Raw genomic sequence first — 57,671 nt, forward strand, 5'->3', positions numbered from 1 at the left:
TGCGGTATTAGCAGGCCTTTCGACCTGTTATCCCCCTCCTTGGGGTAGGTTACCCACGTGTTACTCACCCGTCCGCCGCTAAGAGGCTCGGAGTAAACCCCCTCGCCTCTCCGCTCGACTTGCATGTGTTAGGCACGCCGCCAGCGTTCGTCCTGAGCCAGGATCAAACTCTTATGTTTAAATCCTAACTCCTATTTATATGCTGGTCGCTTCGCCACTGTTCAGTTTTCAAAGGTCAAACAGCATTACTTATATTATCATGCTACTCTTACTTTGTCAATACCTTTTTTTCGTCGCCTCGCAACGACAGTGTATATATTAGCATGGATAATACATTCTAATTTAATAATTAAATCTTATTTTTCATGTTTATATTTATTTTTCTTATTATATCTTTTTATTTCTCTTTATTTCTTATACTGACACGCTGGGTTGTGTGGACTTATATACCTTGTTTTAAACCACCTTTTGCTTAATAAGTTTTAAATCTAAACTTTAAAGGACTATCCTTTTAGGATAGTCCTTTAAAGTCCTGCAGCTTGAACTGTAAAACCATTTCCATTTTAATAACTTTAGTTAAAACATCTGATACGGATTGATTTATTTGTAACAAATCTTCGATTGTAACATTTTCTTTTTCTAATACCGCTTGTATTTTTTCAGCCTCTGCATTGATTACATGGGCTAAGCCGGCTTCTTGAAGTGCTATTGTTTCAAGCAAACTAAAAGAAGTTTTTACTTCTTTACAAGATGGGCCACATAAGGCATCTTTCTTTTTTTGTGCAGTAGTTGGTCCACCCTTTACTGCCACATCAACGGCAGTTGCTTCATAAATTCCTTTTAAAGTTATACAATAAGTTACAGGGCTTTCCTTATCCTCTACACCTATCTCAAACTTTATTCCATAAACTCCATCATATTCTCCAATCTCATAACCAATGTTCTTTACAAGTTCAACTCCATTTCTTTTAACAGAAATCAATTTTTCTTCAAGTAGCTCTTTACATTCCTTAAATACACCTAAATCCCAATGGCTTAATCCGGGATTACCTATAACTGTAACATCATAACACCAAGTAGAATTCCCATTTTCCACTGTAACTCCTTTAAACTCAATTATATAAGTTGCAGTTGGGTTGTTAAAAGGAACTGCAAAAGTAACCGTTTTAGGGCAAAATGCCATAAAAATCACCATCAAAATCTTAATACAACAAGGAAGTATCCTTGTTGTATTCAGCTAATTATTGAGCTTGCGGAGTTGTCGGAGTAATTTTACTAACTTCTTCTAACTTAAACTCTAGCATCATTTCCATTTTAATAACTTTAGTTAAAACATCAGACACAGATTGGTTAACTTTTAATAGTTCATCAATGGTTACACCTTCTTTTCTTACTGCAGCTTGTATTTTTTCACCTTCTGCATTAATTATATGAGCTAAACCTGCTTCTTGAAGTGCTATTGTTTCAAGTAGATCTGAAATAGCTTGCTCTTGTGAAACCGGAGTAATTGTTGGCATTGACATACCTAATCCCCCTTTTTAAAACTTTTCTAATATCATAGTATTATATTTGCATAAAAGTGTTCCTTATTATTGTAATTTAAAAAAAGGGTAAGCCTTTGCTTACCCTAAATGATTATAAGCCTCTATGAACCTTTGAATTGCTGTAAACAATATCATAATTGCAAAAATAAAGGATATTATATCAACATAATTTGATATCAAAATCATTATCGTAAACATAATAAACCCCTCTGTTCTTTCCATAAGCCCAGCTTGATAATAAAAAGTTTTTTCACTTTTTTTATTAGATACAGCACCAACTGTTAAAAATATAGTCATAGATAATATTATGCTACAGGATAAAACAATAAAAGATATAGGATACCTAGAATATTTTAATGCTAGTGCTACTATTAAAGAAATTTCAACCAAACGGTCAAAAGTAATATCCATTACTGTTCCAAAAGGAGAAGACAACTTTGTTTTTCTTGCCAAAGTTCCATCCACTGCATCCAAAAGACCAGATAACCAAAGAAACAAAACTACAATAAATTTAGATACATTTAACATTATAAGCAAAGATGGAACTAAACCAACAATTAGAGCTAGTATAGTAACATGATTTGGGGTTAAATTAAGTTTTATAAAAAGGTCAGCAACCTTTTCAAAAATAGGCTGTATAAACCTTCTAGCCCTTGTATCAAGCATAATATTCCTCCTAATAATAAAAATAAACTGCTTCATTAAAATTTAAATAAATGCTTACATTATTTCCTATATCCAAATTTTTTTGAAAAGTAGAACAAATTATTGTTTGTCCATTTACATCAATTAAATAATTTACTTTGTCTCCACAATATACTTTTTTTACAATAATCCCTTTTATATTTCCTTTTTCAGTCAATATTATCTGTTCTGGCCTAAACATAAATATTATATTTGAATCATTATAAATGTTTACTTTAAACTCCCCTATATTTGAAATAAAAATTCCATTTACTACTTTTCCTTTAAAATAATTTACCGGTCCAAAAAATTCAGCAACTTCCATTGATACTGGTTTTTCATATATATTCATTGGAGTATCAAATTGTTTTATTTCACCATCAATTAATAAAGCTATTTTATCAGCCATCAAAAGCGCTTCTTCTTTATCATGAGTAACCATTATTGTAGTAATATTTAACTTTTTTTGAAGTTTCTTAACAAATTCCTGAAGGTTTTTTCTTAAAACTATATCTAATTTTGAAAAAGGTTCATCTAATAACAAAACCTTTGGCTCTACAGCTAAAGCCCTTGCTATAGCAACTCTTTGCATTTGTCCTCCTGATAATTCATTAGGATATTTATTTTCATGTCCCTTTAAATCCATAAGATCAATAAGTTCCCTTACCTTTTTATCTATAATACGTTTATCAACCTTCCTCATTTTTAATCCAAAAGCAATATTAGAATAAACCGTCATATGTGGAAATAACAATAAATTTTGATCAACCAGCACAGCATTTCTTTTTTCTATTGGAATATCATTTATCAGATCTTCATCAAAGTAAACTTGTCCCTTATCAAAGGATATAATACCAGCTATACCATGAAGAAGCGTAGTTTTCCCTGAACCACTTGGCCCAAGCAATACAATTAATTCACCTTCATTAATTGTAAGATTTATATCTTTTAAAATCTTTTTGTTTCCATATGATTTACTTATATCAATTAACCTTATATTTGCCATAATTCACCACTCTACCTAGACAAAATATTTGCTGCTATTTTTATAAATGTTACCTACTAATTTTTCGGAAATATAAAGAACTATTCCAATATTTATAACAAAAATTACACTTAAAGCCGATGCCATTGTTCTATCTCCAGATTCTATAAATGGAAATAAAACCATTGAATATGTTACTATTTTACCTCCTCCAATTAAAAAAGTTATAAAATACTGAGTAAAAGATGAAATATATATTATACTACCAGCAACAATCAATCCAGGCATTATCATTGGTAACGTAATGTATCTTAAAACTTGAAGCTTAGATGCTCCTAAAGTTCTTGCTTGAAATTCCATTTTATTACCATTTAATTCAAATACATTTAGCAATATTTTAACTCCATATGGTATTCCTGGAATAACATGAATTAATATTACGCCCAAATAAGTATTTGCAATACCTAAACGTATAAAAGATAAGTGTATTCCCATAGCTACCGAAAGAATTGGAACAATTAAAGGAAGAAGTAATAAAACTTTTACCAAGGATTTACCTTTAAAATCATAAAAAGCTAATGCTTTTGCAGCTGGTAAGCTAATCAGCAATGTAAAAAATGTTACAATTGCAGAAAGCAAAATACTATTTATTAAAATTCTAAATATCTTTGTGGAAGGTTCAAAAATATACAAAAATGCCCTAAAACTTATATCTTGAGGCAATATATAAGGCCATGGCCAAGAATTTACTATACTCCATAAAAACATTATTAAAAGAGGTAAAATTAATACCAAAATAATAAAATTTTTTAAAAAACCCTTCATACTTTAACTCTTTCACCCACTATATTTTATATTTTTTAATAAGCTGAAAAACCAAAACATATAAAACTACCATAATTAAAGAATAAAAAGTAATGCACATATTGATTACCATACCGTATGGTCGTTCAAATAAATCAATACTTTTATAGTATATATATGCCAAAACTGGCAATGCCTTTGGATTAGACGGTCCTAAAAGATAAGGAATTTCAAATGCCCCAAAAGAAAAAGCAAAAATTATTATAAAACCTGAAAGTATTGTAGGCAGAGCCAATGGTAATAAAACATACCAAAATACCTGAAAAGAATTTGCCCCTAAATTTAAAGCTACCTTCGAATAGCTATCATTTATCTTTTTTAAAATATCATAAGTAATCAAAGTAATAAAAGGAGCCCCTTTCCATATATATGCTAATATAACTCCTATTCCCTTTGAATCAAATACTAAAGGATAAAACTCTGTCATATTATGAATAAATCCTAATCTATATAATATTCTTGCTATCCATCCACTTTGAGAAAATAATACAAAAACTAAAAGAGCCGCAACAGTATGCGGAACTATAATTGGAATTTTATAAACATTATAAAATCCCAGATCTTTTTTTGAATTAGCTAATAAAAAATATGCTAATAAAACTCCTACAACAACTGCTAAAAATGATGAAACAAAAGATGTATATAAACTAAACTTTAAAGATGAAAAAAAATTAGGATCCTTAAAAATATATTTATAATACTTTAATGTAAAAGTTTTAAGACCTATAGCAGGAAAATATCCAAGGCTTTGTAAAGCCCCGAATATTATTCCTGCTATGAATATAAAAACTATAAGCAATAAAACTGGAAGTAATAATATATAAGGCATAAAGTATTTAATTATTCTTCCCATTTCCTAATACAACTTCCCTCCATAGGGATTCTATAATAGGAATAAGGTCTGCTCTCATCTCAGGAACACGATGCTTTAATAACATATCCTGAGGTATAACCCCTTCCCCTAAATCCACATTTTTAAATAACTCTTTTTCCTTGTCATTTAATAAATCTGGTTCAATTACAGGCAAATCTCCCCAAACTTCTGGATTATACTTTGATGCTTGAATTTGAGGAGATAATATATGATTTATTACCACTAAAGCACCTGCTTTATTAGGTGCATTAAAAGGAATAGCTAAAAAATGAGTATTCCCTATCGTTCCCTTATCAAAAATAAAGGATTTAGCAGTTTTAGGGAAAGAACCTTCTTTAATTTTAGTTACAACATGAAAAGGAGTATAATTCATTGTAATATAAACTTCCCCATCTGCAAACATATTATCAAGTTGTGCCAAAGTAGAAGGATATGTTTTACCTTCACGCCATAAATAAGGCTTTAATTCTAATAAATAATCTAAAGCTGGTTGTATAGTTTTTCTTACTTTTTCTTTATCTGGTTCTAGATTAATAAATTTTTCATACCCAACTATGTCATATATAATATTTCTTACAAAAGCACTACCCGTAAAATCAGATACATCAGGATAAGTAATTTTTCCTTTATATTTTTTAGCAAGCTCTAAAAGTTCTAAATGATTCCTAGGTAGATAATCTAGCTTAGCTGTATCCCCTATGAAAACCATTTGAGCTTTTCCATATGGTGCTTCATAACCTTCAATAGGATATCCAAAATCATACTTTACATCAGGGGAATTTTTATTTATATACTTATTAAAATTTGGTAGCTTGTCTGTAAAAGGGCCATATAATAAACCTTGTTTTTTAGCATTATAAAAATTTTCTCCATTAATCCAAACTATATCAATAGTTCCTTTAGTACCTGCTTGCTTTTCATTAAGTAATTTAGGCAAATACTCATCTGGCAGCATAGGAACTCTTTCTAAAGTTATGTTATACTTTTCCTTAAGCTCTTTAGCAACTACATTATCAAGCCACCTATTTATATTTTCATCTCCACCCCAACCATAAAAGGTAACCTTTGTTCCATTAGCTAACTTTAAAATTTCATCCCAAGTTTTATTTGATATATCCTCTTCCACTTTTTTAGAACACCCAATATTAAAAACCATACTTAAAATTATTAAAAATCCTAATATCCTAAGTTTCATATTACCCTCCTTTAGTCCTTTAAAGATTCTAAATCTATTCCCTTCTTTTTTGCAAATATTTTAGGAATTTGTGATACACCAAACAATATTATACCAGCAACTAGCAATTTAATAAATAAGGATGTTGTTACTCCATTCTTTGCAATTTCACCTGCCATGTATGCATATACAAAAGCTCCTGGCGCCATAGTAATAAATGAAATAACTGTATAAGTAATAAGATTTATATTAGTAATACCATAGGCATAATTTTGGATATTATATGGGAAAATAGGAACCAAACGCGTAAGAATCAAGAAATCCCTTCCATTTTTCTCAACACCAGCTTCAATCTTTTTAAAAATTGGATTATCACCAAATTTTTCTACAATAAAATCTCTTGCCAAATATCTTGCAACTAAAAAAGCAGCCACAGCACCTATGGTTGAACCAATTAAAGCTAATATTGCACCTAAAATTGGACCAAATATTATACCTCCTCCAATAGTAACTACACTAGCTGGCAATGAAAAAACTGCTGTTATTATAAACACTAAAATATAAATTATATAACCCCATGCACCGGCACTTTCTATTAATTGCCTAAACTTATTAAGATCCTTAAGGGTATTAATTAAACCAGTAGAATATATTACATAAAATGTTACTGCTAATACAAAAACCAATATAAAAGTTTTTAACTTTTTATTCATAGTTTTCCCCCCATTATTTTAAAGCATTTTTTATACCCATCTTCGCTTTATAACGGTTAATCCAAGCCTTAATAGGCGATGCTAAAACATCGCTTGGAGGAAGGTTATTTGAATAAACAACAGGACCCCAGATCAAGTCTAATATATGCCAAGCCTTTGCTCCACCTTGAAGTATAGATGAACGACATGCTGCACAATAAGTTACAACATATTCACTGTCTAAAGTTTCAACTCTCCTTTTCATAACTTTTTTAGCAACTTCAGGGTTAGCAGGAACAACCATTCCTCCAAATCCACAACATCTAGTTTTTTCTCTAGAGTACTTTGATTCAATGTATTTATAACCCAACTCTTCCAAAATCCATCTTATTCCATCTTGAAGTTCCTTCATATATCTTGTAGAACACGAATCATGTATAGTAAATACCACATCACTATTCTTTGCTTTCCCTCTTACCTCTTGTGGAAGTCCAATTATAGGGAAAATTTCCCAGAGAGAATGAGTAGGAGTAGGGCTTGCTTCATCAAAAGTTACTTTACAGCTTTGACAAGCTACTATCATCTCATCTATTTTCAAATCATCTATATCCTTTTGAAGGCTTTGAAATCTTTCCTTAAAAAGCTCATACTGTCCTATAGCTTTTGTAGGTTTACCACAACACTTTTGGATAACTGCAAAGTTAGGAAATATAGAGTTTAAATATTCTATAGTTTTTATAACCCCATAGGGGCTATATGATGGTAAACTACATCCTGCCATAAATCCATAACATTTATTTTTATCTATCTTTATAGTCATTCTTTTTCCCTCCACGAACTTTTATAGTAAATAACTTACTAAATCCAAGTAATTGATGCATTTTTATTGCAGCATGTCCCTTAATTGGAGATTCTCCATTGTTGGCTTTTACAAAATCCTTTCTAGAAGATATAAATACATTTTTCATTGGTAGTTGCTTTGGGCAAACAATTGTACAATTATCACAACCGTTGCAAGAATATGCAATAATTGGTTCCATAGTTCCATGCTTAGCTAAAGGCTCTAATATCTCTTTAGGACAAGAACCAAATTCGTTCATCATTATACATTCTTTCATACATAACTTACATTCACACTTTAAACAACGAGAAGCTTCTTTAACCGCTTGTTCTTCTGTAAATCCAAGATCTACCTCATTAAAATCACGTTTTCTTTCTTCTGCAGGACGCATATTAGGACTAAGCCTTGGAATATCTTCAACATCTTCTGGCAATGGAATATCTAATTTTGTTTCATGAAACCATTCTTTTTCAAAATCCCTATCTTCAGTAAGACTTTTATTGTTCAAAAATCTATCTATGCTTATAGCTGCTTTACGTCCTAAAGCCATTGCCTCAACTACAATTCTGCTACCTGCCGCATCACCAGCTACAAAAACTTTATCTATATTTGTTGCTAAAGTATTTTTATCTACCACATACCTTCCCCCACTTGTTTGAGGGATTAAACCATCCGTTATATCTTCTACTAATTGTCCTGTAGCCATAACTATAGTATCTACTTGTATAACTTTTGTTTCCTCTTCATACTGAGGATTAAATTGTCCCTTTTCATCAAAAATTGACTTCACCTTTTTTATTTTTATACCAACTACCTTACCATTTTCTTCAAGGATCTCAACTGGACCCCACCCTGCATTAAAAATGACTCCTTCTTCTATGGCTTCCTTTACTTCTTCCTTTGAAGCTGGCAGACTATCAAAACCTTCTAAAGAACACTGATAAACTTCTTCTGCTCCTATTCTCCATGAGGAACGTGCACAATCCATTGCAACATCTCCGCCACCAATTACCATAACTTTTTTAACTGGCTTTGAAATTTTTCTTGTAAGGCTTATTTCTTTTAAATAATCTACAGCAGTATATACTCCTTCTGCTGTATTTCCTGGAATGGGTATTATATTTCCTTTATGGGCACCATGGGCAATCAAAACAGCATCATAATTTTCCAAAAGATCTTTAAATTTTATATCCTTTCCTATTTCTACGCCTAATTTAAATTCAATGCCAAGTTTATACAAATAGCTATATTCATAGTCTATAATATGCCTTGGAAGTCTATATTCAGGGATTCCTACCCTCATCATTCCACCTACAACATTTAATTTATCAAAAATAGTTACTGAATGTCCTCTTTTCCTAAGATCTATAGCAGCTTGAGCACCTGCTGGTCCTGCTCCTATTATAGCTACTTTTTTACCTGTATCAGAATCAACTTTTAAATCCCAAAATTCTTCTTTATCAGCCTTTTCAGCTACAAAACGTTTTAAAGCCGCAATAGCTAGAGGTTGATTAAACTCTTTTCCCCTTCTACATTCTTTTTCACAGGGATGAGCACATATCCTTCCAAGAGTTTGAGGTAAAAAAAGTTTCTCCCTTATAACCTTAATTGCCTCATCATATCTTTTTTGCGCTATCAAATTAATATATTTTTTTACATCTGTCCCCATAGGACATCTACTTTTACAATATGCATCTTCTAATCCCATACATTCGCTTACTATCTTTTTAGCATCATTTAAAACGCTATCGCTAAAAATTACTCTATTCAACCCCATCATCCTCTCCTTTTAATTTATAAAATTAAAGTTTAACCTAACCATTAATGGTTAGGTTAAACTAAACAAATTATTTGCCATTTTCTATTTTAGCTGAAGGATTATTCTTTTGATAATGTTCATAACTCCATTCAATCCAAGAACCATCATAATTCTTTACATTTTTATATCCTAATGCTTGAGTTAATACAAAAAATGTATGAGCACTGCGAACACCTGACTGACAATAAGTTATAATTTCTTTACCTTCTAAATGACCATATATCTTTTTAAGCTCATCTATTGACTTTAAGGTAGTATCTTCATTTAAAGCATTTTTCCATTCAATCCATTGAGCTCCAGCAATTTTTCCTGGACCAAAAGCTCCTTTCTCTGTTATCCTACCTTTTTCCTCATCTTCGCTGCGAACATCAAGAATTACTGCATCCTTTTTGTTCATAGCCGCTACTACATCATCAAACTTAGCTAATAATTCCTCTGATGGATTAGGTGCCTTATAATTAGTTGGAGTTACCTTAGGATTTGCATTGCCTGTTGGGTATCCTGCTCCTATCCAAGCATTTAATCCACCATCTAAATAGCGAACATCTTTATGTCCTAACATTTTTATTTGCCACCACAATCTTGCAGCATCATGGTGATTATTTGAAGCATATACAACTATAGTAGATTTTGGAGTTGCACCAAACTTAGAAAGAAGAGCTTCCATTTCTTCTACACTACATCTCATTCCACCAAATGGATAGGCTCCTTCTTTAGCGGAATAATCTGGTCTCCAAACTGTAAATGAACCTGCAATTGCTGGATCCCCTTTTTTAGGATCAAGAGCACCAATAACTACAACATCTGCTTTTTTATCCATAAGCTGTTTTAATTGATATGGAGTTATAAAAGCATCAGGATTTGCATATTGCGATATTTTCTTGCCTTGTTCTGAGCTATCTACTACTACCTTTTGAACTCCAAACATCTTGCGATATCCAAAATACCCCCCAAGTAGAACAAGTATAATTGCTAAGATAATAGCAAGTATTTTGTTGTTCTTTTCCATAATAATCCCCCCTAACAAAATATTAACATATAGTTTGTTAATTATTAAACTACTTAAACCACTTACCTCTACTTAGTAATATATCATATCTTAAAACTTGTGTCAACAAATATTTGAAATAATTGTATACCTATGTAAAGTATGTATAACCTTATTTTTATATGTAAAAATTCTGACTTAAATGTCGAGATTTGTTAAAATAATATCTATTTATATAAAAAAGAATCCTCCTTTTGGAGGATTTTTAACTTTTATCAAGTTTTGCAACACATTCCACATGAGCAGTTTGAGGGAACATATCAACAGGTTGAACTTCAATAGTTTTATAACCTAAAGCATCTAGTATATTTAAATCCCTTGCAAGGGTTGATGGGTCACAGGATACATAAACAATTCTTTTAGGCTTTGCCTTTGCTATTGAGTAGAGAAGTTTTTCACCACAACCTTTTCTTGGAGGATCAACAACTACTACATCAGGCCTTATACCTTTGTCTATAATATCAGGAATTATGTTTTCGCTTTCACCAATAAAAAATTCTACATTTTCAACCTTATTTTCCCTTGCATTTTCCCATGCTTTTTTAACTGCTTCTTCAACTATTTCAACTCCATAAACTTTTTTTGCTTTTTGAGCTAAAAATAAAGAAATAGTTCCTGTTCCACAATAAGCATCAAAAACAATTTCATTTCCATTAAGTTCAGCATACTCTAAAGCTTTGTTATATAAAACATTTGTCTGAACAGGATTTACTTGAAAAAATGAAAGGGGTGAAATCTTAAACTTAAACTTTCCTATATAATCCGTAATATAATCTTGTCCCCAAAGAACTATATTTTCTTCTCCTAAAATTACATTAGTAATTCTAGAATTAATATTTTGAACTATACTTTTAATACCCTCAATATTATCTACCATAATTTCTACAAACTCTTTAATATAAGGAACCTGCAACTTATTAGTTACTAAAACAACCATTACCTCATTAGTTTTAAAACCTTTTCTAATCATAATATGCCTTATGAGGCCCTCCCCTGTTTTTTCATCATAGGGTGGTATCGAATATTTTTCTATCCAATTCCTTGTTAAATTAACTACCTTGTCAGCTATTTCATCTTGAATCAAACATTCTTTAACATCTATTACATCATGGGTTCCCTGCTTAAAAAATCCTATTTTTATCTTTCCATTTTCTTTTCTTACAGGAAGTTGAACTTTATTTCTATACCTATATGGGTTGTCCATACCTATTGTATCATGAACTTTAACCCCTTGAAGTTTTCCTATTCTTTTTATGACATCTTTAACCCTTTCGGTTTTATATTCAAGTTGACCTTTATAACATAAATGTTGTATTTGACATCCTCCACATTCTTCATAAACAGGACATAAGGGCTTTACTCTAAATTCCGACGGCTTTATAACTTCAATAAGTTTTGCAAAACCAAAATTTTTGTTTACCTTTTCAACTTCAATCTTTACCATTTCTCCCTTTAAAGCGCCTTTTACAAAAAGAGCAAAGTTTTCTATCCTTCCTACGCCTTCCCCTTGAAATCCCATTCCTGTTATTTCTAGTTGATACTGCTTATTAGGTTCAACTGGTTTTTTAGCCATATCTATCACCCTTATTGTAAATTTTATATTATTTTATCAAATTTTTAAAATTAAAAAAAGGCACACCTTACGGTGTGCGATAATAGAATCAGTTGCCACTTCATAATTAATTATTTCCAAAGTTCAAAGTTTTATTCATGCAGTTATATTAGCTTTTCCGCTAAATACCATTCCATTTCTTGGAAGTATAGTTATAAGAGCTCCGTGCTTTATAATCTTTGTTGCTTCTTTTGCACCAACAATTACAGGAATTCCATTATTTATACATTCAACCACTGCATCGTTTGTTAAACTTCCTTCCTCAACAACAACACCTGCAGCTCTTTCTAATACTGGTTGTAGATGTTCTTTGCTTAAATCCTTAACTACTAGTATGTTTCCTGTTTCAAGAACTTCGTTGATTTCTTCATTGTTTAAAATAACACATGCTGGACCGTAAGTTATATCTCCAACTCCCTTTCCTTGAACTAAAGTGTCCCCCACTATTGAGACCTTCATCATATTTGTTGTTCCAGTATATCCTACAGGAACACCTGCTGCAATAACTACTAAGTCTCCCTTTTCAACAAGTCCTTTGTTTACAGCCTCTTTAACTGATATATCCATTACAGCATCTGCAGAATCCATCTTTGGTGCAACAATAGGATATACTCCCCATACTATTGATAATTTTCTTGCAACGCATTCATAATGGGTTGCTGCTATTATCTTACACTTTGGTCTATACTTTGAAACCATCCTTGCTGTATATCCTGATTGTGTCGCTGTAATAATAGCTGAGGCATTTAGTTCAGTTGCTGCAGTTACTGTTGCAAGGCTTATAGCGTCTGGAACAGTATTTAATCTTTGTTTTGCTCTTTTTTCAAGAATCATATCATAATGTAAAGCAGCTTCTGCTCTTTCTGCTATTTTTGCCATCATTTTTACAGCTTCAAGCGGATATTTACCATTTGCAGTTTCTCCACTTAACATTATAGCATCTGTTCCATCAAATATAGCATTAGCAACGTCTGTAACCTCTGCCCTTGTTGGTCTTGGATTCCTAATCATTGAATCAAGCATTTGAGTTGCTGTAATAACTGGTTTTCCTGCTTTATTTGCCTTTTCAATTATCATCTTTTGAACTAAAGGAACTTCTTCTGCTGGTATTTCAACTCCTAAGTCACCACGAGCAACCATGACACCATCTGCAAGCTTTAATATCTCATCTATATTATCAAGACCTTCTTGATTTTCAATTTTGGCAATTATTTGAATATTGTTTCCTCCATACTTTTCTAATACTTTTCTTATTTCTATTATATCTGAAGGCTTTCTTACAAATGAAGCTGCAATTATATCTATTCCCATTTCAATACCAAACTTTATATCATCTATATCCTTTTGAGTTAAAGCAGGAAGATTAATCTTTACATTTGGAACGTTAACTCCCTTATGATTTCCAACTGGACCACTGTTTAAAACTTTACAATGAATGTCTTGACCCTCAATTTTTTCAACTAAAAGTCCAATTAAACCGTCATCTATAAGTATAGTATCTCCAGGCTTTACATCTTCATGAAGCTTTTCATAAGTTACAGAACAAATAGTATTATCTCCTTCAACCTGTCTTGTAGTTATTATAAACTTTTGACCTTCTACAAGCTCAACCTTGCCATCTTTAAACTTTCCTGTTCGTATTTCTGGTCCTTTAGTATCTAGAATAATAGCTATTGGTTTTCCTAACTCTTCTCTTATTTTTTTAATAAGCTGTATTCTTTTTCCATGTTCTTCATGGTTTCCATGGGAAAAATTAAGTCTTGCAGCATTCATTCCTGCTTCAATAAGCTTTCTTAGCATTTCTTCGCTTTCACTAGCAGGTCCTATCGTACAAACTATCTTTGTTTTTCTCATACTTTCAACCCCTTACATTGATATTATTTTTGAAAGTTCATACATATATGAATCGCTTTCTTTTTTCATTGAAAGCGCTTCTTCTATATCAACATCAATAATCTTTCCGTCTTTAATTCCTACCGCTCTTTTACTTTTTCCTTCAAGTAAAAGTTCAACAGCCCTTGCCCCCATTTTTGATGCAAGAATTCTATCAAAAGCTGTTGGACTTCCACCCCTTTGAATATGTCCAAGCTTTGTTGCCCTTGCTTCAATTCCTGTTATTTCTTCTATTCTCCTTGCAAGTTCTTCAGCTCCACCTACACCTTCTGCAAGAACTATTAGATTGTGCATCTTTCCTCTTGCTTTGCTTTGTATTATATTTCTACAAAGCTCATCAAAATCAAAAGGTTGTTCTGGAATTATTATGCTTTCAGCTCCACCTGCAAGCCCAGCATATAAAGCAATATCTCCACAATGTCTTCCCATAACTTCAACTACAGATACCCTTTCATGGGATGTAGAAGTATCACGCAACTTATTAATAGCATCTAAAACAGTGTTTACAGCTGTATCAAAGCCTATTGTATAATCTGTATAAGCTAAATCATTATCAATAGTTCCAGGAATACCTACAACTTTAACTCCAAACTCATTTGCAAGCTTCATAGCACCTGTGAAGGAACCGTCTCCACCTATAACAACTAAACCTTCTATACCAAAAACCTTTAACACATTATAAGCCTTTTTTCTACCTTCTTCAGTTCTAAATTCTTCGCTTCTTGCTGTTCTAAGTATAGTTCCTCCCCTATGTATTATGTCTGAAACAGAAGAAGAATCCATTTCAAATATTTCACCATTTATTATTCCATTATATCCTCTTTGTATTCCCATAACTTTTAAGCCTTTATTAAGCCCTGTCCTTACAACTGCCCTTATAGCCGCATTCATTCCTGGTGCATCTCCACCGCTTGTCAAAACACCAATTGTTCTCATAAATTTACCCCCTTTGTCCATATGGGACATGCTTTGTCCCACAAGTATAAAATAAATTTAGCTTATCAAAGCTATATAAGTATATGTAGCCTTATTATTTTTCCCATTTTACAAAACTTTATGCCTACCTAGACAAGTAAATATTTTATTTTACTTTGTATATAAAATCAATACTTTTAAGTAATTTTAACATATTTTATTTTTAAAAACTAGTATAACTGCTAAAAACAGTTATACTAGTTTTACATTTTCCTCTCCCAATTCTAATTTTAAATAATTTAAAAGTTCATCGTTTACATCAACCCAAAGCTCCCTTGAAGCCATAAATTTTTGTTTTGAATTTCTTAAAACAACGTAAATAGGAGAAACACCCTTATATTTTATTAATATTGGCTTTATCTTTTCTATTTGTTTTCTCCAATTAGAATCATCTAATCTTATAAATAACTTGTTTATAGCTCTTTCATATAGTTTTAATGGTTCAATCTCCTCAGCTATTATTTTAGGCTGTTCTTCTTCTTTTATTGATACCCTACCTTGAATAATAACTATGTTATCTTCATAAATAATTTTGCTTGATTTTTGATATATCTTAGGAAAAACTAAAACTTCTATATTTCCATGCATATCCTCTACTTTGATAAAAGCCATTATTTCGTTATTCCTTGTTGGTTTTATACTAACATCTGTTATAATTCCACCTATTATAACTTTTTGTCCATCATGAACTTTTATATCTATTTTATCATGATCTTCTGTGCTAATGGAATAAATATCAGAAATTTTTGTATTTGTTAAAACGTCAAGCTGTCTTTCATAATCCTCCAATGGATGACCGCTTATATAAAGGCCTAACATTTCTTTTTCCATAGCAAGAAGATATTTTTTGTCAAACTCTTCTATATCCTTAAAATCATCTTTTTTAAAATCAGTTAAATTGCTTTGAAAAAATCCTATTTGTCCATCTATAACTTGTTTTTTTTCATTTAGTATTGAATCAATTACTCTTTCATAGTTGCTCATAAGAACTGACCTTTTTAACCCTAAACTATCAAAAGCTCCTGCTTTTATTAAGCTTTCTATTGTCTTTTTATTTACCTCTGAAAGATTTACCCTTTCACAAAAATCCCTAAAACTTAAAAATTCTCCACCTTTTTTTCTAGCTTCTATTATAGATTTTATAGCTCCTTGTCCAACATTTTTTATTGCAACCAATCCAAACCTTATTTTATCTCCTTCAACAGAAAAGTTTTCGAAACTTTTATTTATATCTGGAGGCAAAACCATAATATTCATTTTTTTGCAGGCATTGATGTAAAAGGCAACCTTATCAATGTTTCCCCTAACGCTTGTTAAAAGCGCAGTCATAAATTCAACAGGGTAATATCTTTTTAAATATGCAGTTTGATAAGCTACAACTGCATATGCTGCTGCATGGGATTTGTTAAAGGCATAACTTGCAAAATCCATCATTATATCAAATATCTCATTTGCCACTTCAAGACTTACCCCGTTTCTTAAAGCTCCAGGAACAATTATGTTACCATCATCATCAGTTAAACCATAAATAAAGTTTTGTCTTTCTTTTTCCATTACATCGTGTTTCTTCTTAGCCATAGCCCTTCTTACAAGGTCTGATCTTCCTAAAGAGTATCCTGCAATATCCCTTACTATCTGCATAACCTGTTCTTGATAAACTATACATCCATAAGTTACATCAAGTATAGGCTTTAATTTTTCATCAATATACTTTATTTCTTCAGGATTGTTTTTATTTTTAATATACTCCGGAATCTGATCCATAGGTCCAGGCCTGTATAAAGAAATTCCCGCTATTATATCTTCAAGATTGCTAGGCTTTAACTCCTTCATAAAATTAGTCATACCTGAAGATTCAAGCTGAAATACACCTTCTGTTTTTCCTTGGCTTATCATTTCATAAACGTTTTTATCATCAAAATCAATTTTATCTAAATCTATCTTTATACCTTTATTTTTGTAAACTAAGTCAATTGTATCCCTTAATACAGTAAGAGTTCTTAAACCTAAAAAGTCCATTTTTAAAAGCCCAAGCTCCTCTAAAATGGTCATAGGAAACTGGGTCGTTATTGTATCTTCATTTTTAGTCAAAGGAACAAACTCCACCAGAGGTTCAGATGATATAACCACTCCTGCAGCATGAGTTGATGCATGTCTTGGAAGTCCTTCTAAAGAACGAGCAATATCAATTAAATTTTTTACTCTATCATCGTTTTCATATTGCTTCTTAAGTTCAGGATTAATCTCTAACGCCCTGTCTATGGTCATTCCAAGTTCCATTGGAATCATCTTAGCAATTGCATCAACTTCTGCATAAGGATAATTTAAAGCTCTTCCAACATCCCTTATAACAGCCCTTGCAGCCATCGTTCCAAAGGTTATTATTTGAGATACCCTATCCTTTCCATATTTTTTAAAAACATAATCTATAACTTCCTGTCTTCTTTCATAACAAAAATCAGAATCTATATCTGGCATGCTAACCCTTTCAGGATTTAAAAATCTTTCAAAGAGAAGATTATATTTAATAGGATCTATCTTTGTAATGCCTAAAGTATAAGCTACAAGGGACCCTGCTGCAGAACCTCTTCCTGGACCTACCATAATATTGTTTTCCCTTGCAAATCTTATAAAATCCCAAACTATTAAGAAATAATCAACATATCCCATTTTTTCAATAACTTCAAGTTCATAATTTAGTCTATCTATAACTTCTTTAGAAGGATTTTTATATCTCTCATATAAACCTTTAAAGCATAATTCCCTTAAAAAAGCACTTGCATCTTTACCATCAGGAGTATCAAATTTAGGGAGCTTAGGCTTGTTAAACTCTAATTCAACATTACACATATCAGCAATTCTTAAAGTATTTTCTAAAGCTTCAGGAATAAATTCAAAAAGTTTTATCATATCCTCTTTAGATTTTAAATAAAATTCATCGGTAGGAAACTTTAATCTATCCTCATCTTCAATAGTCTTTCCAGTTTGGATACATAAAAGTATTTCATGAGCCCTTGCATCTTCTTTATTTACATAATGAACGTCGTTAGTTGCAACTAAAGGAATACCTGTTTCCTTTGACAAACTTATAAGCTTTTTATTAACAATTTTTTGTTCTTCAATACCATGATCCTGAAGCTCTAAATAAAAATTACCTTTACCAAATATAGTTTCATACTCTAAAGCCTTATTTTTAGCTTCATCATATCTACCCTTTAAAATCAAATCCTGAACCTCTCCTGCAAGACAAGCAGATAATGCAATAAGTCCAGAAGAATACTCTTTTAAAAGCTCCTTGTCAACCCTTGGTTTATAATAAAATCCTTCTAAGGCTGCCTTTGATACTATTTTCATTAAATTTTTATATCCCTCATTATTTTTTGCAAGTAAAACCAAATGATAATAATTATTATCTATTCCTGCTACTTTATCCGTCATCCTTCTTGGAGCTACATATACTTCGCACCCTAAAATGGGCTTTATGCCATTTTCTTTACATGCCTTGTAAAACTCTATAACCCCATACATAGCACCATGATCAGTTATAGCAAGAGCAGGCATGTTAAGTTCCTTTGCCCTTTTTACAACATCTTCTATTCTTGATGAACCATCCAATAAACTATACTCCGTATGAACATGAAGATGAACAAAGCTCATCTTCATTCACCTACTTTCTAAATATTTTTGCACTCAAAAGAGCTTTACCTATTACTTCTTTGTTACTCTCTGACATCATTTCTATTTCAACCTTTGAGTAATGTCTGCTGCTGTCTATATATTTAACTTCAACTTGAACTTCTGTATCCAATTGAGCAGGCCTTATAAAATATACCGCAAAGGAATCAACTGAAATATTTATGTTATTATTCTGTTTTAATGCCATAGAACCTAAAGTAGACATAATTAAAGTTAAAGTATTCCAGCTTGCAGTTCCTAGTGGACTTAACATCTCTGGGACAATTTTCCCTTTATACCTAAACCCATTATCTATTTCTTCACCTTTAAAATGTCTTGTTACCATGTCATCTATCGTTTCAGCTAACTTAGGTTGTCCACTTACCTGCTGTAAAGCTGCAACTATATCTTGTTTACTTATCATTCCAACAAACTTTTTACCATCAACTACCGGAATATATTTTACCCCCTCCCAAATTGACAAATGGGCAGCATAGGCTACCGACATTTTAGGAGTTACAAATACAACGTTTTTATTCATAAACTTAGATATTTTTTCATCATCAAGTTCTTCATCCAGAATATCCTTTAATGAAACTACTCCAACGAGTTTGTTGTTTTCATCTAGAACAGGTAAAATATCATATTTAACATTTTTTAACAAATCCCTTGCCTTCTTTACATTATCATCAATTAATATAAAATCTATTTCTGTATCCATAACATCCTCAACTAATATAATATCTTTCTTTATTAAAATTTCAGATAAAGCTTTATTTATTAAAGATGCTGTCGTAAAGGTATCATAAACACATGATATAATAGGAAGTTGCTTTTCATTAGCATACCGTTTGATTTCTTCACTACAGGAAAATCCTCCTGTAATTAAAACAGCACAACCCTTATCAAGGGCCAATTTTTGTGCATCTTCTCTATTTCCTACAATCAAAAGGTTACCTGGAGTTATATATTTTTCCATAACATCTAAAGTCATTGCACCAATAATAAATTTATTTAAAGTTTTATAAAGCCCTTCCTTTCCCCCTAAAACCTGACCATCTACAATGTTGACAACTTCTGCATAGGTTAATTTTTCAATGTTTCTTTTTGTCACTTTTTCTATCCTTACTGTTCCAACCCTTGGAATAGTACTAACAAGTCCCAAATTTTCAGCATCTTTTATAGCCCTGTATGCTGTCCCTTCGCTTACTTTAAGTTCACTTGCAATAGCCCTAACTGATATTTTCGTTCCTAACTTTAAACCTTCAATATATTTGATAATTTCTTCATGCTTTGTCATATAACCAGCTCCTATTCGTCCTTAAGTTCTTCTGCAATTTTTTCAATTTTCCTTAATCTATGGTTTACTCCTGATTTGCCTAAAGGAGGATTTAACATCTGGCCTAGCTCCTTTAGAGATATATCTGGATACTTTAATCTAAGTTCTGCAATTTCTCGTAAATTAGGAGGAAGCTTTTTTAGCCCTATCTTTTCTTGTATCAATTTTATTGATTCAATTTGTCTTACCGCTGCATTAACAGTTTTATTTAAGTTAGCAGTTTCACAATTTACAAGCCTATTTACATTGTTTCTCATCTCTTTATATATTCTAACATTTTCTAATTGAAGCAGTGCATTGTGAGCCCCTATTATATTCAAAAGGTCTATAATCTTATCCCCTTCCTTTATATAAACAACATAATTATTTTTTCTTAAAATTATTTTCGCACCTAAATCAAAAGAATTTAATAGTTTCATTATTTCTTCCGCAAGCTCTTGATTATTAGATACAAACTCTAAATGATACGTTTTTTCAGGATTGCTTATAGAACCTGCTGCTAAAAAGGCTCCCCTTAAAAAAGCCTTTTTACAACAACTTCTTTTTATCAAATCTCCATTTATTTTATTATTAAAACCTATAGAACCATCCTGAAGTTCCTTTAAAATACCTACCTTTTTCAATATTTCACTAGAATTCATTTCCGAAGTTACAACAATACAATATACATTATTTTTTTTCAAAATATTATTCTTTTTAACTAATATATCTGCATGAACTTCAAACAAAGTTTTTAACAAAGAAAATATTTTTCTTGCAGTAGCCGGATTTTCAGTATTTATCTTAAAACTTAAACCTTGCTTTGCATTTATATTAATAATTCCACTTAACCTTATTATAGCTGCAAGTTCAGCAATTTGACAGCAATTTTTTTCTTCAATTATCCTACTTAATTCATTTTTTACTTCTGATGAAAAAGACACCTTCACACCTCCTGATCTTTCTTTCTAACCCTTTCTAATAAATAGTAATAATCTAAAATTCTTCTTTTATCCTTTGGAAAAACTTCCTTTAATATTAAATTCATTATAGTTTCAGCCAATTTCTTAGTATTATGCCTTAAATATCCATATTTATTTATCTCAACTAAATCTTCCTGAATAACTTTATACTCAGGTATATTTTCAACATCGTTTTTAACCATAAACTGACCATCATTTTTATATTTTTCATAATAATCTCTAGGTGTTTTTCCGTTGTTTGCTATAATAAAATCCACAATCCTTCCACCACAATGCTTTTCTATAGCTTTTACATGGTCAGAAAGCTTATATTCGTCTGTTTCTCCTAATTGCGTCATTATATTTGAAACATAAACCTTTAAAGCCTTTGACTTTTTTATAGCTTCTGCCACTTCTTTAATTACTAAATTAGGCAAAACACTAGTATATAAACTTCCAGGTCCTATTATTATGCAATCAGCTTCATTTATGGCATCTATTGCTTCTTGAAGAGGAATAGGATTATCAGGCTCTAAAAAAACCCTCTCGATTTTTGCTTTTCTTTTTAAGACTTCATAAGCTATTTTAGATTCCCCTTTAACTATGCTTCCATCTGACAACTTAGCACATAATGTTACACTCTCTAAAGTAACTGGATAAACTTTACCTTGAACTGCTAAAACATCGCTCATTTTTTTAATAGCTTCAAGAAAATTAACTGAAATTCCATTCATAGCAGCAATAAATAAATTTCCAAAACTTTGCCCTTTTAAATCTCCTTCTTTAAACCTATACTGCATAAGCTGTTCCATTAGAGGTTCTGTATTTGCTAATGCAACAAGGCAGTTTCTAATATCCCCTGGTGGAAGCATTCCTAAAGTTTCCCTTAAAATTCCACTTCCACCTCCATCATCTGCAACAGTAACTATTGCAGTTATATTTGAAGTATAAGCTTTAAGTCCCCTTAGCATTGTTGAAAGTCCAGTTCCCCCACCTATCGCAACAATTCTAGGCCCTCTTATAAGAAACTTTTTTTCATATAAATCTTCAATTCTTTTTCTATTAATATCTGACACACTACATCCTGTAATAGTAAGCAAGCTTTTAAATAAATTCCTAAAAGATATATAAGTAGCAATTCCTCCAATTATGGACAAAAGTAAACCTATAAAAAAATTTAAATCCAAAAATAACCCTACTAAAATAAGCTTTGACACTCCTAAAACTAAAATCACAAAACCAATTGTCCCAAGCAAAATCCACCTTTTTATATTTAAACCTACTTTTAACCATGCTAAAAAACTCATTTTGTTCTCTCTCCCGAAACATCCTTTGATATATCTCTATGATTTATCAATACAGTATGTCCATTATCCTTTAATCTTTTGTATATCTCGCTTGCTAAAACTACAGATCTGTGTCTTCCTCCTGTGCATCCTATAGCAATAACTAGCCTTGATTTTCCTTCTTTTATATAATGTGGTATTAAAAATTCAAATAAGTCGGTTACTTTATCTAAAAATTCATTAGCTTCTTTACTTTTTAAAACAAAATCTCTAATTTGTTCCTCCAACCCTGAAAACCTTTTTAACTCCTCTATATAATATGGATTAGGCAAAAATCTAACATCAAAAACTATATCAGCATCAATTGGAATTCCATATTTAAAGCCAAAGGATTGAACAGATATAATAAGGCTTTCAAATTTTTCTCCCGCAACAAAAATCTTTTCAAGTTCTTCCCTTAGTTGTCGTGGTAAAAAGTCTGAAGTATCTATTATATGTTTAGCCTGTTTTTTTAGCTCGCTAAGTTTTAACCTCTCTTTTTTTATTGCCTCAAATATATCCCCATCATGGGCTAAAGGATGATTCCTTCTAGTTTCCTTATACCTTTTTACTAAAACTTCATCCTTTGCTTCTAAAAATAAAATCTCATAATTATACCCCATACTTTGTAAAGTCCTTAAAGATTTAAAAAGGTCATTAAAAAACTCCCTTCCTCTTATATCTACAACTATTGCTACTTTTTCAATTTTCCCTCCCGTTTGAGAGCATATTTCTGCAAACTTTGGTATTAAGGCAGGAGGCAAATTATCTATGCAAAAATATCCAAAATCTTCTAAAAACTTTATAGTTTGTGACTTACCTGCTCCTGAAAGTCCCGTTACAATAACAAAATTCATTTAAAATCCCCCTTTATATTTCAATATTTACTATTCTATCAAAGGGAAGCCCTGCCTTTATTGCAATATCTATACCCTTATCTATATTTCCTACATCATAAGGAGTATGCGCATCACTATTTATAACAAATTTAACATTTTCCTTCATAGCTACCTTAACATAATCTACGTTTAAAAAACCATGACTGCTATTAATTTCAAGAAGCGTTCCTTTTTCAGCTGCTGCCTTTGCTACTTCTTTTGTATCTATATCTACCTTTGCACCTGGATGAGTTATTATATCTATTTTATTCTTTTTAATAGCCTTTACCATAGCAATGGTATTAGTTATTCTACAGCTTTGTTTTAAAGCTGGAATAATCTTTGATAGTTTATTTTTAAAATATAATTCTTGCCAATCCTTTGCTGTTTTAAAAAAAGCTCCATTATGAAAACCTGCAAGAAGTATATCAATGATAGATAAGATCTCATCATCAACATCTAAATCTCCATCTAAACTTATTATATTAGCCTCTACCCCAAGAAGTATTTCGATTTCTTTAAATTGTTTTTTTAATTCATCTATCTCCTTTCTCATTTCATACAAATCCTTCTTTTTAACTCCATAAAGCCAATGCCCTGGACCATGATCTGCAATGACTATCTTTTTCAACCCTTTTTTTAAAGCAGCTAAAACGTTATCCCTTATACTTCCCTTTCCATGGCTGTAAACAGTATGAGTGTGAAAATCTGCAACAACCTTCATAACTCATCCTCCATAACTTAATTTCATTAATATTATAACATAATAAAGCGTGTAAGAATCACCTTACACGCCCTTTTAATACTTCCACCATCAAATAAATAAAAATCAAAATAGAAACTATACTTCCACCAGGAGAAATGTTAAGATAAAAAGAAGCTATAATACCTAAAACTACAGAAAATAAGGAAACTAAAATAGAATATCTTTGAAGATTAGAAAAATTAGAAGATATTTTCATTGCTACAGCTCCCGGCATAACCAAAAGGGCTGAAATTAAAAATCCACCAACTATTCTTAAAGATATTCCAATAACTAAAGCCACCAATACATTCAAAATTAAATTCAAAAATTTAACATTAATACCTGATACTAATGCGCTATCCTCGTCAAAGCAAATATATAAAAGTTCTTTTCTAAAAAGCAAAATTAAAGTTAAAGTAGGAATAGCAACCATCAAAATTAAAATCAAATCCATTTTTGAAATAGCAATAATGCTTCCAAATAAGTAATTCATAACACTAGCCGAACTTTTTATCCTACTAAAAACAATAGCAGAAAAGGCTAAAGAGGTCATTGTTATTATTGATAAAGAAATTTCTGCAAAACCTTTAAAACACCTTCTTAATCTTTCAAGGGCTAAAGCAAAAAAAATAGTAACTGCTAATGCTCCAAAGAGAGGGTTAATTCCTAACAAAAGCCCTAAAGCTACTCCTAGTATAGCGCTATGGGATAGTGTATCTCCGATTTGGGAAAACCGTTTTAAAATTATATAATTTCCTATAAGTGGTGCAATTATAGATATTATTATTCCTGCAATAAAAGCTCTTTGCATAAAAGTATATTTTAACATCCCTAACACTTCCTTTTAATCCTCAAAATAAATTTGTTTATACTTTTTTACTGAAAATTCCTGTGCACCACATATAGTTAAAATTTCACCATCTTTCATACAAATTATTTTATCAGCATAACTTTTAATTGCAAATATGTCATGGGTAACCATAACTATAGTAGTATTTTTTGCCTTTTGTTCTAACAATAATTTATAAAGTATCTCTTCAGACTTTGAATCTATTCCAACTGTTGGCTCATCTAATATTAAAAGCTCTGGCTCAGAAATCAATGCTCTTGCAATGAAAACCCTCTGCTGCTGTCCTCCTGATAATTTCCCAAGCTGTTTTTCCTTAAATTCTATAAGATCAAGCTTCTGTAAAATTTCATCAACTTTTTTTAAATCTTGACTACTAAACCCTTTAAAATAACCTTTTTGGGGAACAAGCCCTAAAAGAACTGTTTCTTTAACGCTTATTGGGAAAAGTTGATTGAAGCTTGAAACCTTTTGAGGAACAAAGGATATTTTCTTTCTAAAGTGATTATGATCTTCTTTACCAAAAAGTTTAACTACGCCCTTATCAGGTTTATATATACCACATATTACACTTACTAAAGTACTTTTTCCAGAACCGTTAGGTCCTACTATTACACAAAGTTCTCCCTTTTCTATCTTTAAGTTAATATCTTTTAAAGCTACTTTATCCTCATAACTATAACTTACATTTATTAATTCTACCATATCAAACACCTTCACTTTAATATCTTTATTATATTTTCTATATTCTTTTCCATTAAAGTTATGTAATTTTCTTTTTGTTCAATCTCGTAAGGTACTATTCCCATAGTATATATTTCAAGTTTTTGACATCCTGTTGCTTCTACAACAGGTTTTATTATATTTTCATTTTCTGTCCTATCAAACAGTATATATTTTATATTTTGTTTTTTTATAAAATCAATAACCTTTGCCACTTCCTTTGGTGAAGGCTCTTCAACTTCTTCTTGTCCAGTTAATGCTATTTGATTAAGTTTATAATCCCTTGCTAAATACCCAAAAGCAGGATGGGCTATTACAAAAACATTTCTTTTAAAGTTTTTTCTCTCATTTTCAAATTTTTTACTTATTCTTTCCATTTCATTCTTAAACTTGTTAAAATTGTTCTCATAATAACTTTTATTAGAAGGATCTATTTTAATTAAAGTATTTTTTATATTTTGAGCAATAATTATTGCATTTTTAGGAGAAGTCCAAACATGAGGATCCTCTTTAATTTTATCTATCCCCTCTGAAACTTTTACAACTAAAACACCACTTCCATCTGAAGCTTTCTTCGCCCATTCATCTATATGTCCTATGTAAAATACAGCCTTTGATTCCATCATCTCTGCAATGTCTTTTGTTTGAGGTTCAAAAGAATGAGGTTCTGCACTACCTTTAACAACCCTCTCTACTTGGAATTTATCCCCTGCGATTAACTTTGTTATAGAATAAACTGGATAAATAGTGGTATATATTTTATTTGAACCTTTTGAAACAGTAGAACAAGCCGATACCAAAATAGCAACCATTAACCCCATAGCTAAAATAAACCTTCTCACAATACCACCCCTTTTTACTTTTTATTACATATGCTAATTATACATAACCCAACACAAACTGTCAAAATACATATAAAAAATGGGATGATTATCTCATCCCATTCAAAACATCTTTTAAAGCTAATATAAACTTTTCATTCTGTTCCATCGTTCCTGTAGATACCCTAAGCCAACCAGGCATTTCAAACAAATATCCAGGTCTTACTATAACTCCTCTTTTTAAAAGTTCATTAAATACTATCTTATCATCAACCTTTAAATTTACCATTACAAAATTTGCCTGACTTTCTATATATTCAAGACCCATTTTTGAAAATTCATAATAAAAATACTCTCTTGATTCTTTATTAAGCTTTACAACTTTTCTTAAAAACTCCTTATCCTTTAAAGCTGCAATCGCAGCACTCTGAGCAATTAAATTAACGTCAAAAGGTCCTATAACAGAATTTATGTATTTTGCAATATTTTCATTTGCAATCCCATAACCAACCCTTAAGCCTGCAAGTCCGTAAGCCTTCGAAAAAGTTCTTAATATTATAACATTAGGATATTTCTCAAGAAGATTTATTGTCTGAGGATATTCAGGATCATCTACATATTCATAATAAGCCTCATCCATTACAAGAATAACACTCTTTGGTATCTTATCAATGACGCTTAAAAGTTCTTGTCTTTTTATAATTGGTCCTGTAGGATTATTAGGAGAGCAAAACCATAATACCTTGGTTTTATCCGTTATAGATTGAACCATTTTTTCAACATCAAGTTTATAATTCTTCATGGGAACCTTTATAACGTTTCCACCCATTATTTTAGTATTATCTTCATATCTTTGAAAAGAAATTTCCCCCATTATACTTTCATCGCCTGGATCTATAAACACCGAACAAATAGCTCTTATTATTGAATCTGAACCTGTGCCTAAAAATAACATCTCAGGCTCTACATTTAATTCCTTTGCAAGTTCATTTTTTAAATCAAAGTTTGAAGAATCAGGATATAAATTAACTTGTCCTGCCAAACCCTTTATAACTTCGCAAACTAATGGAGAGCACCCTAAAGGATTTTCATTAGAGGCAAGTTTTATAACCTCCTTAAGCCCAAATTCCCTTTTTACCTCATTAATTGGTTTTCCTGCTGTATAAGGCTTTAACTTTAAAATAGCTCCCCTTAAACTCATTTTCATCCCCCTATTAAATTTTCTTTATATTATAAATTATCTCACTTTTCTGTAAATTTTTCAAACAAAAAAATAGGAGTTAAACTCCTATTCTCCAACAAATTTTATCTCAGTTTCTAATTTAACGCCGAATTTTTCATAAACTTTATCTTGAATAAGTTTTATAAGATTTAATACATCTTCACAAGTTGCATTATCATAGTTTATTATAAAACCTGCATGTTTCTCTGAAACCATAGCTCCCCCTATCCTCATTCCCTTTAATCCAGCATCCTCTATAAGTTTGCCTGCAAAGTATCCTTGTGGCCTTTTAAATACACTTCCTGCACTTGGAAAATTAAGAGGCTGCTTTTCCACTCTTTTTCCATTTAACTCATCCATAACTCTTTTTATTTCCTCATAATCTCCCTTTTCTAACTTTAATTCAACCTCTAAAACTATATAACCGTTTTTTTGAACATTACTATACCTGTATGCAAACTCTAAATCATCCTTGTTTAAAATCTTTAAATTACCTTCTTTATCTAAAACCAAAACCCTTTCAACTATGTCCTTCATCTCTCCACCATAGGCACCAGCGTTCATAAAAATTGCTCCGCCTATGCTTCCTGGAATACCAGAGGCAAACTCCATCCCCTTTAAAGAATTTTCTAAAGCCTTTTTAGAAACCTTTGCAAGTGATGCTCCACATTCTGCAATTATTATATTGTCTTTTACTTCAACCTTACTTAAACCTGTAGTTTTAATAACTACTCCACGTATTCCCTTATCAGAAACTAATAAATTTGAACCATTTCCAATTAAATAAAAGTTTATATTGTTTTTTGTACAAAAATTTATTACCTCAATCAATTCTTCTTTTGTATAAGGAATAACCAAAAAGTCAGCAGGTCCACCTATTTTAAAAGAAGTATGCTTTTTCATAGGCTCGTTTATTAAAATCTGTTCCTTGTTTAAAACTTTTTCAAGTTCTTTTTGAATATCCATCTTCCCTTATTCAACTCCTTTTTAGACTAACTATTATTAGTATATTACCATCTCAAAGCTTTTGGGAAAAAGTTTTTCAAAACACCCTTTGACATCTTGCCCCAAGATAGTGAATATCCATCAACATCTACAAGATACCATCCATCTTCTAAATTAAAGTTTAATGTATAACCCTCAATATATTTATCTGCATCTTTAGTCTTGCTTGACAAACTAATATTTAATTTAGCATCTTTAGGTTTTAATGAAGCAGCTAAAGAATAATCAGGTTCGAATCTATTTTTCTTAAACTCTCCAAGAAGAATACCAGGCCTTAAAACATTAAGAGAAGTAAAATCAAAACAGTTATCAGGTAAATAATAAATTCTATCTCCTCTTAAAAATAGCCTTTCATCATCAAAATTTATATTCAAAAAATTCTTTTCAAATTGTTTAAAATCTGATATGTTTTGTTTGTTTGCATTAGGCTTGATTTTTTGAATTTCCTTAGTTTCTCCATCCTTTTTGTAAAACAAAGCCAAAAAATGTCCTTCTCCTTTTAACCTATGTGGAAAAAGCCTTGCAGTTTTCTTAAGCTCATCATTGCTTAAAACTTCAGAAAATCCTTCTTTAAAACCATAATTTTTTTCTATATTTACAAGCTCAAATTCCTTATGTTTTTTCAAAAATTCATCCACTATAAATTCATTCTCCTCAACAGAAAAGGTGCAGGTTGAATATATCATATAGCCACCTGGCTTTACCATTTTTGCTGCGCTATCTATTATTTCCCTTTGCATAGACTGATATCCTAAAATATTTTCTATGCTCCACTGATTTAAAGCTTCTTTATCCTTTTTAAACATTCCCTCTCCAGAACATGGCGCATCAACAATAACTTTATCAAAGTAACCTATAAAAACCTTCTCAAGTTCCTTAGGGGAATTGTTAGTTACTATGGCGTTTTTAATCCCCATTCTTTCAATATTTTGAACAAGTATTTGGGCTCTTTTTAGTTTTATTTCATTCGAAACTAAAAACCCTTGTCCATTTAAATAACAAGCAGCCTGAGTTGACTTTCCTCCCGGTGATGCACAAAGATCTAAAACTTTTTCACCAGGCTTTATATCAAGTTGAGGAGTTACTGACATAGCACTTGGTTCTTGTATATAATAAAGCCCTGCTGCATGATAAGGATGTCTTCCCGGCTTTTCTTCACTTATATAAAGTCCATTCTTTGCCCAAGGAACCTCTCCTTTTATTTCAAAAGGACATATTTTCAAAAATTCATTATAATCTACCTTTAAAGTGTTTACTCTAATTCCTTGATATCTGTCTTCCTTATAACTTTCTAAAAAACTCTCAAACTCATCTTTTAAAAGAGCTTTCATTCTATCTAAAAATTTTTCAGGCAATTTCATTTAAAACGCCTCCAAAATCAATAATTTCTCTTGCTTTTTAAAAACTTTAAAAATCTATCTACATCTGTGCTTATAACATACCTTTCATCTGCACCTACTTCTTCTAAAAGTTTTATTGATTTTTCAAGGTTACCCACGTCATAACATACATGAGCATCACTTCCTAAAGTAAGTAAATTACCATTCTCTAAAGCTTTATAGGCTATTCTTTTACAATTTTCATAACTTCCAGGTCTTGAAGTTTTAAAAGAGCTATTATTTATCTCTATTAAAACGTTATACTCTTTTGCAGCTTTTAAAACTTCATCTATGTCTATAGGAAAAGCTGGATTACCAGGGTGAGCTATGGCACAAACATATTTATTTTTCATAGCTCCTATCAATGCTCTTGTATTATCCTTTATACTGCCAGGGGATATACATACATCATGCAAACTTGCTATAGCAAATTCTAACATGCTAAGCCTTGCATCATCAAGATCAACATTTCCATCATAGTCAATTATATTTAACTCTACTCCCTTTAATACTCTAACATCATGAATATATTCCGGCAACACTTTTAAATTACCAAAATGAAATATATGAGGCCCTCCTGGCATCTTAGGGCCATGATCTGTCATAGCAATAATTTTTAAACCTTTTTTGCTTGCCTCTAAACAATTTTCTATAATAGTGCTATAGGAATGTCCACTAGCTATGGTATGAGTATGTGTATCTATAAGCGGTTTTATCATCTAAATCACCCCATTTTTAAGACTTTTTTATTTTAACATCTATAAAAGTTTTCTTCAACTCTTCTTCAATTTGTGAAAATATTCATAAATTTTCTCTGCTACCCCTTTATTTATACCGTTTACCTCTAAAAGTTCATCTATTGTTGCTTTCTTGATATTTTCAATGTTTTTAAAATGCTTTAACAACTCCTTCTTTCTTTTTAGACCAATTCCTTCAATTTCATCTAGCTCTGACTTTACAACGCTTTTACTTCTTAATTTTCTGTGATACTCAAGGGCAAACCTGTGAACTTCCTCCTGTATCTTATATATAAGCTTAAAAGCATTAGAATCTTTATAAATAAAGACATTTTCATCATTATATATTATAGCCCTTGTTTTGTGTCTTTCATCCTTAACCATTCCCACAACAGCTATATTAAATCCAAACTCCTGTAAAACTTCTTTAGCTGCATTAACATGGGCTAATCCACCATCTATCATTATTAAATCCGGCAATCTACAAAACTTATCATCCTTTAAATATCTGTTAAATCTTCTTTTTAATACCTCTTTCATGGCAGCATAATCGTTTTGTCCTTTAACATATTTTATTCTAAATCTCCTATATTCTTTTTTTGCTTCCTTGCCATTTTCAAAAACCACCATAGAACCTACCATATCCACACCACTTATATTAGATATATCATATGCCTCTATTCTCTCTGGAACTTTACTAAGCCCTAGTATTTCTTTAAGCTCCTTTAAAGCTTCAATAGTTTTTTGTCTCTCTTTTATTATTTTCTCCTTTATCTGATTTAAAATTGCCCTAGCATTTTTCTTTGCCATTTCAACAAGTTCAAGTTTATCTCCTTTTTTAGGAACCTTTATTTTAACCTTACTACCTTTTTGTCTTGATAGATAAAGTTCTATTATATTTATCTTTGATATGTCTTCTTGGAGCACTATATTTTTAGGAATATATTCCTCCGCGTAATACTGAACAATAAATTGGTTTAAAAGCTCATCTACATTATCAACATCCTCAAAATAAAAATTCTTACTTCCTAAAAGTTTACCTGAACGAATATAAAACATCTGAATACAAACACTGCTGTCATCTTTAACAAAAGCTATAACATCTTCATCTTCTAAATCATAAGATATTATCTTTTGCTTTTGTTGAATCTTTTTTATGGCATTTATCTTATCCCTAAATTCAGCAGCCCTTTCAAACTCTAAATTTTCAGAGGCTTTAATCATCTTTTGTTCTAATTCTTTTATAATGTCATCGTTTTTACCTTCTAAAAAGTTTACTATTCTATTTATCATGTCCATATATTCTTCCCTTTTTACATCTCCCTTGCAAGGAGCTAGACACAAACCTATATGATAATTTAAACAAGGCCTTCCTATTTTAACACCAAACGAAACATTTTTATTACAATTTCTTATTTTAAATAGCTTTTTTATAATCATAATAATTTCTCTAACTGCAGAAGTATCTGTAAAAGGTCCAAAATATTTTGCACCATCCTTTTCAATTTTTCTTACGATTAAAACTCTTGGATATTCTTCCTTTAAAGTTACTTTTATATATGGATAATGTTTGTCATCTTTAAGAAGAATATTATACTTTGGTTTATGTTTTTTTATAAGATTGCACTCTAAAATCAAAGCTTCTAATTCATTATCTGTTAAAACATATTCAAATTCCTTTACTTGGCTAACCATAACTTTTACCTTTGGAGGATGATTTTTGGATTGAAAATACTGCCTTACCCTATTTTTAAGTGAAACAGCCTTTCCTACATAAATTATTTCTCCATTTTCATCCTTCATTATATAAACTCCTGGACTGTTTGGAAGATTTTTTAAAGCCTCTTTTATATCAAACATAAAATTCACTCCTATTTTAGAAGTATTTCAGGAAGTTTAAAAGTAAGATAAACAAGCCCTATTAAAATTATAAGTCCTTCAAATAAATTTCCCCAAAAGGATCCTACTGTAAAGGTTATAGGCATTTTATATTTTCTTTTTTTAAATGGATAGAGCAAAGGAACTCCCCTGTTTGTAAACATATCTGCAATAATATGAAGGCCATAACCTAAAAAAAACGGAATAATGTATTCTTTAAATCCATAAGCTTTTGCTGCAAATCCAAAGGCTAGGCCAAAACATAAAAGTCCAGCAAGGCTGTGGGTAATTCCATTTCTATGAGAAGAAAATCCTGTCAAAATAAAAAATATCCCTAAAGTTTCAACATACTTTAAGTTTAAATAAAAAAAGTTTAATAATAAGAAAAATACTCCTAAAGTAAAATAAATAGTCGTTTTTACTGTTTTATTTTTAGCAGGAAGTATATATCTATTTAAAAGAGCTTTAGGATGATCTATATCCGGAAGCAACGAAGCTATTGCACATATAGCTAATCCTCCTAGCGTCAGCTTTACCATTTTATATTGCGACAAAATAACAGCAGATATTATTCCAATTCCAACATGAGTTTTTCCTGTCATGATAACTCTCCTTTTTATGTTAACTTCAAATATAAGTATATAGCAAACCCCTAAATCAAACAACTGCTATAAAAAATAAAAGGGGATACCCCCTTATTTTAAACATTCTTTAACTATTTCCTTTGCAATTTCTGCGGCTTTTTTACCACCCGTTCCACCCTCTTCAACTATTATCGCAAAGGCTATTTTAGGATCCTTTAACGGTGCAAAACCTACAAACCATGCATGGGTTTTATCTGTATTTGGCAATTGAGCTGTTCCTGTCTTACCCGCAATATCTACATTATATAATTTTGCTCTAACACCAGTTCCTTTATCAACAACATCCTTCATATATTCCTTTACTTTTTTTGCTATTTCTTTATCTATAACCCTTTTAAGAATTTCAGGTTCTTTCTCATATAAAACAACTCCATACTCATCTTTAATCTCTTTAACTAAATAGGGCTTCATCATGATTCCGTCATTTGCTATAGTTGCTGCAACAAGGGCCATATGTAAAGGATTGGTAGCAACACCATGCTGTCCTATTGCTGCCTGAGCTAAAAGAGCTTTATTTTCTTTATCCTCTATATTAAACTGGCATTTTCCTAATTTTAAATCCTCAAGATTTATTTCTTTATTGAACATAAATTTTTCTGCTTCTTTTAATAAATTATTATATCCCAATTCAATTCCTAAGCTTCCAAAAGTAAAATTACAAGATTTTGAAAAAGCTTTTTTAAGATTTATTCTTCCATGAGCTTCAGAATTAAAGTCCTTTAAAATATAATCCCCTATTTTAAGTTTTCCTGTACACAAAAAACTTTTATTTTCTATACCATTAAAATTTTCTAAAGCAGCTGATAAAGTTACTATTTTAAAGGTAGAACCTGGAGGATAATATCCTTGTATTGCTCTATTTAAAAAAGGATTACCCATTTCATCGTTTTTATAAACCTTAAAATTTTTATCTACCTTTTCAGGATCAAAGGATGGTTTTGAAACTAAAGCTAAAATCTCTCCTGTTTTGGGATTTAAAACTACCAAAGCTCCTTTATTATCCTTTAGTAACCTATATGCTTTTTTTTGAAGCTCATAATCCAATGTTAAAATTACGTCGCTTCCTCTTTTTTCACCTTCAATAGTTTGAACAAACTTTCTAAATATGCTTCCTAAAATATTATAATAAAAAGTATTTCCTTGCAAAGCATCATTATATAAAAGTTCTATTCCTGTTTTCCCATAAACAGGACTGTTATATCCTACAACATGAGCAAATACTTCTCCATCATTATATATCCTTACCTGATTATTTTTGACTTTTTTACTAAAAGCTATAGTTTTCCCATTTCTATCCATTATAGAACCCCTTATAACATCTTCCTCAGACAATCTAATTCTTGGATTTGAAGGGTCTTTTACAATATTTTCAGATAAATATAAATTAAAATATATTAAGTAACCTATTATAGTCAAAAATATTAAAGTAAAAAATATAATCAAAGCTTTTATATTCTTAATTAACTTTTCATCATGCATCTTCATTCCCCACTTCAGATATTTTTTGTAAAATTCCTATTGCCAAAAAGTTTATAATCATAGAACTTCCTCCATAACTTACAAAAGGTAACGTTATTCCTGTTAAGGGTATCATCTTTGTAACTCCACCTACAATCACAAAAACTTGAAAAGCAAACATACTTGCTATTCCAACTGCAACAAGTCTTGAATAATCCTCTTTAGCATATAAAGCTGTTCTAAGCATTCTATAAATTAAAAGAAGATATAAAATAAGAAGTGCTATAGCTCCTAAAAGTCCAAATTCCTCTGCTATTGCTGAAAATATAAAATCTGTATGAACTTCTGGAATTACTTCTGGATGTCCCCCTGCAAGTCCTGTTCCAAATAACCCTCCACTTGCTATAGCAATTAGCGACTGACAAATTTGATACCCTGCTCCATATTTATCCTTCCAAGGATTTAACCATATGTTTATCCTTCTTTTTACATGGTCAAAAACAACATAACTAAAAAACCCTCCTAATACAAATAAAACTAAACCTGATAATATATATCTTAATCTAGACGTTCCTACATAAAGCATAGCCATAAACATACCAAAAAACATAAGTGCTGATCCTAAGTCCTTCTCAAGCACAAAAATGGCTATTGATAAAACTATGGGTATAGAATATTTTAAAACATCTTTATAATCTTTTATCTTCCTTATAACATCTGAAAGATAAAATATCATAAAAATCTTTGCAAGCTCAGAAGGTTGAAAACTTAGACTCCCAACTTGTATCCAGTTTTTTGACCCCTTTATTTCTCTTCCTAAAAGTAAAGGCATTGTAAGAAGAACAAGATTAAAAATTGCAAAGAACATTGAATATTTTTGAAGCCTTTTTATATCTGGAAAAAGAATAAGAATAAATATAAAAAGCATAATTCCAATAGCAAACCAAATCAACTGCTTTAGAGCCCTTTGAAAATCAAGCCTATAAAGCATAACAAGGCCAAACTCAACTATAAAAACTGAAATTATATAAAGATACTTATCAACCCTTGGGTAATATTTTTTAATAACAAAATATCCATAGGCTATTAAAATAACAGAAAGAGTACCATAAACAAAAGGAACTATTTCAAAACTTCCCCTATACAAAGAAAGTATAAGAAAAAGAAGCATGACAATAAAATATATATTTTTTAATATGGATTTTTCAAGTTTTTCCATATCGTCCTCTCCTATTCTAAAACTTTAAAACTAACTCTTCCAATTTCAATTATATCTCCTTCTTGCAACTTTTCTACTTTACTTATTCTTTTGCCATTGACAAAGGTTCCATTTGTGCTATTTAAATCTTCAACAAAAAGCTTATCATTTTTTACATAAAACCTTGCATGATTACCTGAAACATAAGGATCTTTAATAACTATATCGTTATCAGGATTTCTTCCTATGGTCATAACTTTATGAATTAAATATAATGAACCTAAATTAGCATCCTTTGGAGCTCCCTTAACTTCTAGAGCAAACTCCTTTAACTTTTTAACCCTAACTCCCTTTAAATCCATATACATTATTTTTATAATTCTAAAAATAACAAGATAAATTAAAGCAATTACAACAAATCTTAAAATCATGGCAATTTCCTTCATAAAATCACCTACAAACCCAAAATATAAAACTTTAAAATTGCAAATACTTCTCTTAAAATTCCTATAACCTCAAGATAAAATTTTTCTTTAACAATACACCCTTGAAAACTAGCCTTAATTCCTATTTTTTTTGCCATAAGTGAAGCTCTTTTTAGATGATACTTATTTGAAACAATTAAAGCATCCTTAAAACCTTTATTTTTCATTACATTTAAAGAATTAAATAGGTTTTCATAAGTAGAAAAGGACTTATCTTCTTTAATTATATATTTTTCAGAAACTCCATTTTTAATTAAATAAATTTTCATTGCCTCTGCTTCTGAAATTAACTCATTTTTTCCTTTACCACCAGATACTATTATAAACTTACAATAACCTTCTTTATATAACCTTAAAGCAACATCAAGCCTACTTTTTAAAAAATCTCCCGGTTCATATCCTCTAACTTTACAGCCTAAAATTATCATACAATCTGCTTTTTTAGGCTTTGCAGTATATCCAAAATATAAAATTTCAAATAAAATAAAAGAAAACATTATAAATAAAAATAAAATCAAACACTTTTTCAAAATCTCTCCCCCAAATATATTATATCACAAACACAAAAGCAAAGTAAAAAAGAGCCTCAAGTTGAACTTAGAGCAAGTTCAACTTTAAGCTCTACAAATATTTCCTTAAATACTGTCCTGTATAGGATTTATCATTTTTTGCTACCTCTTCAGGAGTTCCTTGTGCTACAATCTCTCCTCCTTTATCTCCACCCTCTGGACCTAAATCTATTATATAATCAGCACATTTTATAACATCTAGGTTATGCTCAATAACTATAACTGTATTTCCTGCATCTACTAGCCTATAAATTATATCTATAAGTTTTCTTACATCCTCCATGTGAAGTCCTGTTGTTGGTTCATCTAAAATATAAAGAGTTCTTCCTGTACTTCTCTTTGAAAGCTCATAAGCAAGTTTTATTCTTTGAGCCTCTCCTCCTGAAAGCTGTGTAGATGGTTGACCAAGCTTTATATAAGAAAGTCCTACGTCATACAATGTTTGAAGTTTTGATTTGATTCTTGGAATATTTTCAAAAAATACAAGCGCTTCTTCAACAGTCATATCCAAAACATCTGCTATGTTTTTGCCTTTATATTTAATCTCAAGGGTTTCCCTATTATACCTTTTTCCTTTGCATACTTCACAAGGAACATAAACATCTGATAAAAATTGCATTTCTATTTTTATTATTCCATCTCCACCGCAGGCTTCACAACGTCCTCCTTTTACATTAAAGCTAAACCTTCCAGGTTTATATCCCCTCATTCTAGCCTCTGGCGTTTGAGCAAAAACTTCTCTTATATAATCAAATACTCCTGTATAGGTTGCTGGATTAGAACGAGGGGTTCTTCCTATGGGAGATTGATCTATATCTATTATTTTATCTATAAATTCTAACCCCCTTATTTCATCATGAGCTCCCACTTCAAATTTAGAACCATTTAACTTTTTAGCTATTCCCTTAAATAATATTTCATTAACCAAAGTACTTTTTCCAGACCCTGAAACTCCAGTAACACAAGTAAAAACTCCCACAGGAAATTTTACATTTATATTTTTAAGATTGTTTTCCCTTGCACCTATAACTTCTATCCATTTTCCAGTAAGTTCTCTCCTTTTTTTAGGAACTTCTATTTTTCTTTTTCCACTTAAATACTGACCTGTTATAGAATTTTCACACTTTGCTACATCTTCAGGGGTTCCACAAGCTACTACATAACCACCATGTTGTCCTGCTCCAGGTCCTATATCTATTACATAATCTGCTGCCCTTATGGTATCTTCATCATGTTCAACAACTATTAAAGTATTTCCTAAATCTCTAAGATGCTTTAACGTTGAAAGAAGTCTATCATTATCTCTTTGATGAAGTCCTATGCTAGGTTCATCAAGAATATATAAAACTCCAACTAATCCCGAACCTATTTGGGTTGCAAGCCTTATTCTTTGTGCCTCTCCTCCTGATAAAGTAGAAGCAGATCTTGATAAAGTTAAATAATCTAAACCAACATCAATTAAAAATTTTAACCTAGATTTTATTTCTTTTATTATTTGATTTGCAATAGTCTCTTCTTTTTCACTAAGCTTTAAACCTTCTAAAAACTTTAACTCTTCCCTTATAGTAAGATCACAAAACTGAGCTATTGAAAGGCCTCCAACAGTAACAGCAAGGCTTTCTTTTTTTAACCTTGCTCCTTTACATAAATAACACTTTTTAACCGACATATATCCTTCAATTTCTTCTCTTATATACTCTGAATTAGTTTCTCTATACCTTCTTTGTAAATTTGGAATTATTCCTTCAAAGGAATATAACATCTCACCTTTTGCATTATTTCTTTCAAATTTAACTTTAAATTTTTCATTTTTACTTCCATAAAGCAATACATCCAATACTTTTTCATCCATATCCTTTAAAGGTTTATCTAAGCTAAAGCCATAATGTTCTGAAAGCCCCTTTATAACTGCAAAGGTCCATCCAGACTCATCAAGGATTCCCCAAGGCCTTATTGCTCCTTCTTTAATAGAAAGATTTTTATCTAATACAAGTTCAGGCGATATTTCCATAATAACTCCCAAACCATCACATTCTGGACATTTTCCAAAGGGACTATTAAATGAAAATACCCTTGGTTCAAGATCTCCTATGCTTATTCCACAATCTGGGCAAGCAAATTTTTCACTAAACAAAAATTCTTCACCATCTATAATTTGAACTATAACTAATCCTTCTGATAATTTCAAAGCAGTTTCTATAGAATCTGTAAGCCTTGACCTTATTCCTTCTTTTAAAATTATTCTATCTACAACAACCTCAATATTGTGTTTAACATTTTTTTCTAACTTTATGTCTTCGTTTAATTCAAAAATCTCTCCATCTATTCTAACTCTTACAAAACCATTTTTCTTTATATTTTCTAAAGTCTTTACATGTTCTCCCTTTCTCCCTCTTACAATAGGAGATAATATTTGAATCTTTGTCCTTTCAGAAAATTCTAGTATCTTATCAACTATTTGGTCAACCGTCTGCTGCTTTATTTCTCTGCCACAATTAGGACAGTGGGGAATTCCTATTCTTGCATATAAAAGTCTTAAATAGTCATAGATTTCTGTAACAGTTCCAACAGTAGATCTTGGATTTTTACTTGTAGTCTTTTGATCTATTGATATAGCAGGAGATAAACCTTCTATATAATCCACATCTGGCTTATTCATTTGGCCCAAAAACTGCCTTGCATAAGCTGATAAAGACTCTACATACCGTCTTTGTCCCTCTGCATATATAGTATCAAAGGCTAAAGAAGACTTTCCTGAACCTGAAAGTCCTGTTAACACAACCATTTTATTTCTTGGAATTTCAACATCTATATTTTTAAGATTGTGCTCTCGTGCTCCCTTTACTATTATTTTATCCCTAACCATTTTATCTCTCCTTTTCTTTTTTTAGCTTAAACAATAAATCCCTAAGCTGGGCTGCCCTTTCAAAATCAAGCTGCTTTGCTGCTTTATGCATTTCTTTTTCTATATTTTCTATAAGTTTTTGTTTATCTTCTTTACTTAAGCTATCTTCAACTTCAACTGGTTTTGTCGCCTCAATAACTTCAAAAATAGGTTTTATTATAGTTTTAGGAACTATTCCATGTTTTTTATTATATTCCATCTGTATTTTTCTTCTTCTGTTAGTTTCATCTATAGCCCTTTTCATAGATTCTGTTATTGTATCTGCATACATAATTACTTTACTTTCTGCATTTCTTGCTGCCCTTCCTATGGTCTGTATTAAAGAAGTTTGGCTTCTTAAAAATCCTTCTTTATCAGCATCTAAAATTGCAACAAGAGCAACTTCAGGAATATCAAGTCCCTCCCTTAAAAGGTTTATACCAATTAAAACATCAAGTTCTCCTAACCTCAAATCCCTTATTATTTTCATTCTTTCTATAGTATCTATATCAGAGTGTAAATACTTAACTTTTATTCCAATTTCCTTTAGATAATCCGTCAAATCTTCTGCCATTCTTTTTGTAAGGGTTGTCACTAAAACTCTATACCCTTTATCTACAGTATTTCTTATCTCACCAATAAGGTCATCAATCTGTCCTTTAACAGGTCTTACAAATATTTCAGGATCAACTAAACCAGTGGGCCTTATTATTTGTTCTACAATTTGAGTTGAATTTTTAATTTCATATTCCCCTGGAGTTGCGCTTACAAAAATAGCCTGATTAATTTTTTTTTCAAATTCTTCAAATTTTAAAGGTCTATTATCATAAGCCGATGGAAGCCTAAATCCATATTCTACAAGGTTATCCTTCCTTGATTTATCCCCTCCATACATGGCCCTAAGCTGAGGAATTGTTACATGGCTTTCATCTATAAACAGAAGATAATCATCTGGAAAATAATCCAAAAGGGTATATGGTGGCTCTCCAGGTTGTCTTCCATCAAAATGTCTTGAATAATTTTCAATTCCACTGCAATATCCAACCTCTCTTAACATTTCTATATCATACCTTGTCCTTTGCATTAATCTTTGAGCTTCTAAGATCTTACCATTATCAATCAAAAAATTATATCTTTCTTCAAGCTCCTTCTCTATAGATTCTATTGCTTTTTCAATCTTTTCCTTTGAAGTTGCATAATGGGATGCAGGATAAATAGAAACATGGTTTCTTTCTGCAAGAATCTTCCCAGTTAAAAAATCAATTTCACAAATTCTATCTATCTCATCTCCAAAAAATTCAACTCTTATAGCTCTTTCATTAGAAGATGCAGGAAATATCTCAACAACATCCCCTCTGACTCTAAAAGTTCCTCTATGAAAATCAACATCATTTCTTTGATATTGTATATCTATAAGCCTTCTTAACACTTCGTCCCTATCCTTTTCCATTCCAACCCTTAAAGATAAAACTAAATTTTTATATTCAAAAGGATCTCCAAGCCCATATATACAAGATACAGAAGCAACAATTATAACATCGCGTCTTTCAAATAAAGCTGAAGTTGCAGAGTGTCTTAATTTATCTATTTCATCATTAATTGAAGCATCTTTTTCAATATAAGTATCAGTTTGAGGAACATAAGCCTCTGGTTGATAATAATCATAATAGCTTACAAAATATTCAACTGCATTATGAGGGAAAAATTCTCTAAATTCATTACAAAGCTGAGCTGCAAGGGTTTTATTATGTGCTATAACAAGGGTGGGTTTTTGAACCCTTTCAATTATATTCGCCATCGTAAAGGTTTTACCAGAGCCTGTAACTCCAAGAAGCGTCTGACATCTATCTCCCCTTAAAATACCTTCTACTAATTTTTCTATAGCATAAGGTTGATCCCCTGTGGGCTTAAATTTTGAAATTAGCTTAAATTCTCCCATAATTTCACCTCGAGAACATTTGTTCGTATTTTGATTATATTTTAATAAATTCCCTGCGTCAAATATAATTTTACATAAAAAAAGTCAAATATAAAACAATAATAAATTTTGTCAAAAATCATATCATTTTTTTACATAATCCTTCAAAAGTCAAAGAATGTCGTTTATATTTACTTTAACAACTTAAAGTTTAACTTGAAGAATATTTAACTAGTATTTGTATTACTTTCCATTGACAAGCTTCCTTAAATAAGGGATAATAAAAAATGAATTTAGCCGAATGCCTAACTGGCAGCGGGGGACTAAACTTTGGGGTGAATCCAAGGATATACTTGGTAGGGACGCTCTCTTCCCGAACCCGTCAACTAACCTCGTAGGCTTAGAGAGAGGTGATACAAATGAAAAAGTTTATAATTTCAGTATTAATATTTACTATTAGTTTTACAAATTGGACAAGTTGTCTAGCTAAAGCTAGAAAAATTACAAATTCACCAAAAAAGACAGTATCTAGATCTTATGCTAGGAAAACAACAAAAAAGCCAAAACATAAAAAAATAGCTTCTACTAAAAAAGCTACATATTCAACTATAAGCAGAAGAATAGTAGCTTCAAGAGGCACTTCCAATTATGGTGAACTTTTAGATTGGACATATGTCAATAGAATTTTTCCTATAGGCTCAATGGCAAAAATCTTTGACATATCCACAGGAAAATCCTTTTATATTATAAGAACCTATGGACATTTACATGCCGATGTAGAAGCTGCATCAAAAGAAGATACAGAAATAATAAAAAGCATATGGAATGGTTTTTCATGGGAGAGACGACCAGTTATTGTTGAAGTTAATGGAAGAAGAATTGCAGCTTCTATGACAGCAATGCCCCATGCTGGAATAGACTCACAACCAGCAGGTCAAATTGTAAGCAATCGTTCAGGAGGATATGGAACAGGTGAAAATCTTGATAAAATAAAAGGAAACGGCATGGATGGGCATATGGATATACACTTTTTAAATAGTAGAAGACATAAAGACGGCGCAATAGATCCAGAACATCAGCAAATGATTAAAAGAGCAGCTGGATTAAGATAAAAATGCACTCTAAAGGATTAAACTCCTTTAGAGTGCATTGCATTATACAAATCTATTAAAGTCCTTGTTATTCTAATCCTTAAAGCGTTTACATTATTAAAATCCATTGCATTTATATAATATTTTTCAAGCTCATCATGAAGCTGTTTTATATTGCTATAAACCTTCTTAGCCTTTAACATCTCATCTGCATATTCCTTTGAAAGGCTTATTATTGGATCTTCCTCTTCATGGACTATGGCAGTATCAATACAAGTAAACATATCTATAACTTTATCATTTGGTCCTCCTTCAAACACGTGTGGTGCTGTTCCATCAAGAATTGCAAAATCTAATTCTCTAATTACTATCATATCAATACTTGAAGGATCAAAGGCACAATGATAAAACTCAACATCGTATCCTTTACTTAAAGCAGCTTGAGCTATCTTTTTTACCATCGTTGACTTTCCGGTTCCAGGTCTTCCCTTAATTATATATCTATTTTTTATATCACAAGTTAAGTTATCATAAAAACATACCTGTCCCTGTGGGGTCATAGCGCCAGCAAACCTATGCCATTCCTTAGCAACTTTATTAATACATCCCTTTACTACTTCATTTATAATTTGTTCTGTAATTTGATTTGCTTTATTAAAGTCCATTCCTTTTAAATATTCCTTTTCCCACTTATCGTGAATTGATTTTGCAACCTTTAAGTGTTTAAAGAAAACCTTATATTGATTTTCTATCTCATCAATGTAAAATTTTATAATATCTTTTCTACTTCTTAGATAATCAACATCCCAATATTCTCCAAAATCAAGTATTCTCTCAACAGCTCCTGGATATTTAGGATCAATAACATGGGGTGCTGTTCCATCAACTATTACAACTTTTATGTCATTTACAACTATGGCATCTAAAGAATCCTTATCAGATGAACAATAAATAAAATCAACGCTCATTCCCTCTTTTAAAAGTTCCTCTCCTATAAGCCTCATAAAAGTTGATTTTCCTGTCCCGGGTCCTCCTTTTATAATGTAAACCCTTTGAGCATCCTTTAAAACATAATCAAAATAATTAACAAACCCTGCCGATGTGTTAGCACTTGCAAGATAGCACCTGGATTTTACCATAATCTCCTCCAAAAATAAAACTCTATTTTAATAATATGCACATCACTTAAAAATGTTACTGCTTTTTAAATCTTGATTTAATTAAACTAAGTAATCTTCTTCTGTCTTCAATTATTGGGATGTTAAAAGCATACTTTGGAATAGTTAAAATTCCAAGTTCAGAAATTCCATTTTGATAATCTTTATATTCATACAATTTCTTATTTCCATAAACATCTACTACTTCAACCCAAACATAGTTATAATAACTTTGAAAAAAGTTTATTAAATCTTCAAGATTTCTTATAGGATAATTATTTATGGCTACAATCTTATCTCCTGCCTTTATCCCCATTTTTTCGGCAACAGAATTCGGCATAGAATCTAAAACTACTATTCCATCTTCCCTTCTTATCCACAGAGGAGGTTTTTTATTTTCAATATATCTTTCATAAATAATTAAAAACTCATGGGCAATAGGAGAAAAAATAGAAGCTACAAAAGCAAAAATATTATATTTAATCGCAAAAAATGCTAAAAAGATTAAAATTATGCTAAAAAATATTAAATGAATTGATGTTCTTTTTACTTTTGTCTTTACATCTGTTGAAATAGCAAAATCTCCATAGCCTAACATTGCAAAAACAGGAATAGCCATAAATACAGCATTTTTTAAATCAATGCTCTTAATTGAAGGTTTAAATAAAGGCCACCAATCAGGAGTTGATACTAAATCCCCCAAAGAAACGGTTCCTTTCATTAAAAAATAAAATATAAGAGGAATAGGCCAAAATCTTTGAATAACATATACTCCAATTATTTTATCTTCCTTTTTCATATAAGCAGGGGTTGCTGCCTTATAACCATCAATCCAAATAAGAACAGCTTCTATCAAATGCATTATTCCAATTATAGCCATTAAAGAAGGAATATCTATGTTTATAAAATTTATAAATTCAATAAAACTTTTTGAATTAATAATATCCTTATCTATTAAATATTTGCTTATAATCAAAAATAAACTAAACAAACCTCCAGAATAAGATAAACAAACATATCTTGGATTTATGGTTAACAATATTAATGAAATTAGCACTACTATTTGTAAGCCTACACTGTTTGAAAATGTTATTCCTACTAAAGTCATTAAAATATTTATAAAAAGTGCTGCTAAAATACCTGATAATATAGATGTTACCATCATATCTTTAATACTATATTTTAAATCTCCAAAGTACATCTCTTTTTGTAATCTATATATCCTTTTATACTGCAAATATAAAATAAACAAAAATATCCATGCTATAGGTTGAAATAAAAAACTAACAACACCCTGCGCAAATACCTTAATTGTAAATTTAATCAAACTTATAATTTCCATATTATACCTCCATAAATATTAATAATGGGTGTCTTAAGACACCCTTATATTTTTGATTTTAATATCTCCAAAGCCTTTTTAATTTGTGGATCATTATCTATAGATACTTCCTTATCTTTAAGCTCTTTAGGCATATCATAAATTATATCAGGAATTATTCCTTTTCCCTGTATGCATTCTCCCTTTGGAGTATAATATCTTGCAATTGTAACCTTTACCCCTGTTCCATCCTTTAAATCAATAACATTTTGAACAAGTCCCTTTCCAAAGGTTTTTGTTCCTATAAGAGTTCCTGCTTTAAAATCCCTTATTGCTCCTGCTAATATCTCAGAGGCACTTGCACTTCCTTCATTTACTAACACAACCAAGGGAATTCCTATGTTTTTAGAATCTGATTTCCAAACTTCCTTTTTACCATTATTATCTATTGTATAAACTATTGTTCCTTGAGGTAAAAGCATATCAGCTATATTAACAGAAGCCTCAAGCAATCCCCCAGGGTTATCCCTAAGGTCTAAAACAAGTCCCTTTATATTTTTCTTTTGAAGCTCATCAATTGCATTCTCAAACTCTTTAAAGGTATTCTCATCAAAAGAACTTATTCTAATATACCCTATATTATCGCTTAAAACTTTGTTCTTTACAGTTTTAAGAACAATTACATCCCTTATAAGTTCGTAATTTTTTACTCCCTTTCCTTCTCTATATATAGTTAAAACTACCTTTGTTCCTTCCTTTCCCCTCATCATCGTAACGGCTTTATCAATATCTCTTGCCGTGATTTCTTTTCCATCAACTTTTAAAATAATATCTCCTGATCTTATTCCTGCCTTTTCTGCTGGACTTCCCTCTATAGGAGCTACAACCGTTAATTTGCCATCCTTTTCTCCAACAACTATTCCAACACCACCATAGGTTCCCCTTGTTTGAGTTAAAAGCTCTTCAAACTGCTTTTTATCTAAATATACCGTATAAGGATCTCCTATGGCATCTACCATACCAGTTATTGCTCCGTCAATCATTTTTTTCTCATCAATATTTTGTTTGTCAACATAACTGTTTGTTACTATATTCTCAACTCTAAACATTTTTTCATACTTCTTTAAGAAATCATATTCAACTTTTGAAACAATCCTCTTTCCTCCAAAAAAAGGTATAGGCAAAACAGAAACTGCTACTGCAGTTATTAAGTTAGTTACAATTAAAGCAACTATAGCATGTTTCAATTTAACCTTTTTATCCATAATTAACACCTCTTAAGCCAAACCTTCTTTTTTATTTTATTAAATTTTTTTATATTTTATTACCAAATTATTGTCCAACAATATAATAAGGTTCTGGATTAACTGGTTCACCATTTATCCTTACCTCAAAGTGAAGGTGCGGTCCTGTTGAATATCCTGTACTTCCTGACTTTGCTATCATATCTCCTTTTTCTACCTTTTGTCCTTCATAAACAAGAATTCTTGATAAATGGGCATAAAGGGAAGTTACTCCACCACCATGATCTATTACAACCGTATATCCATATCCATTTAAATACTGAGCAATTATAACTTCTCCATCGGACATAGCATATATAGGAGTTCCAGTTGGGACTGCAATATCAATACCTGTATGCATTTTCCACTTTTGAAGTATTGGGTGGAATCTATATCCAAAATATGACGTTACCCTAGGAACATATCCTATATCACTAACTTTTATTATACCTGTCTTAGAACCAGAATATACTCTTGAGCCTCCACTTCTTTTTGCAAGCTCTGCTTGAAGTTGTTTTATTTGTGCTTCAAGCCTTTTAGACTCTTGTAATTCTTCATCAAGCAACCTTTCTAGTTCATTTTGATTTTCTTGAAGTTTTTTATAATATCCTCTTTGCTCTTCAACAGCTTGGGATAATTCATATTTTTTACTCATCTGCTCCTTTTGAAGGGCTAAAAGAGTCATTTGCTGCCTTTCTAAAGCTTCTTTTTTAGCCTTTATTTCTTCTTGTTTTTTCTTCATCTCTTTTAAAAGATTTTTATCATAATCTATTATCCTATTAAACAGTTCATAATTTGAAATAAAATCCGAAAAACTTTCTGAAGCTAAAAGAACATCTAAATATCCAATATTTCCTTCCATATACAACGCTCTTAATCTTTTACCATATAAATCCTTTTCACTTTCAAACTCTTCTACTGCTTTTTCAAGTTCCTTATTGGTCTTTTTTATTTCTTCTTTTTTCTGAGATATTTGATAGTTTATATCATCTATCTCATTTTGAATCTTTGTAACTTTACTTTCATATTCCTTAATTTTTTTCATTACCTCTTGTTTTTCATCTTTAATGTCGTCAATTTTGTCCTTTAAATTTTCTATGTTTGATTTTACTTCTTTAAGCTGCTGTTTCTTTTTTGTCAGTTCATCAGCTTTTACAGTAAACGTAGTAAAAAACAAAATAAAAGTTAAAAACAAGGCTATTTTTCTCACTTTCCCACCCCCTTACAAAACAAGATATCTTTTAACTGCTAAATAACTTCCAAGTCCTCCTATCAAAATTCCCATTAACATAAACTTTTTATAAATAAAACTTAGCAATATATTTGCCGAAACCAAATCAAATAAAACCAAGTTTAAGGATACATGATTTACTAAATAAGAATAAGAGTAATATAAAACTAAAATAGAAAAAACAGAGCCTAAAAATCCTAAAAGCACCCCTTCTATTATAAATGGCCACTTTATAAACCAATCGGTAGCTCCTAAATATTTCATTATACTAATCTCACGCCTTCTTGCATATACCGCAAGCTTTATAGTATTAGATATTAAAAACGAAGAAATAACTGCAAGAACTCCCATTAAAACATAACTTACAACCCTTACTATATTTGTAAATCTAATTAACTTTTCCACTATTCCTTTTCCATCATATATTTTTTCTATACCTTCAAATGTAGAAATCTTTTTTGAAACATCTGAAATAAATTCAGGCTTTTCAACCTTAACAACAAAAGATTGAGGAAGAGGATTGTCCATTTCAAAACCTTCAGCAATAACTTTATTTTCACCTAACCTCTTTTTTAAATCTTCAAGGGCTTGTTCCTTTGAAATATAAATTACCTGTGAAACCCCCTTTATATTTTTTATATTCCTCTCAATTTCATTCTTTTTTAAAGTGGTTACGTCATCCTTTAGAAATACCTTTATTTCTAAAGTTTTTCCTATTCCCTCTGCAGCTTTGTTTACATTTAAAGCCAAAACCAAAAATATGCCTAATATAAATAATGAAGCTGCAACCGTACTTATAGATGCAATAGCCATTACTCTATTTCTTACAATGTTTTTTATTCCTTCCTTTAAAAAATACTTTATTCTTCTAATCATCATATCCATATACGCCCCTTTGTTCATCTCTTATTATGACTCCTTTTTCAAGTGCAACAACTCTTTTTCTCATAGCATCTACTATGTCCTTTGCATGGGTAGCCATCACAATAGTTGTCCCACTTTTGTTTATTTCATTTAAAAGCTCCATTATAGCCCATGAATTTTCAGGATCTAAATTTCCTGTGGGCTCATCGCATATTATAAGACTTGGATTATTAGCTAAAGCCCTTGCTATTGCGACTCTTTGCTGTTCTCCTCCTGAAAGCTGGTGAGGATAAAACTTCTCTTTATTAAGTAGTCCTACCAAAGATAATAACTGAGGAACCTTCCTTTTAATATCCTTTGAACTAGCATTTGCAATCTCCATTGCAAATGCTATATTTTCATAAACAGTTTTATCAGATAAAAGCCTAAAATCTTGAAATACTACCCCTATGTTTCTTCTATAAAAAGGAACTTTTCTTCTTTTAAGTTGAGTAATATCAACACCATTAACTATAATTTGCCCGCTAGTTGGTTCAATCTCCTTTAATAAAAGCTTTATAAACGTTGTCTTACCTGCTCCACTTGGACCAACTAAAAATACAAATTCTCCTTTTTTTATACTTAAACTAATATTCGACAAAGCAATATGATTATTTCCATAAATTTTGGATACATTTCTAAACTCTATCATACACACATCCCCTTGCTTCGACTTTTATACTAAATGTATTATAACATAAAAAACAAAAAAATTAACATATTTAATACAAAAAAGCACCTAAATTAGGTGCTTTAATCAAGATTTTTAAATCCTTCTCCAAATACCTCATGAACATTGCTTACAGTTATAAAAGCTTTGTTATCTATTTGTTTTATATATTCCCTTAATCTAATAAATTCACGCCTACTTAAAAGAACAACTAACATATCCTTTTCCTCGTTCGTAAATCCTCCTCTTGCGTGATAGATTGTAACTCCTCTTCCTAATTCATCTATTATAAATTTCTTTATTTCTTCCTCTTTGTCGCTTATTATTTTTACTTCCTTTACAGTGTTAATTCCCTGTATTACTTCGTCAATTACAAATCCATTTAATATAACACCTAAAAGAGCATACATACCCTTTTCTATACCAAAAGTAAATAAAGCTGCTAAAGTAACAATTAAATCAGATACCAATAATGCTTTTCCTATGTTAATATGAAAAAATTTGTTTAATATTTTTGCTATTATATCCGTTCCACCAGTTGACGCATTTTGATTAAACACTATACCCATTCCAACCCCAGCAATTAATATACCATATATAAGTTCCAACAACAAATTATTTGTAAATGGTTTTGATATAGGAAAGTATTTCTCCATAATCCATATAATTCCTGAAAGTCCTAAACTAGCATAAATAGTCTTTGCTCCAAAACTTGGACCTATTAAAATAAAAGCAATTATAAATAATACTATGTTAGCTGCAAGCATAAAAGAACCTACTGATATAGAAGGAAAATAATGATTAACAACAATAGCAAGACCGCTAACTCCACCTGCCGCCAAATTATTTGGGACCAAAAAATATTCAACACCAATAGCTACAAATATCAATCCTATGGTAGTTAAAATATATTCCTTTAATTTTTTCATGCTACCACCTCCCCACATAAAATGATATATTACCCAGGAAATAGACAAAGTCATCTTCAATTCCGCATTTTAATACATATATCATATTTTTTTACTTTTTTCAACATAAAATTATCCGGGAATAAATCCCGGATATTATTTCATTTTTATAGCTTCAATGGCTGCTTTGACTATGTCTTCAGCTGTTAATCCATAATGCTTCATAAGTTCAGCTGGCTTTCCAGATTCTCCAAATGTATCCTTTACCCCTACTCTCTTTACTGGAGCTGGTCTGTATTCTGCTAAAACTTCACAAACTGCACTTCCAAGGCCTCCAATTATGTTATGTTCCTCACAAGTTACTGCACAGCCTGTTTTGCTTACTGACTCAATTATAGCTTTAGAATCTATAGGTTTTATAGTATGAATATTTATAACTTCTGCTTCATATCCTTTTTCTTTTAAAATATCATATGCTTTTAATGCTTCGCTTACCATAATTCCTGTTGCAAATATAGTTACATCTTTTCCTTCTTTTAATTTAACTGCTTTTCCTATTTCAAACTTATATGTATTTTCATCATTTATAGTTGGAACCGATGAGCGTCCTAATCTTATATAAACAGGTCCTACATACTCAGCTGCTGCTTTAACTGCTGCTATAGTTTCAACATCATCACAAGGAACTATAACTGTCATATTGGGTATACTCCTCATTAAAGAAATATCTTCTATTGCTTGATGAGATGCACCATCTTCTCCTACTGTAATTCCTGCATGGGTTGCCGCAATTTTTACGTTAAGATTTGGATAGCATATAGAATTTCTTATCTGTTCAAAGGCCCTTCCTGCAGCAAATATAGCAAATGTGCTAGCAAAAGGAATTTTACCACAAGTTGCAAGACCTGCTGCAGTTCCCATAAGGTCTGCTTCTGCTATACCAATATTAAAAAATCTTTCTGGAAAAGCCTTTGCAAAATCAGATGTTTTTGTAGATTTTGAAAGGTCGGCATCAAGAACAACTATATTTTTATTTTCCTTTCCAAGTTCAACAAGTGCCTTACCATAAGCTTCTCTTGTAGCTAAATTAGGCATTTGTATCACCTCCAAGTTCAGCTAAAGCCTTTTCGCACTGCTCTTTATTTGGTGCAGTTCCATGCCATCCTACAACATTTTCCATAAATGAAACACCTTTTCCTTTTATTGTGTTGGCTATTATAATTGTTGGTTTACCTTTAGTAGCCTTTGCTTCATCAATAGCTTTAAAAATTTGTTCAAAATCATGACCATCAATAACTATAACATGCCATCCAAAAGCTTTAAACTTTTCATCAACTGGCTCTACGTTCATAACTTCAGATACAGGACCATCTATCTGTAATCCATTATGGTCAAGGAAAGCTGTCAAATTATCAAGTTTATAATGAGCTGCTGTCATAGCTGCTTCCCAAACTTGACCTTCTTCAATTTCTCCATCACCTAAAAGAGCATATACCCTATAATCTTTGTTATCTAACTTTCCAGCAAGGGCCATACCATTTGCTACTGATAATCCTTGACCTAATGAACCTGTTGACATATCAACACCTGGAGTATCGTTCATGTTAGGATGCCCTTGTAAAATTGAGCCTAACTTTCTTAAAGTTGATAGATGCTTTTTATCAAAAAATCCTCTTTCTGCAAGAGCTGCATATAAAACAGGGGCTGCATGACCTTTACACAAAACAAATCTATCTCTATCTTCCCATCTTGGATTGTTAGGGTCTATCCTCATCTCACTAAAATATAGCGCAGTTAATATTTCAACTGCTGATAATGAACCACCAGGATGTCCTGAACCAGATTCTGTTAGCATTTTAATAATATCTTTTCTTAGTGTTAATGCTATTTCCTTTAACTTTTGAATATCTCGCATCATTTTCCCTCCTATGTATAAAATTTTAAATATAGATAGGCACTTAAGATACCTTAAGTGCCTTATATTTCAATAAGTCCAAGACTTATTTTTAAGGCATAATCAACCTGTTTCATCATTTCATCACTTATATGTCCTAATTTTTCCCTTAAACGCCTTTTATCTATTGTTCTAATTTGTTCTAAAAGAATTACTGAATCCTTGTTAAGTCCATATTCGGAACTTTTTATTTCAACATGGGTAGGTAGTTTTGCTTTATTTATTTGGGAAGTTATGGCAGCAACTATAACAGTAGGACTGTATTTATTACCTATGTCATTTTGTATAACAAGAACAGGCCTTATGCCACCTTGTTCAGATCCTACAACGGGACTTAAATCAGCATAAAATATATCTCCTCTTTTCACTATTTGAGCCATTTGAATTATCACTCTCCGCTAAACCTGCTTCATATTTAGCTAACTCTTCACATTCTACTGTAATTCCACACTCTGCAAGTTCTATATTAATTTTTGCCATTTCTAAATATCCTTTTTTCATATTTTCAATCATTTCTATTCTCTTTCGCTCCTTTATATATGATATAATTGCTTCCCTAATAAACTGGCTTCTATTTTTATAAGTCTCACTTGCATATTCATCAACTTCATCTAGTAGATTTTCTGGGAGGCTTACTAAAATTTTTTTGTTGTTTGCCATTGTATTACCTCCTAAAAATTAACCTATGTATATTACAAATGCTTACCTTATTATAACATTACTTTATAATTCCTACAAGCCCAAATGCTTTCTTTAAAATTATTCCCTAAAATTTAAAAAATATATCTATACATAGTTTTTTATGCAAACTATTTTACCATCTTCAACATAAACCCTTGGAACTCTCCTTGAAACCATACATAATATTTCATAACTAATTGTTCCTAATCTTTCTGCCAAAACATCTGCGTCATTTTTTGTATTGTCAAAATTTCCCATAACTATAACTTCATCTCCAACATTAACTTCCCCACACTCAGTTACATCTATCATGCACTGATCCATGCATATCCTTCCAACTACAGGGCATAACTTACCATTTACTATAACTTTAGCTTTTTGGAAAAATAAACGAGTAAAGCCATCTGCATATCCAAAAGGTAAAGTAGCTATTTTGCTCTTTCTTTCTGTTATAAAAGCCCTTCCATAACCTATAGGCGTATTTTTTTCTACTTCCTTTACATGCACTATGTTAGCCTTCAATGTCATAACAGGTTTTAAATTTACTTTTGTCTTATCAACATCGTTAGAAGGATAATATCCATAAAGCATTATTCCCGGCCTTACTGCATCAAAATAAGAATTTTCAAGATCTATTATTGCAGCACTATTTGCCATATGTTTTATATCAAATAAAATTCCCTTACCTTCAAGCTTGTCTAAAATACCAATAAAACGTTCAAGCTGAAGATTTGAAAAAGATTTGTCCTTTTCATCTGCAGAAGAAAAATGGGAATATATTCCTTCTAATTTTATATTAGGAAGTTTAGATATTTTTTCTATCTCCTCTATTGCTTCATCGTTTGGCAAAAAACCTATTCTTCCCATTCCAGTATCAATTTTTATATGAATCCTTGCAATTTTTCCTTGTCTTACTGCTTCATCTGAAATAAGTTTTGCATATTCATAGCTAAATACCGTTTGAGTTATATCTTTTTCAACTATTTCCTTTATAAAATTTTTAGAAGAATATCCTAAAATTAATATAGATTCATTAAATCCACTGTTTCTAAGTTCAAAGGCTTCTGTAGCAACAGCTACAGCAAAATATTTTATACCTTCTTCTTTTAAAATCCTTGCAAGTTCAACCGCACCATGTCCATATGCATTAGCCTTTATAACTCCAATTATTTTTTTATCCTTTACAAGCTTTTTTACCTCTCTTATATTATGCCTAAAATTATCAAGATTTATTTCAGCATAGTAGGGCCTAAAATCTTTAAACATCCCCTTCCCCCCAATCACTATATTTTAAATAAGGAATCATCTAAAGTAGGATTATACTTAAAATTATTATACAAAATATTTACCCTAACATTTTCACCCTCATCATAAAAAGTCATTATTTCTGGAAGCATATTATCCTGGTTAAAGAAAAGTTCAACATATTTACGATAAGTAGAATCTTTAAGTTCTACCTTAAAGGAAATATAATTTTTATCTCCTATTCTTTTATAAGATATTTGACTATTATCTAAAAATATTTTTTTATCAATTATTCCTAAAAATATAAAAACATCATCGTCCTTTAGCTTTTGAATACTATACTTTTGATTTATAATAGGATGATATATAAAATACTGCCTTCCATCAAAAACTAAAATTTTCCCTTTTAAAAAAGAAGGAACATTGGTTTCTATTCTAACTAAATTAGGTTCTTTAAAATATTGAACTACCTTATAATGGGATACCCCTTTATTTCCATAAACATCCACTTCCACTTCCGCTGAATAGCTTTTCATATTTATAAGTTTTTGTTTAACATCATCAAAATTATTTTTCCTTGAACAGGATATTAAAAATACTAAAATAAAAAATAAAAATTTAATCTTTCCCACAAAACCACCAAGAAATATTATTTCATTTAATATTTATTCTATTTTATTTATTAGTATGTCTTATCTAATAAAAAATCCAAAATTATTTAAAATATCATGGGCAACAAGCCCATAGCCATATGTTTCGTATGCCTTATCTCCTGCAAGTCCATGAATATATGCCCCTAAAACAGCAGAGTCAAACAAATTATATCCCTGACCTAATAAAGATACTATAAGGCCTGTTAAAACATCGCCACTACCTGCTGTTGCCATTCCTGGATTTCCTGTTGTATTAATATAAACATTTTCTCCATCGGTTACAACAGTGCTTGCCCCTTTAAGCAAAACTATACATCTATATTCTTTAGCAAACTTTTTTGCAACTTCAACCCTATTTTTATTTATAAATTCAACACAAAGTCCTGTAAGCCTTGCCATTTCAGCAGGATGAGGAGTTAACAATACATTAGCTTTAGAATTTTTTAAAATGCTAACATCCTTTGATAAAATATTAATACCATCAGCATCAATAACTAAATTTTTGTCATATCTTTTTAAAATTTCTTTTAAAGTAACAAAAAGCTCATCATAATTTCCAAGACCTACTCCAAAAGCTATTGCATCTGCTTTATCTAATATAATGTTTAAATTAGCCTCATCTATAAAAATATATCCATTCTTTTCATCACAAGGAATATATACTGCCTCTGGCACCAAAGCTCCTACTCTATCCATTATGCTCCTTGGAAATACTCCATAAACAAGCCCAGCTCCACTTCTTAAAGCAGATTTTAACGCTAAAATAACAGCACCTGACATTTTATAGTTTCCACCAATTATAAAAACTTTACCATAGTTCCCCTTATTAGTATCTATCCTCCTCCTTTTTATAAGGTACATAGGATATCCATCATCATTAGTTAAAGTTTTTATGTTTTGTTCTTTTATACATTCTTTTGGAATTCCTATCTTTTTAACCAAAACCTTTCCTGAAGCTTCCCTTCCCTCTCCTAATATATGCCCAAACTTCAAGCACTCAAAGGTTACTGTAATATCTGCAAAGACACACTTTCCTAAACACTTTCCATCATCACTGCTTATTCCTGAAGGAATATCTACAGATAAAATTTTATTTGCATCATTAATTACATCTATAACTTTTTTTATATCATCTCTAACCTCTCCTGAAATGCCAGTTCCTAACACTGCATCAACTACAAGATCCGAACTTTTAACTTTTTCCCTTAATTTTTCTAAATCACTTTTTATTTCCAAGCCCATATTAATTAAAATATCTAAGTTAACCTTTGCATCGCCCTTTACCTTTGTTTTATCAGGAAAACAAAAAACATCTACCTCATAATTTTTATTTAAAAGCAATCTTGCAAGAGCAAAACCATCTCCTCCGTTATTGCCTATTCCACATACTATAGTAACATTCCTAGGTTTTAATTTCTCTATCTCTTCTAGCACAGCAAAAGCTGCATTTTCCATAAGAATAATTCCTGGAATCTTATATTTTTCTATAGCCCTTTTATCTATTTGTTTCATATCTTCAGAAGAAACAACAAACATACCTATCCCTCCGCAACTGCAAAGGCTGTTGCATAGTCCCTACAATGGGAAATGCTGATATGAACCCTCTTAATTCCTTTTTGATTTGCTGCTTGAAAAGCTTTGTTATGTAGAACAACAATAGGAACTGACCCATCCTTTAAAATTTCTATATCAGTCCACTTAAAAGTAATTCCAGTGCCAAGAGCTTTAGATACAGCTTCCTTTGCACAAAAATATCCTGCGTAACTTTCAAAATTTTTTTCTTTTAAATAATCTAACTCCCTATTTGTATATATCTTAGTTAAAAATCTTTTATTTTTTTTTATAATCTTTTCTATTCTGTTTATCTCTATAATATCTACTCCAACGCCTAAAATCATAAAAAACTACCCCTTACTTAGATTATAAATCAACTCTTTAAAAAATGCAAAAAATTATCCCCACTTAAAAATGGGGATAATTATGCTATGGCATATTTTATATACTTTTCATTTAAGTCCTTTTCAAAATCATCAACCCATCTGTCACATAACTCACCAACAACATCTATTAAATGAACAGGGGATACCTGATTTTTAGCTAATTTGTCAATTAAATCCTCAACCTTATTTTTATAAGGAGATATAAACTCTATCATTTCTTCCTCTAATAAAATGTTTCCTTCATCTTTTACTTGTTCAGAAGTTATACATATTCCATATCCTACAACATTAACATATTTATCCTTAAAATTAATTAATTTGCTAGTCTCTACAAGATAATACCTATACAATATATTTTTAAAGTTATCCGCAACTACATAACAGTGACAAAGTTCATTTTTTATTCTCATTTTCCCCACCCCATATACTTAATTACTGCTTAAATTTTATCATTCTTTCCTTTAAAAATTTGTTATAATTTAGTATAAAAATTATAAAAAATTATTCTATAAAACGACATAAAAATCACAAATATTACTTAATATTTAAATATATTTCAAGATGATTTCTCATCTTTTCAGAAAGCTGTCTATTTATAGTATTTATGAAAATTTTATTTCCTTCTATTTGAAACTGAAAATCTTTATATCCCTCCTTTGTCAAATAGGAAGGAATATCCTCAGGTTTTTCCTTAGTTAAAACAACATCACCGATAAACTCCCCATCAACATAAACCTCATAACTTGTCATTTTTATTCCTCCTTCGTTTTTTAATTTATTTTCTCCAAAAAATAAAAAGAGGATACAAACTTTTGCATCCTCTATTTACAAAGCTCTTTAAAGTTGCAATTGCCGTTACACTCAATACTTTTAAAATCACTAAAATTTTTATTTTCCATGTTTTCAAAAATATTTTTCAAATCCTTCAAAATATAATTTATTTCATCCTCATTAAAGT

At 30.8% G+C, this 57,671-nt stretch carries 54 protein-coding genes, 1 rRNA gene and 1 riboswitch (1 of these 56 running past the window's edge); of the genes, 1 reads left to right on the plus strand and 54 read right to left on the minus strand.

Annotated elements, in window-relative coordinates; all coding sequences use genetic code 11:
- The 36 genes from C4R78_RS02685 to uvrB all read right to left on the minus strand — a co-directional run.
- Nucleotides 1-179 (minus strand): 16S ribosomal RNA (locus C4R78_RS02685); the annotation flags it as partial.
- 332 nt (nt 180-511) lie between these two features.
- On the minus strand, nt 512-1,183 hold the full coding sequence (locus tag C4R78_RS09445) for an alpha-helical endospore appendage domain-containing protein (RefSeq protein WP_207654265.1): 672 nt from the start codon (nt 1,181-1,183) through the stop codon (nt 512-514).
- Nucleotides 1,184-1,241: 58 nt separating this feature from the next.
- Nucleotides 1,242-1,523, minus strand: a complete 282-nt coding sequence (locus C4R78_RS02695) for an alpha-helical endospore appendage domain-containing protein (RefSeq protein WP_103895560.1) — start codon at nt 1,521-1,523, stop codon at nt 1,242-1,244.
- A 99-nt stretch (nt 1,524-1,622) separates the two neighbouring features.
- Nucleotides 1,623-2,210 carry a CDP-alcohol phosphatidyltransferase family protein gene (locus C4R78_RS02700; protein WP_103895561.1) on the minus strand — a complete coding sequence of 196 codons (588 nt, stop codon included), beginning with the start codon at nt 2,208-2,210 and terminating at the stop codon, nt 1,623-1,625.
- A 10-nt stretch (nt 2,211-2,220) separates the two neighbouring features.
- Complete coding sequence (locus C4R78_RS02705) at nt 2,221-3,234, minus strand: ABC transporter ATP-binding protein (protein WP_103895562.1); 1,014 nt, start codon at nt 3,232-3,234, stop codon at nt 2,221-2,223.
- A gap of 15 nt (nt 3,235-3,249) precedes the next feature.
- Complete coding sequence (locus C4R78_RS02710) at nt 3,250-4,038, minus strand: ABC transporter permease (protein ID WP_103895563.1); 789 nt, start codon at nt 4,036-4,038, stop codon at nt 3,250-3,252.
- 19 nt (nt 4,039-4,057) lie between these two features.
- Nucleotides 4,058-4,930, minus strand: a complete 873-nt coding sequence (locus C4R78_RS02715; protein WP_103895564.1) for an ABC transporter permease — start codon at nt 4,928-4,930, stop codon at nt 4,058-4,060.
- Complete coding sequence (locus C4R78_RS02720) at nt 4,914-6,146, minus strand: ABC transporter substrate-binding protein (RefSeq protein ID WP_103895565.1); 1,233 nt, start codon at nt 6,144-6,146, stop codon at nt 4,914-4,916. Before C4R78_RS02720 ends, C4R78_RS02715 begins: the two co-directional genes overlap by 17 nt.
- 11 nt (nt 6,147-6,157) lie before the next feature.
- Nucleotides 6,158-6,838: a TVP38/TMEM64 family protein gene (locus tag C4R78_RS02725; RefSeq protein WP_103895566.1), complete on the minus strand. Its 681-nt coding sequence runs from the start codon at nt 6,836-6,838 to the stop codon at nt 6,158-6,160.
- Between the two features lie 13 nt (nt 6,839-6,851).
- Entirely contained in the window at nt 6,852-7,637 is a 786-nt protein-coding gene (locus C4R78_RS02730) for a heterodisulfide reductase-related iron-sulfur binding cluster (RefSeq protein ID WP_207654266.1), read from the minus strand.
- On the minus strand, nt 7,618-9,429 hold the full coding sequence (locus C4R78_RS02735) for an FAD-dependent oxidoreductase (protein WP_103895630.1): 1,812 nt from the start codon (nt 9,427-9,429) through the stop codon (nt 7,618-7,620). The genes C4R78_RS02730 and C4R78_RS02735 overlap by 20 nt, the downstream gene beginning before the upstream one ends.
- Nucleotides 9,430-9,505: 76 nt before the next feature.
- Nucleotides 9,506-10,486 (minus strand): sulfurtransferase, encoded by a 981-nt coding sequence (locus C4R78_RS02740; protein ID WP_103895567.1) that lies wholly within the window; start codon nt 10,484-10,486, stop codon nt 9,506-9,508.
- Between the two features lie 244 nt (nt 10,487-10,730).
- Entirely contained in the window at nt 10,731-12,098 is a 1,368-nt protein-coding gene (gene rlmD / locus C4R78_RS02745) for a 23S rRNA (uracil(1939)-C(5))-methyltransferase RlmD (protein WP_103895568.1), read from the minus strand.
- Nucleotides 12,099-12,233: 135 nt separating this feature from the next.
- Nucleotides 12,234-13,991 (minus strand): pyruvate kinase, encoded by a 1,758-nt coding sequence (pyk, locus tag C4R78_RS02750; RefSeq protein WP_103895569.1) that lies wholly within the window; start codon nt 13,989-13,991, stop codon nt 12,234-12,236.
- Between the two features lie 12 nt (nt 13,992-14,003).
- On the minus strand, nt 14,004-14,966 hold the full coding sequence (gene pfkA, locus C4R78_RS02755) for a 6-phosphofructokinase (protein WP_103895570.1): 963 nt from the start codon (nt 14,964-14,966) through the stop codon (nt 14,004-14,006).
- 231 nt (nt 14,967-15,197) lie between these two features.
- Nucleotides 15,198-18,668 carry a DNA polymerase III subunit alpha gene (locus C4R78_RS02760; RefSeq protein WP_103895571.1) on the minus strand — a complete coding sequence of 1,157 codons (3,471 nt, stop codon included), beginning with the start codon at nt 18,666-18,668 and terminating at the stop codon, nt 15,198-15,200.
- A 4-nt stretch (nt 18,669-18,672) separates the two neighbouring features.
- Nucleotides 18,673-19,980, minus strand: a complete 1,308-nt coding sequence (locus C4R78_RS02765) for a DRTGG domain-containing protein (RefSeq protein ID WP_103895572.1) — start codon at nt 19,978-19,980, stop codon at nt 18,673-18,675.
- 11 nt (nt 19,981-19,991) lie between these two features.
- Complete coding sequence (gene whiA, locus C4R78_RS02770; protein WP_103895573.1) at nt 19,992-20,942, minus strand: DNA-binding protein WhiA; 951 nt, start codon at nt 20,940-20,942, stop codon at nt 19,992-19,994.
- Nucleotides 20,943-20,944: 2 nt separating this feature from the next.
- Nucleotides 20,945-22,267 (minus strand): gluconeogenesis factor YvcK family protein, encoded by a 1,323-nt coding sequence (locus tag C4R78_RS02775; RefSeq protein WP_103895574.1) that lies wholly within the window; start codon nt 22,265-22,267, stop codon nt 20,945-20,947.
- On the minus strand, nt 22,264-23,142 hold the full coding sequence (rapZ, locus tag C4R78_RS02780) for an RNase adapter RapZ (RefSeq protein WP_103895575.1): 879 nt from the start codon (nt 23,140-23,142) through the stop codon (nt 22,264-22,266). Before rapZ ends, C4R78_RS02775 begins: the two co-directional genes overlap by 4 nt.
- Before the next feature lie 13 nt (nt 23,143-23,155).
- Nucleotides 23,156-23,887, minus strand: coding sequence for a PHP domain-containing protein (locus C4R78_RS02785; protein ID WP_103895576.1), 732 nt, complete (start codon nt 23,885-23,887; stop codon nt 23,156-23,158).
- 58 nt (nt 23,888-23,945) lie between these two features.
- On the minus strand, nt 23,946-24,737 hold the full coding sequence (locus C4R78_RS02790; RefSeq protein ID WP_103895577.1) for a metal ABC transporter permease: 792 nt from the start codon (nt 24,735-24,737) through the stop codon (nt 23,946-23,948).
- A 15-nt stretch (nt 24,738-24,752) separates the two neighbouring features.
- Nucleotides 24,753-25,460 (minus strand): metal ABC transporter ATP-binding protein, encoded by a 708-nt coding sequence (locus C4R78_RS02795; RefSeq protein ID WP_103895578.1) that lies wholly within the window; start codon nt 25,458-25,460, stop codon nt 24,753-24,755.
- 11 nt (nt 25,461-25,471) lie between these two features.
- A complete protein-coding gene (locus C4R78_RS02800) occupies nt 25,472-26,320 on the minus strand; it encodes a metal ABC transporter substrate-binding protein (RefSeq protein WP_103895579.1) in 849 nt (282 codons plus the stop codon).
- 88 nt (nt 26,321-26,408) lie between these two features.
- Nucleotides 26,409-27,500, minus strand: coding sequence for a histidinol-phosphate transaminase (gene hisC, locus C4R78_RS02805; RefSeq protein ID WP_103895580.1), 1,092 nt, complete (start codon nt 27,498-27,500; stop codon nt 26,409-26,411).
- Between the two features lie 87 nt (nt 27,501-27,587).
- Nucleotides 27,588-28,487: a UDP-N-acetylmuramate dehydrogenase gene (gene murB / locus C4R78_RS02810; RefSeq protein WP_103895581.1), complete on the minus strand. Its 900-nt coding sequence runs from the start codon at nt 28,485-28,487 to the stop codon at nt 27,588-27,590.
- A gap of 44 nt (nt 28,488-28,531) precedes the next feature.
- A complete protein-coding gene (locus C4R78_RS02815; protein ID WP_103895582.1) occupies nt 28,532-29,887 on the minus strand; it encodes an RsmF rRNA methyltransferase first C-terminal domain-containing protein in 1,356 nt (451 codons plus the stop codon).
- A gap of 17 nt (nt 29,888-29,904) precedes the next feature.
- Entirely contained in the window at nt 29,905-30,624 is a 720-nt protein-coding gene (locus C4R78_RS02820; RefSeq protein WP_479722861.1) for a phosphatase, read from the minus strand.
- 54 nt (nt 30,625-30,678) lie between these two features.
- Nucleotides 30,679-32,502, minus strand: a complete 1,824-nt coding sequence (gene uvrC, locus C4R78_RS02825; protein WP_103895583.1) for an excinuclease ABC subunit UvrC — start codon at nt 32,500-32,502, stop codon at nt 30,679-30,681.
- A gap of 11 nt (nt 32,503-32,513) precedes the next feature.
- The gene (locus C4R78_RS02830; protein WP_159945779.1) at nt 32,514-33,185 is read right to left on the minus strand and encodes a metal-dependent hydrolase; all 672 of its coding nucleotides are present in this window, start codon (nt 33,183-33,185) and stop codon (nt 32,514-32,516) included.
- Between the two features lie 30 nt (nt 33,186-33,215).
- Nucleotides 33,216-34,649: a peptidoglycan D,D-transpeptidase FtsI family protein gene (locus C4R78_RS02835; protein WP_103895585.1), complete on the minus strand. Its 1,434-nt coding sequence runs from the start codon at nt 34,647-34,649 to the stop codon at nt 33,216-33,218.
- Nucleotides 34,636-35,841 carry an FtsW/RodA/SpoVE family cell cycle protein gene (locus tag C4R78_RS02840; protein ID WP_103895586.1) on the minus strand — a complete coding sequence of 402 codons (1,206 nt, stop codon included), beginning with the start codon at nt 35,839-35,841 and terminating at the stop codon, nt 34,636-34,638. The genes C4R78_RS02835 and C4R78_RS02840 overlap by 14 nt, the downstream gene beginning before the upstream one ends.
- Before the next feature lie 11 nt (nt 35,842-35,852).
- Nucleotides 35,853-36,266 carry an FHA domain-containing protein gene (locus tag C4R78_RS02845; protein ID WP_103895587.1) on the minus strand — a complete coding sequence of 138 codons (414 nt, stop codon included), beginning with the start codon at nt 36,264-36,266 and terminating at the stop codon, nt 35,853-35,855.
- Between the two features lie 8 nt (nt 36,267-36,274).
- On the minus strand, nt 36,275-36,802 hold the full coding sequence (locus tag C4R78_RS02850; RefSeq protein ID WP_103895632.1) for a YdcF family protein: 528 nt from the start codon (nt 36,800-36,802) through the stop codon (nt 36,275-36,277).
- A gap of 124 nt (nt 36,803-36,926) precedes the next feature.
- Nucleotides 36,927-39,740 (minus strand): excinuclease ABC subunit UvrA, encoded by a 2,814-nt coding sequence (gene uvrA / locus C4R78_RS02855; RefSeq protein WP_103895588.1) that lies wholly within the window; start codon nt 39,738-39,740, stop codon nt 36,927-36,929.
- Nucleotide 39,741: 1 nt separating this feature from the next.
- Nucleotides 39,742-41,697: an excinuclease ABC subunit UvrB gene (gene uvrB / locus C4R78_RS02860; RefSeq protein ID WP_103895589.1), complete on the minus strand. Its 1,956-nt coding sequence runs from the start codon at nt 41,695-41,697 to the stop codon at nt 39,742-39,744.
- 264 nt (nt 41,698-41,961) lie between these two features.
- A riboswitch (cyclic di-AMP (ydaO/yuaA leader) is annotated at nt 41,962-42,091 on the plus strand.
- 4 nt (nt 42,092-42,095) lie between these two features.
- Here uvrB and C4R78_RS02865 point away from each other — a divergent pair.
- The gene (locus C4R78_RS02865) at nt 42,096-42,788 is read left to right on the plus strand and encodes a hypothetical protein (protein ID WP_103895590.1); all 693 of its coding nucleotides are present in this window, start codon (nt 42,096-42,098) and stop codon (nt 42,786-42,788) included.
- Nucleotides 42,789-42,805: 17 nt separating this feature from the next.
- Here the strand turns inward: C4R78_RS02865 and C4R78_RS02870 are convergent, their stop codons facing one another.
- The 18 genes from C4R78_RS02870 to C4R78_RS02955 form a co-directional block, all read right to left on the minus strand.
- Entirely contained in the window at nt 42,806-43,906 is a 1,101-nt protein-coding gene (locus tag C4R78_RS02870) for a PRK06851 family protein (protein ID WP_103895591.1), read from the minus strand.
- 55 nt (nt 43,907-43,961) lie between these two features.
- Nucleotides 43,962-45,266, minus strand: coding sequence for a PDZ domain-containing protein (locus C4R78_RS02875; protein WP_103895592.1), 1,305 nt, complete (start codon nt 45,264-45,266; stop codon nt 43,962-43,964).
- A 44-nt stretch (nt 45,267-45,310) separates the two neighbouring features.
- Nucleotides 45,311-46,510 (minus strand): S41 family peptidase, encoded by a 1,200-nt coding sequence (locus C4R78_RS02880; protein WP_103895593.1) that lies wholly within the window; start codon nt 46,508-46,510, stop codon nt 45,311-45,313.
- Between the two features lie 67 nt (nt 46,511-46,577).
- Complete coding sequence (locus tag C4R78_RS02885) at nt 46,578-47,738, minus strand: murein hydrolase activator EnvC family protein (protein WP_103895594.1); 1,161 nt, start codon at nt 47,736-47,738, stop codon at nt 46,578-46,580.
- A gap of 12 nt (nt 47,739-47,750) precedes the next feature.
- Nucleotides 47,751-48,644, minus strand: coding sequence for a permease-like cell division protein FtsX (gene ftsX / locus C4R78_RS02890; protein WP_103895595.1), 894 nt, complete (start codon nt 48,642-48,644; stop codon nt 47,751-47,753).
- Nucleotides 48,628-49,314 carry a cell division ATP-binding protein FtsE gene (gene ftsE, locus C4R78_RS02895; RefSeq protein ID WP_103895596.1) on the minus strand — a complete coding sequence of 229 codons (687 nt, stop codon included), beginning with the start codon at nt 49,312-49,314 and terminating at the stop codon, nt 48,628-48,630. Before ftsE ends, ftsX begins: the two co-directional genes overlap by 17 nt.
- A 101-nt stretch (nt 49,315-49,415) precedes the next feature.
- Nucleotides 49,416-50,261, minus strand: coding sequence for a YitT family protein (locus C4R78_RS02900; RefSeq protein WP_103895597.1), 846 nt, complete (start codon nt 50,259-50,261; stop codon nt 49,416-49,418).
- A gap of 135 nt (nt 50,262-50,396) precedes the next feature.
- Nucleotides 50,397-51,335, minus strand: coding sequence for a transketolase family protein (locus C4R78_RS02905; RefSeq protein ID WP_103895598.1), 939 nt, complete (start codon nt 51,333-51,335; stop codon nt 50,397-50,399).
- A complete protein-coding gene (locus C4R78_RS02910; protein WP_103895599.1) occupies nt 51,328-52,158 on the minus strand; it encodes a transketolase in 831 nt (276 codons plus the stop codon). Before C4R78_RS02910 ends, C4R78_RS02905 begins: the two co-directional genes overlap by 8 nt.
- Nucleotides 52,159-52,217: 59 nt before the next feature.
- On the minus strand, nt 52,218-52,574 hold the full coding sequence (locus tag C4R78_RS02915) for a type II toxin-antitoxin system PemK/MazF family toxin (RefSeq protein WP_103895600.1): 357 nt from the start codon (nt 52,572-52,574) through the stop codon (nt 52,218-52,220).
- Nucleotides 52,534-52,854, minus strand: coding sequence for a CopG family ribbon-helix-helix protein (locus C4R78_RS02920; protein WP_103895601.1), 321 nt, complete (start codon nt 52,852-52,854; stop codon nt 52,534-52,536). Before C4R78_RS02920 ends, C4R78_RS02915 begins: the two co-directional genes overlap by 41 nt.
- Nucleotides 52,855-52,980: 126 nt before the next feature.
- Entirely contained in the window at nt 52,981-54,141 is a 1,161-nt protein-coding gene (gene alr / locus C4R78_RS02925) for an alanine racemase (RefSeq protein ID WP_103895602.1), read from the minus strand.
- 17 nt (nt 54,142-54,158) lie between these two features.
- Complete coding sequence (locus C4R78_RS02930) at nt 54,159-54,752, minus strand: LolA family protein (RefSeq protein ID WP_103895603.1); 594 nt, start codon at nt 54,750-54,752, stop codon at nt 54,159-54,161.
- Between the two features lie 60 nt (nt 54,753-54,812).
- Complete coding sequence (locus C4R78_RS02935) at nt 54,813-56,309, minus strand: NAD(P)H-hydrate dehydratase (protein WP_103895604.1); 1,497 nt, start codon at nt 56,307-56,309, stop codon at nt 54,813-54,815.
- Between the two features lie 2 nt (nt 56,310-56,311).
- Nucleotides 56,312-56,671, minus strand: coding sequence for a holo-ACP synthase (gene acpS / locus C4R78_RS02940; protein WP_103895605.1), 360 nt, complete (start codon nt 56,669-56,671; stop codon nt 56,312-56,314).
- A gap of 80 nt (nt 56,672-56,751) precedes the next feature.
- Nucleotides 56,752-57,123, minus strand: coding sequence for a DUF6514 family protein (locus tag C4R78_RS02945; protein ID WP_103895606.1), 372 nt, complete (start codon nt 57,121-57,123; stop codon nt 56,752-56,754).
- A 124-nt stretch (nt 57,124-57,247) separates the two neighbouring features.
- The gene (locus C4R78_RS02950; RefSeq protein ID WP_103895607.1) at nt 57,248-57,463 is read right to left on the minus strand and encodes a hypothetical protein; all 216 of its coding nucleotides are present in this window, start codon (nt 57,461-57,463) and stop codon (nt 57,248-57,250) included.
- Nucleotides 57,464-57,534: 71 nt separating this feature from the next.
- Nucleotides 57,535-57,671, minus strand: the final stretch of a protein-coding gene (locus tag C4R78_RS02955; RefSeq protein WP_103895608.1) for a UvrD-helicase domain-containing protein. It continues 3,022 nt past the right edge of the window; the window shows 137 of its 3,159 coding nt (coding positions 3,023-3,159); its start codon lies off the right edge, out of view; it ends in the stop codon at nt 57,535-57,537.

The organism is Caloramator fervidus (genome assembly GCF_900108045.1).
GTDB classification, from domain to species: domain Bacteria; phylum Bacillota; class Clostridia; order Clostridiales; family Caloramatoraceae; genus Caloramator; species Caloramator fervidus.

What these genes read in the sequence shown, in the direction of transcription:
- C4R78_RS09445 (WP_207654265.1), bottom strand. Translation starts at nt 1,183, where the DNA reads ATGGCATTTTGCCCTAAAACGGTTACTTTTGCAGTTCCTTTTAACAAC.
- C4R78_RS02695 (WP_103895560.1), bottom strand. Translation starts at nt 1,523, where the DNA reads ATGTCAATGCCAACAATTACTCCGGTTTCACAAGAGCAAGCTATTTCA.
- C4R78_RS02700 (WP_103895561.1), bottom strand. Translation starts at nt 2,210, where the DNA reads ATGCTTGATACAAGGGCTAGAAGGTTTATACAGCCTATTTTTGAAAAG.
- C4R78_RS02705 (WP_103895562.1), bottom strand. Translation starts at nt 3,234, where the DNA reads ATGGCAAATATAAGGTTAATTGATATAAGTAAATCATATGGAAACAAA.
- C4R78_RS02710 (WP_103895563.1), bottom strand. Translation starts at nt 4,038, where the DNA reads ATGAAGGGTTTTTTAAAAAATTTTATTATTTTGGTATTAATTTTACCT.
- C4R78_RS02715 (WP_103895564.1), bottom strand. Translation starts at nt 4,930, where the DNA reads ATGGGAAGAATAATTAAATACTTTATGCCTTATATATTATTACTTCCA.
- C4R78_RS02720 (WP_103895565.1), bottom strand. Translation starts at nt 6,146, where the DNA reads ATGAAACTTAGGATATTAGGATTTTTAATAATTTTAAGTATGGTTTTT.
- C4R78_RS02725 (WP_103895566.1), bottom strand. Translation starts at nt 6,838, where the DNA reads ATGAATAAAAAGTTAAAAACTTTTATATTGGTTTTTGTATTAGCAGTA.
- C4R78_RS02730 (WP_207654266.1), bottom strand. Translation starts at nt 7,637, where the DNA reads ATGACTATAAAGATAGATAAAAATAAATGTTATGGATTTATGGCAGGA.
- C4R78_RS02740 (WP_103895567.1), bottom strand. Translation starts at nt 10,486, where the DNA reads ATGGAAAAGAACAACAAAATACTTGCTATTATCTTAGCAATTATACTT.
- rlmD (WP_103895568.1), bottom strand. Translation starts at nt 12,098, where the DNA reads ATGGCTAAAAAACCAGTTGAACCTAATAAGCAGTATCAACTAGAAATA.
- pyk (WP_103895569.1), bottom strand. Translation starts at nt 13,991, where the DNA reads ATGAGAAAAACAAAGATAGTTTGTACGATAGGACCTGCTAGTGAAAGC.
- pfkA (WP_103895570.1), bottom strand. Translation starts at nt 14,966, where the DNA reads ATGAGAACAATTGGTGTTTTGACAAGCGGTGGAGATGCACCAGGAATG.
- C4R78_RS02760 (WP_103895571.1), bottom strand. Translation starts at nt 18,668, where the DNA reads ATGAAGATGAGCTTTGTTCATCTTCATGTTCATACGGAGTATAGTTTA.
- C4R78_RS02765 (WP_103895572.1), bottom strand. Translation starts at nt 19,980, where the DNA reads ATGACAAAGCATGAAGAAATTATCAAATATATTGAAGGTTTAAAGTTA.
- C4R78_RS02775 (WP_103895574.1), bottom strand. Translation starts at nt 22,267, where the DNA reads ATGAGTTTTTTAGCATGGTTAAAAGTAGGTTTAAATATAAAAAGGTGG.
- rapZ (WP_103895575.1), bottom strand. Translation starts at nt 23,142, where the DNA reads ATGAATTTTGTTATTGTAACGGGACTTTCAGGAGCAGGTAAGTCACAA.
- C4R78_RS02785 (WP_103895576.1), bottom strand. Translation starts at nt 23,887, where the DNA reads ATGAAGGTTGTTGCAGATTTTCACACTCATACTGTTTACAGCCATGGA.
- C4R78_RS02790 (WP_103895577.1), bottom strand. Translation starts at nt 24,737, where the DNA reads ATGTTAAAATATACTTTTATGCAAAGAGCTTTTATTGCAGGAATAATA.
- C4R78_RS02795 (WP_103895578.1), bottom strand. Translation starts at nt 25,460, where the DNA reads ATGGTAGAATTAATAAATGTAAGTTATAGTTATGAGGATAAAGTAGCT.
- hisC (WP_103895580.1), bottom strand. Translation starts at nt 27,500, where the DNA reads ATGAGTTTAAGGGGAGCTATTTTAAAGTTAAAGCCTTATACAGCAGGA.
- murB (WP_103895581.1), bottom strand. Translation starts at nt 28,487, where the DNA reads ATGGATATTCAAAAAGAACTTGAAAAAGTTTTAAACAAGGAACAGATT.
- C4R78_RS02815 (WP_103895582.1), bottom strand. Translation starts at nt 29,887, where the DNA reads ATGAAATTGCCTGAAAAATTTTTAGATAGAATGAAAGCTCTTTTAAAA.
- C4R78_RS02820 (WP_479722861.1), bottom strand. Translation starts at nt 30,624, where the DNA reads ATGATAAAACCGCTTATAGATACACATACTCATACCATAGCTAGTGGA.
- uvrC (WP_103895583.1), bottom strand. Translation starts at nt 32,502, where the DNA reads ATGTTTGATATAAAAGAGGCTTTAAAAAATCTTCCAAACAGTCCAGGA.
- C4R78_RS02835 (WP_103895585.1), bottom strand. Translation starts at nt 34,649, where the DNA reads ATGAAGATGCATGATGAAAAGTTAATTAAGAATATAAAAGCTTTGATT.
- C4R78_RS02840 (WP_103895586.1), bottom strand. Translation starts at nt 35,841, where the DNA reads ATGGAAAAACTTGAAAAATCCATATTAAAAAATATATATTTTATTGTC.
- C4R78_RS02845 (WP_103895587.1), bottom strand. Translation starts at nt 36,266, where the DNA reads ATGAAGGAAATTGCCATGATTTTAAGATTTGTTGTAATTGCTTTAATT.
- C4R78_RS02850 (WP_103895632.1), bottom strand. Translation starts at nt 36,802, where the DNA reads ATGTTTTCTTTTATTTTATTTGAAATTTTATATTTTGGATATACTGCA.
- uvrA (WP_103895588.1), bottom strand. Translation starts at nt 39,740, where the DNA reads ATGGTTAGGGATAAAATAATAGTAAAGGGAGCACGAGAGCACAATCTT.
- uvrB (WP_103895589.1), bottom strand. Translation starts at nt 41,697, where the DNA reads ATGGGAGAATTTAAGCTAATTTCAAAATTTAAGCCCACAGGGGATCAA.
- C4R78_RS02865 (WP_103895590.1), top strand. Translation starts at nt 42,096, where the DNA reads ATGAAAAAGTTTATAATTTCAGTATTAATATTTACTATTAGTTTTACA.
- C4R78_RS02870 (WP_103895591.1), bottom strand. Translation starts at nt 43,906, where the DNA reads ATGGTAAAATCCAGGTGCTATCTTGCAAGTGCTAACACATCGGCAGGG.
- C4R78_RS02875 (WP_103895592.1), bottom strand. Translation starts at nt 45,266, where the DNA reads ATGGAAATTATAAGTTTGATTAAATTTACAATTAAGGTATTTGCGCAG.
- C4R78_RS02880 (WP_103895593.1), bottom strand. Translation starts at nt 46,510, where the DNA reads ATGGATAAAAAGGTTAAATTGAAACATGCTATAGTTGCTTTAATTGTA.
- ftsX (WP_103895595.1), bottom strand. Translation starts at nt 48,644, where the DNA reads ATGGATATGATGATTAGAAGAATAAAGTATTTTTTAAAGGAAGGAATA.
- ftsE (WP_103895596.1), bottom strand. Translation starts at nt 49,314, where the DNA reads ATGATAGAGTTTAGAAATGTATCCAAAATTTATGGAAATAATCATATT.
- C4R78_RS02900 (WP_103895597.1), bottom strand. Translation starts at nt 50,261, where the DNA reads ATGAAAAAATTAAAGGAATATATTTTAACTACCATAGGATTGATATTT.
- C4R78_RS02905 (WP_103895598.1), bottom strand. Translation starts at nt 51,335, where the DNA reads ATGCCTAATTTAGCTACAAGAGAAGCTTATGGTAAGGCACTTGTTGAA.
- C4R78_RS02910 (WP_103895599.1), bottom strand. Translation starts at nt 52,158, where the DNA reads ATGATGCGAGATATTCAAAAGTTAAAGGAAATAGCATTAACACTAAGA.
- C4R78_RS02915 (WP_103895600.1), bottom strand. Translation starts at nt 52,574, where the DNA reads ATGGCTCAAATAGTGAAAAGAGGAGATATATTTTATGCTGATTTAAGT.
- C4R78_RS02920 (WP_103895601.1), bottom strand. Translation starts at nt 52,854, where the DNA reads ATGGCAAACAACAAAAAAATTTTAGTAAGCCTCCCAGAAAATCTACTA.
- alr (WP_103895602.1), bottom strand. Translation starts at nt 54,141, where the DNA reads ATGTTTAAAGATTTTAGGCCCTACTATGCTGAAATAAATCTTGATAAT.
- C4R78_RS02935 (WP_103895604.1), bottom strand. Translation starts at nt 56,309, where the DNA reads ATGTTTGTTGTTTCTTCTGAAGATATGAAACAAATAGATAAAAGGGCT.
- acpS (WP_103895605.1), bottom strand. Translation starts at nt 56,671, where the DNA reads ATGATTTTAGGCGTTGGAGTAGATATTATAGAGATAAACAGAATAGAA.
- C4R78_RS02945 (WP_103895606.1), bottom strand. Translation starts at nt 57,123, where the DNA reads ATGAGAATAAAAAATGAACTTTGTCACTGTTATGTAGTTGCGGATAAC.
- C4R78_RS02950 (WP_103895607.1), bottom strand. Translation starts at nt 57,463, where the DNA reads ATGACAAGTTATGAGGTTTATGTTGATGGGGAGTTTATCGGTGATGTT.